This is a genomic window from Neisseria mucosa, from assembly GCF_013267835.1.
Lineage (GTDB): Bacteria > Pseudomonadota > Gammaproteobacteria > Burkholderiales > Neisseriaceae > Neisseria.
On record NZ_CP053939.1, the window covers coordinates 1,834,910 to 1,892,580 of the forward strand.

The window sequence follows — 57,671 nt, forward strand, 5'->3', positions numbered from 1 at the left end:
CAACGGAGTCGGCAGCATTATCGTTGTCAGCGACCCGTATCATTTGGCGCGCGCCGAAGAAATGGCCGCCGATTTGGGCTTGTCAGACGCGCAGTTCTCCGCTACCCCGACTACACGCTTTGACGAGCGCAGCAAGAAAGCCAAGTTCCTGATACAGGAGAGCTATTCTTTGTTTCTCTACCGTATCGGCAAATGGAGTGATGCGGTTTGGAATTGGATAAGCAGTTGAGCCTTGGGCAAGCCATACAAAAGGCCGTCTGAAGCCTTTTAGGTTTCAGACGGCCTTTTGTATTCTTACTTATTGATATTGATTTGCAGCTATACTGCCAAAAATGACTACGGCCAGCACCAGATAAATTGCCATTACGATGGCAAACAGAATCAAGGCAGCCTTGAAATAATTGGCTTTATTCGGATTGGTGTTTGAGCTGAATGCCCATACAAAAATCATAACTAGATTGACCATCGGAATCATCAAAATCAAGTTTGTTATCAACCATTCTTTGACGCTTACAATCGGAGCCTGTTGATGGCCGATTTGGTTTTGTCCGTTCATACGTACCCAGTAATTTTGTTGAAAGAACAGTAATTATACTCATTAAATCTTTATCGGCATAGCATGTTCAGGCCGTCTGAATCTTCAGACGGCCTGAGCCTATGATTTTTGCAGCCGCTATTTCAATCGGATGTAAAACGTACCGTCCGGCACGACGGGCAGGTATTTGCGGTAGAAGTCCAGATAGGTCTTGTTTGGGTCTATGTCGGCAAACTGCTGCGGATACAGGGTTTTGGCGATAAATTGCGCGCTGGCCAAATCGGTGAGCGAGCGGGAGGCGGTGTGGTAGATGCCGTAAACGCGTTTGTTTTTGACGGCAGGAATGTCTGCCCAGCCTTTGCGTTTGACAAATCCGGCCAGGCGGCGTTGCGCATCGGCCTGGCTGATGCCTATGCCCATCGCCATAATGCCAGGCTTGTCTTTATGGCCGTTTTCCGTCCCCGAAATGACGATGACGTCGGGTTTGGCCGTCAGGAATTTTTCAGGGTTTATCGGTCCCCAGTTTTTAACGTAAGGCGCGGCGATATTGTTGCCGCCTACTGTGTCGGCAATCGCGCCCCACATATCTTTGCCGAAGGTGTAGCTGTATTCGGACGGGCCTTTGTCGCCGAACTCGATATAGATTTTCGGTTTGGACTGCTTGGCGCGCGCGACGCGTTTTTGGATGTCGGCAATGCCTCGGGCGTATTCGGCGGCAATTTTTTGGGCGCGCGCCTGCGTACCGTTGAGTTCGCCGAAAATTTCCGCACTGCGCGTGTGCCGCGCGACGGTTTCGGCGTTGAAATCGACCACGACGACGGGTATGCCTGCCGCTTCAATGCGCGGCAGGTGGGTGGCGACGGCCTTATACTGCCAGTCGGCCAGAATCAATACGTCCGGCTTGAGCGCGAGCGTTTTCTCCAGTGAAAACGTGCCGGTGTTGATGTTGCCGATGTCCGCAATGTTTTGCAGCGTAGGCAGCTTCTGTTTGAACATCGCCCAGCTGCCGGGATTGAATTTCTCCCAAAACTCACGCGAAATGCCGATGACGTTTTTAAATTTGTCCGCGCCCGTTACCGCGATATAGTCGGGATAGTAAAACGCCAAAACCGCGCGTTTGACCGGGACATCGACTTTGACTTCGCGTCCCAATACGTCTTTGATAGTTTTGATTTCGGCTTGGGCAAAAAGGGGCAGGAGGGCGAGGGAGGCAAATAAAGCGCGTTTGTTCATGAGCGGATACTTTCAAAGAAATGATTATCATTTGTCTTGTTTTCAGGAGAAAAGTTCCCAGACGGTCCTTCTGCGCCGACATTATTTTCAGACGGCCTTACATTGTTTAAACCTTGCCGAAAAAGTAAAATAACCGTTTTAAAAGATTTTGGAGCCATCATGACCGTCAAAACTCGTTTCGCCCCCAGCCCCACCGGCTACCTGCACATCGGCGGCGTACGCACCGCCCTGTTCTCATGGGCGTTTGCCCGCCATCATAAAGGCGAATTCTTATTGCGTATCGAAGACACCGACTTGGCGCGCTCTACCGCCGAATCCGTCAACATCATCCTCGACGGCATGAAATGGGTCGGCCTGGACTACGACAACGCCGACAACGTCGTGTACCAAACCCGCCGTTTCGACCGCTATAAAGAAGTCATCGCCGAACTTTTAGAAAAAGGCCATGCCTACTACTGCTATTGCAGCAAAGAAGAGCTGGAAGCCATGCGCGAGAAAGCCGAAAAAGAAGGCACGGCGACTTACGACCGTCGCTGGCGTCCGGAAGAAGGCAAAACCCTGCCCGAAATCCCTGCCGACATGCAACCCGTTGTCCGCTTCAAAACGCCTTTGGACGGTGTGACCAAATGGACGGACTTGGTCAAAGGCGAAATCTCTATCCCCAATGAAGCACTTGACGACCTGATTATCGCCCGCGCCGACGGCACGCCGACCTACAACTTCTGCGTTGTGGTGGACGACTACGACATGGGTGTTACCCACGTTATCCGCGGTGACGACCATGTGAACAATACCCCGAAACAAATCAACATATTAAAAGCCATCGGCGCTACCCTGCCTGAATACGGCCACCTGCCGATGATTCTTAACGAACAAGGCAAAAAAATCTCCAAACGCAGCGGCGATACCGTTGCCATCACCGATTTTGGCGCAATGGGTATCCTGCCCGAAGCCATGCTCAACTATCTGGCACGCTTGGGCTGGGCGCACGGCGACGACGAGTTCTTTACGATGGAACAATTCATCGAATGGTTTGATTTGAAAGACGTTTCCCCATCTCCAAGCCGCATGGACTTGAAGAAACTCTACTGGATTAACGGCGAACACATCAAAATCACACCTAACGACAAACTGGTCGAAATGGTGAAACCGCGCCTCGCCCTGCGCGATATCCATGAAACAAGCAAGCCTGCTTTGGAAGATGTGTTGGCATTGGTCAAAGACCGCGCCCAAGACCTGAACACGCTTGCCGACGAGTGCCTCTACTTCTACGTCAAACAAACCCCTGCCGAAGCGGACGTGCAGAAACATTGGGACGACGAAGCCGCCGCCCGTATGCTGCGCTTTGCCGAACGCCTCGAGGGTTTGGAAGACTGGAACGCCGAAGCCATCCACGACCTTTTCAAACCTTTCTGTGACGAAGAAGGCATCAAAATGGGCAAACTCGGTATGCCTTTGCGCCTCGCTGTCTGCGGTACGGCAAAAACCCCAAGCGTTGATGCCGTATTGGCATTAATCGGCAAAGAAGAAGTGTTGAAACGGATCCGTTCGTAAGGCATGAATGATAAAAGGCCGTCTGAAAATTTTTCAGACGGCCTTTTGGGTTGTTCAGATTTAGTCTTCAGACTATAATCATTACGTCTTTATAAGGGTATGATTATGAAAAAAATTTCTTTTAAAGTTATTCTAGTACTCATATTTATATTAATAGTGTTTATTTGTCTATTTTTTAGATTTTTTAATGGAAATAATAACTTATTTCCATTAATTCAAGGAAAAAATAGTATCCCTTTAATCGAGATTTTTAATGGGTATGATGAAGTTTGTATTCAAGAACCTTATGTATTGGAAACTGATTTTGAAAATAAATTAGGACAAGATTTATTTTTTTACAAGATGGTAGAAGATAAAACAATATTTTGGGGTAAAAAAAATGGAAAATTTGAGAAGGTTTATTACATTGAATCATGGCCTATGAACAAACAACCCGAAGTTTGTTATCCCATAAATAAAAATATTTGTTTACAGGCAGAAATATCAAATAATTCAAGTTTTTCTAACTTTAATTTAGGGAAGTGTGAAAATGAGTGACTACTATTATAGCCCTAGTACTTTTGTGTCGTATGCAGTAAAAAAGGCTAATGAATATGGTGGCTTTGCAGGCGAAGATGATAAAAGACCACATAATAATAGTTATGATGCATATAGACATGCTCTTTTAAGTGCAGTTATTACTCAAAATATTCAAAAAGTAGCTGAAAGTACATTAATATCTGGTTCTGGTATCGTTTACCCTGTATTTCAGGATCAATTTCATGAATTATCTAAGGCAATAGGACGTGATCGAGCTAAAGCAATACTTGATGATCATGAAGATATTTCTAATAAGCCTGCTAACATGAGTATGGAAGATTGGCGAAAAGAAGTTAACATGGATAAATGGAATAATGCCGTTGGACAAAAGGAATATTTCAAATGGGAGCAAGCAAAAATCAAAGGAGAAACTAAAGATCCATTGGAAAAATGGATCTATGATGCAGTAAAAAGAGGAGAGACGATAAATAATTTGAAAGATAATCGCGTTTTTACTGAGGAAATGAAATTATCATTTAAAAATGAGAAAGAACAGCTACTACAATATTCACAGTCCTTTTTTGTATCTAAACTACAATCTCTTGCCCCAGAAACCCAAAATCTTTTCAATGCAGTAAAAGGACATCTAACCGAATACCATGAGAAAAATGGGATACCGATTGAGGAAGCAAAACTGCAAAACTCTGCAATGGCTCTTACTGCGTTGGGTTATTCCAAAAAAATGACAGATGTCACGCTGTTTAATGTAAAAGACGGACAGTATCTGATTGGTGAGCGTAATCCCATATTGAATCGAGTATCTATGGATATGCAGACAGCAGCCTATATTCCGATAGAAGAAAGCCTTGCAAAGGTTCAGGAAGCGACGCAGCGTTTTGAGTATGAAGAACAGCAAAGACAGTATGCGCAGTCACAAGCACAGGGGATAAGTCGTTCTTAAAACGTAATTAAAGGGAAGGCTGTCTGAAATGTTTCAGACGGCCTTTTATAATAAAACCAGAAAATAATGGAATAAGGCGGAGAATATGAGAAAATAATAGCCACCTGCCTGTCACAACTGCCGATTGAATTAATTTTTATCAGCAGCCTGAATGTCCGGATTGGATAAAATAAGCCATTAAGAACAAAGACCAATAAGCCTATTATGTAAACCTGGCAGCTGAAAAATCGGCTCTGCGCTTTACTTTACAAATCAAACAACTTTAAAGGAAAACCTATGAAAAAAACCTTACTTGCCCTGATGATGTTATCTACCGCCGCGGCGTATGCCGGTGAGGCGGAAGACCGTTTGTTGTCCGTCCAATCGGTTTACCGTGCCGCTTTGAATGAGCAAAACAGCAATGACAGCAAAATCATTTCCCTGCAAAGCGATTTGGAAAGCGCGCAGCGCCGTTTACAGGCTGCGCAATCCGATATTGACCGTTTGAAAGGCGAAATTCAGACGGCCTTGGCTCAGAAAGAGCAGCAAAATGCCAAGCTGCAACAAGCCGGCCAGATGTTGGATGCGGCGTGGAATGCCGTTTACGGCGTAGGCGGCAGCAAGGCGAATCAATAATTTAGACATTGTATTATTTGCGTTTTACGCTTCTTTTATCATATTTATAAGGAAACCTCATGTCCCTACCTCCCTGCCCGAAATGCCACTCCGAATACACTTACGAAGACGGCGCCCAATACGTTTGCCCTGAGTGCGCCCATGAGTGGAACGAGGCCGATGCTGCGGCTGCAAGCGATGATGTATTGGAAGTCAAAGATGCCAACGGCGCAGTATTGCAAGATGGCGATACGGTTGTCTTAATTAAAGATTTGAAAGTCAAAGGCAGCTCTATGGTCATCAAGCAAGGTACCAAAGTCAAAGGCATCCGCCTGCAAGAGGGCGACCACAATATCGGTTGTAAAATCGATGGCAGCGCGATGAACTTGAAATCTGAGTTCGTCAAAAAAGCCTAAAGATTTTATTTTTGAAAGGCCGTCTGAAATCCGAAGAGTAGGATTCAGACGGCCTTCATACATTTCATTTAAAATAAAACAAATCTTTATTTAAAATCAAACAAGTTTAATAGAGTTGAATTTCAGGCCGTCTGAAAAAGCGGCGGCAAAATGTTCCGCACATATGCGGGTGCAAAACCGTTAAAATAACGCTTTCCCCTATTCTACGGAACCATTATGCCTCAGCCGACCGCCAAACAGATTTTGCACGAAGTATTCGGTTATCCCGAATTTCGTGGCAAGCAGGAGGCTATCGTCAATGCTTTGGCCGGCGGCGAGAGTTTGATGGTGCTGATGCCGACGGGCGGGGGTAAGTCTTTGTGTTACCAGATTCCGGCGCTGATGCGCGAAGGCGTGGCGGTTGTCGTATCGCCGCTGATTGCGCTGATGAACGACCAAGTGGCCAGCCTGCATGTGGCCGGGATTGAAGCGGCGGCAGTCAACAGCAGCACATCGGCGGATGAGGCGCGTGAGATTGCCGACAAGCTTGCCCAAGGCCGTCTGAAACTGCTTTATGTCGCACCGGAACGCTTGGTTACCGACCGCTTTTTGCGTTTTCTCGACCAACAAACCGTCAGTCTGTTTGCCATTGATGAGGCGCATTGCGTCAGCCAATGGGGACACGATTTCCGCCCCGAATATCAACAGCTCGGCATGCTTGCCGAACGCTATCCGAACGTCCCGCGCATCGCCCTGACCGCTACCGCCGATGCGGCCACGCGCGCCGACATCAAGCATTATCTGCACTTGGACAATGCGCCCGAATTTATTTCCAGCTTTGACCGCCCGAATATTTATTATCAGGTTATCGAAAAAAATAATGGCAAAAAACAATTGCTGGATTTCATCCGCAAGCAGATGCATGGGCAAAGCGGCATTGTGTATTGCTTAAGCCGCAAAAAAGTCGAGGATGTGGCGCAGTTTTTGTGTGAAAACGGCTTGGAGGCGATTCCGTATCATGCCGGTTTGAGCATGGACGTACGCGAGGAAAACCAACGCCGCTTTACGCATGAAGACAATATTATTGTGGTGGCGACCGTGGCGTTCGGCATGGGCATAGACAAACCCGACGTGCGCTTTGTCGCCCATCTCGATATGCCCCAGAGTGTCGAACATTTCTATCAGGAATCGGGGCGCGCCGGCCGGGACGGGCTGCCTGCCGTGAGCTGGCTGTGTTACGGCTTGAACGATTGGGTGTTGCTGCGCGAACGGATTGCAGAAGGCAACAGCGACGAAGTGCAAAAGCAAATCGAAATGCAAAAACTCGATGCCATGCTTTCCGTCTGCGAAACCGCAGCCTGCCGCCGCGTACTGCTGCTCAAACATTTCGGAGAAGAATCCGAACCCTGCGGCCATTGCGACAACTGCCTGCATCCGCCCGTGCGGTTTGACGGCACGGTGTTGGTGCAAAAATTACTCAGCTGCGTGTACCGCGCCGGACAACGTTTTGCCGCCGGTTACATCACCAACCTTTTGCGCGGCAAAAGCGACGATTGGATACAGCGCAACGGCCATGACAAATTATCCACATTCGGCATCGGCAGCGAACAGACCGACAAGGAATGGCGCAGTGTCATCCGCCAGTGCATCAGCTTGGGCTATCTCACTGTTAACGTCGAGCAGCATCAAGCCCTGCAGCTGACCGAAGCGGCAAAAAAAGTCCTCAAGGGTGAAACCGAAGTCATGCTGCGCCCCCTGCGCCGCGAAAAAACGGCCACCCAAAAGCCGAAAGACGATTGGTTGCGTACCGAGCGCGAAGAGCGTTTGTGGCAGGCATTGCGCCAATGGCGGCAACAACGCGCCCGGGCGGAGGAAGTGCCGGCCTATGTGGTTTGCGGCGACAAAACCCTGCGCGATATTGTCGAAAAAATGCCCCGAAGTTTGGAAGATTTGCATCAAATCTACGGCTTGGGCGAGGCGAAAATCAATAAATTCGGTTTGGAGATACTCGACGTTTGCGAAACGGCTGAAGCCGGTACAGTTTCCACAGACAGTACACAAGTTATCCACAGTTTGGGCGAGCGCGAACAGGCCTTAAAACAGGCTTTGGAAACTTGGCGCGAGCAGCAGGCAAGTGCCGATCAAGTCACGCTGGGTACGGTATTCTCCAACGAAAGCATGGACGACTTACTGACCAATACGCCTGCCGAACCCATCGATCTTTTAGGCGTGTATAAACTCGGCGAAAAACGCATCGAACAATACGGTGAGGGCATTTTAAACATCTGCCGCCCGTTTTCAGACGGCCTGAGCGAAGAGGACAAACGCAAACGCCGCTTGATGCGCCGTCTGCTTCAGTGGAACATCGACACTGCCCGCCATGAAGGGCTCGAAGCTTATCAGATATGCAGCAAAGTTACCCTGCGCGCGATTGCCGCCCGACGGCCGCAAGATTTGGCGGAGCTGGCGGAAATCCACGGCATGAATGAGGAAAAAACCGACAAATACGGCGCGGAGATTGTCGAATTGTGCAAACAAGCAGATTAATTCAGCGCAATGATCATCAAAGGCCGTCTGAAACCCAATCAAACATGGCGTTTCAGACGGCCTTTTTGAATTTTTAATCTTTATAAAACAATGAATAAGAAAATATCTTCATTTGTTTTGTCAGTTTTTTAAAGCTGCCGCGTCTAAACAGGCATGAAAGATGGGATGGTGCCGATGGATTTTTCGTCCCAGCCCATTCGACACACATCGATTAGGAAAATAAATGAACACCTCATCCAATCCCTCTTGGCAGGCCGCTTTCGGCTTGTTGGCACTCAGGCTTTTTGCCGCGTATGAATTTCTTGAGTCCGGCCTGGAAAAATGGAACGGGGAAAACTGGTTTGCAGAAATAAACAGTCAATTTCCCTTTCCGTTCAATTTGTTGTCGGATACGGTCAACTGGAATTTGGCGATGTGGGCGGAACTGGTTTTGCCTGCGCTGCTTATTGTCGGCTTGGCAACGCGGCTGTCCGCGCTGGGATTGATGGTCGTAACGGCTGTCGCATGGTCTGCGGTACATGCCGGCTTGGGTTACAATGTGTGCGACAACGGTTATAAAATGGCACTGATTTATTTGGTGGTTTTATTTCCTGTCCTGTTACAGGGCGCAGGCCGTCTGTCTTTGGATGCACTGCTGAAGAAACGCTGTTGCCGCATCAAGCATTTTCTTTAAGGATTATCTTTAAGGATTAATGGTCGCGGGCCGACTTTAAATGCCCGATATTATCCCTTGATTTGTTTTAAAACCCATATTTTAAAAAGGAAGTTGAAATGAAAAAAAATGTAGCTGCTGCTCTGGCCGGTGCACTGTCCCTGTCTTTGGCTGCCGGTGTTGTTGCCGCTGATAAAGCCGCCAGCGACGTGGCCGTTGAGAAAACTGTTAAAGCTGCCGAAGGTACTTGCGGCGCGGCTGCCAAAGCCGGTGAAGGTTCTTGCGGCGCAGCCATGAAAAAAGCACACGCCAAAAAAGGCAAAGCATCTAAAGCCAAAGCTGCCAAAGTAGTAGAAGGCAAATGCGGCGAAGGTAAATGCGGTTCTAAATAATCCTGCAACATACCTTTAACAAAGTCGCATTTTACAAACGAAAATGCGACTTTGTCGTTCATACGGCACCATAACAGGACATCACCATGATTCAACACGCAGGCTTGGGCTACCGCCGCGACTTGGCGGAAGACTTCCTCTCGCTTTCAGACGACAGCCCGATACGCTTTATCGAAGCCGCCCCCGAAAACTGGCTGAAAATGGGCGGCAGGGCGCGCAAACAGTTTGACCGCGTGGCGGAACGGCTGCCGCTGGCGTTGCACGGATTATCCATGTCGCTGGGCGGACAAGCCCCGCTGGATACCGATTTGATAGACGGAATCAAAGAAATGATGCGCCGTTACGATTGCACGTTTTTCTCCGACCATTTGAGCTACTGCCACGATGGCGGTCATCTTTACGATTTGTTGCCGCTGCCCTTCACTGAAGAAATGGTGCAACATACCGCGCGGCGTATCCGCGAAGTGCAGGATCGGTTGGGCTGCCGCATTGCCGTAGAAAACACGTCCTACTACCTGCATTCTCCGCTTGCCGAAATGAACGAAGTCGAGTTCCTTAACGCGGTTGCCCATGAAGCCGACTGCGGCATTCATTTGGACGTGAACAATATCTACGTCAACGCCGTCAACCACGGCCTGTTGTCGCCTGAGGCCTTTTTAGAAAATGTGGATGCAGGGCGCGTATGCTATATCCATATTGCCGGGCATGATGTGGAAACACCGGAATTGTTGATTGATACGCATGGCGCGGCGGTTTTGCCGACCGTTTGGGATTTGCTCGAACTCGCCTATGCCAAACTGCCGACGATTCCGCCCACCCTGTTGGAACGCGATTTCAATTTCCCGCCTTTTGCCGAACTCGAAGCCGAAGTCGCTAAAATCGCCGACTATCAAACGCGTGCCGGAAAGGAATACCGCCGTGCAGCCTGAAACTTCCGCCCAATACCAACACCGATTTGCCCAAGCCATACGCGAAGGCAAAGCCGCAGACGGATTGCCGCAAGAGCGCTTAAACGTCTATATCCGCCTGATACGCAACAATATTCACAGCTTTATCGACCGCTGCTATACCGAAACGCTGCAATACTTTGACAGCGAAGAATGGGGCCGTCTGAAAGAAGGTTTCGTCCGTGACGCGCGCGCCCAAACGCCCTATTTTCAAGAAATCCCCGGCGAGTTCCTCCGATATTGCCAAAGCCTGCCGCTTTCAGACGACCTCTTGGCCTTGATGGACTTTGAACACTCCCAGCTGCTCGCCGAAACCGCTCAAACCGACAGCCAAGCAGTCCATACAGATTCAGACGATTTGGCGTACACCCTTTCTCCCGCCGCCTTTGTGCGCCGTTATCAGTATGACGTGACCGACGAATTGCAGGAGGCGGAAACTGCCGTTTTGGTGTGGCGCGATAAGGAAGACGACGTGATGTATCAAACGCTCGACGATTTCGACGCATTATTGCTGGAAACGCTGGCAGAGACGCCCACTTCCCTAAACGGCCTGCAAACCATGCTGGCAGAGTTCATGCCGTCTGAAAACGCTTGGCAGGACGCATTAAGGCAGAAATGGGCGGACTGGCTGGAACAGGGCATTTTGGTTGCAGCATAAATCAAGGCCGTCTGAAACGGACGCAGTCGGTTTCGGCGAAACAAAAATACTACTGAAATCGTTTATAGATTCAATCGCATGCTCTTGCCGTATCAGCGTAAAATCAGAAGCATATTGATCATTCCTTTCATACTGATACATTATGGCCCTACCCGAACTGACCAATGCCGAGCTTGCCGAATCCCGCAAACTGCTGCTGCGCTTTGCCCATATCCAGCTGCCCGACCGCCCCGATTTAGCGGAAGACCTCGTACAGGAAACCATGCTTTCCGCCTACCGCGCGGCCGAGGGTTTTAAAGGTGGCGCCCAGGTGAGCAGCTGGCTGTTTGCAATCTTAAAAAACAAAATTACCGACTGCCTGCGCCAAATCGGGCGGCAACGCCAAGTTTTCGTCACGCGCGACGAGGAAGCCTTGGATGAAGCCTTTGAAGGACATTTTGCCGCCGACGGACATTGGACGGACGAAGGACAGCCTCAGGGTTGGGACTCGCCCGAAGCCAGTTTGAACAATAAAGAGTTCTACCAAGTTTTGCAGACCTGCCTCTACCATCTGCCGGAAAACACCGCCCGCGTGTTTACCATGAAAGAGATTCTTGGCTTTTCAAGCGATGAAATCCGCGAACAATGCGGCATCAGCCATGCCAACTACCACACCATCATGCACCGCGCGCGCGAAACCTTGCGCCAGTGTCTGCAAATCAAATGGTTCTCCCATGTCTGACAGGAAAACGCCATGAAAAAATGCCGCAAAATAACCGATCTGATTTCCAAACAGCAAGACCAAGTGCGTCTCAGTCTTTTTAACCGCATTGCCCTTGCCGTGCACCTGTCGCTCTGTCCCCGTTGCCGCGAATATAAGAAACAGCTCGCATTAATTAGCAACGCCATGCACAAGATGTTTCGATGATTCAAAAAAGGCCGTCTGAAACCTACCCCTGTCAGTTTCAAACGGCCTTTTTGTGTCCGCTTGATTTATCGCTAATCTTGAATAAGCTGTGGCTGGCCGCTCACTTTTTTAGTTGCCTTTATTTTCAAACTTGCGCCGTTGGCCTTTGCCTTTTGAGGCATGGCTGCGGATTTTGATACGGCAGAACAAGATAAAGGCCGTCTGAAAGATAAATTTCAGACGGCCTTTTTCACGGCTTTTAGTGTTGTTCTTCCGGCTCTGGTTCGTCTTTGCCGAACCAGTTGTCAAAGCGGATGGTGTATTTCAATTCGCCGCCGGATGAGCGTGTGCCGATGCGGGCAATGGCTTGGATGGCGCGGGTCAGTTGGTACACGAGTTTGACGGATTGTTCGGCGCTGGAGATGCCATATTCGTAACCTACGTAGAGGTTGTTGGTGAGCTGTTTGCCGACGGTCAGGACTTGTTCGGCAGGGTTGAGCTCGCCGGTTTGGGCGTTGCGGCTGCGTTTGCTGGTAAAGCCCAAATCATCGACAAGGCCGATGCGGTCGTTGACTTGACCGGCAAGCAATGCGCTGGCGGCGGCGGAGAGTGTGGCGTTGTCGCCGTCGCTGCCGCTGCTGGCACGGTTGAGGATGAGCCAGGAGAGTTTGTCTTTTTCGCTCATGGCTTCTTTGGCAACCAAGGTCACGCGCGGATTGCTGAGGCTGCCGAGGACTTCGACACCTGCGCCGACCGGGGAGAGACGGCGTTCGGCACGGATGTTGAGGTTCGGATCGGTCAGCGGGCCGACAAAGGAAACCGAGCCTTTGGTGATGTCGAGGTCTTGGCCGTAGGCTTTGTAGCGGCCTTTGACAACGCGCACGGTACCGACGCCTTGGACGGCTTCGCCGGGGCGGGACGTGATGGTCAGTTTGCCGCCGATGGTAACGTCTGCGCCGTAGCCGACAAAGCGGACATTGTCGTTGATGTTCAAGACAAGGTTCAGATTAATCGGCGTGGTGGCCGTTGCTTCTTTTTTGGTTTCGCCCAGTACGACCACGTCGTCATCGAGGGTCGGCATGGAGGATTTTTGCGAACCAAACCTGCCGTAGTCGGTGTTGAGCGTGCCGTTGAGCGATACGCCTTTTTCCGGATTGTAGAGGACTTTGGCCGCGCCGGAGAGCTGCAGTTGGCGGTTTGGACGTGAGAGGGTGCGGTATTTGTCGAAGACGATGTCCACGTCGACATCGGGGTTGGCGTTGGCAAGGTTGACCGCGCCTTTGAGCTCAATCGTGCCGCCACGGTGGAATTTGAGGCTGTCGATCACCCATTTTTGACCTTGCAGGCGTGAACGCAATACGCCGTTGTCGAGAATCAGGCCTTGGGTTTGATGGCGGTAATAGAGGTTGTCGCCGTTAATCTGGCCGCTCAGTTGCGGATCGTTCAGACGGCCTGCCAAGTTGACGGCGGCGTTCAGACGGCCTTTGAGGGTTTGGCCGACGGGCAGGAAGTTGCGGAAGACTTCGAGGTTGGCGACGTTCAGGTTGAGCTTGCCGCTCAGAGGGGCGGTATCGAAGCTGGTACCCTGACCGATGTTGACAATGCCGTCGGCCCGGCCGTAATTGGTTTGGAGGTCGAGGTTGCTGTTGACGGTAGGCGAACCGAGTCGGCCGCCGATGGTGGCGGTCGCGTTCAGACGGCCTGTAATGCCTTGGGCTGTGGCCGGCATAAAGGATTTGAGCGAGCCCAGATCGGGAACGCTGATATTGACCTTGCCGCTGACGGGGGCGTTGTTGATGTTGTTGCCGAACTGTTGGGCGATGCCGAGGGTGCCGTCAACTTTGCCGAAGCGGGTGTTGCCTTCCAGCGTGCTGTCGATGCGGCCGTTTTGGAAACGGGTGCGCAGGGCGAGTGCGGAAAGTCCCAAAGGCTGTTTGTTTTTCAGGTCTTTGCCCGGCAGGATGATGTCGCCGCTTTGACGGCTGATGTTGAGGAAGCCGCGCGCGTTTTGACTGTACGCCAAATCCCAGTCACCGCCCAAGACGAGGTTGTGTTCGATGGGCGGGGTGTAGAAGTTGTGCAACTCGGTAATGTGCAGATTTTGCGCGCTGCCTTTGCTGGTAATGCCGGCTTTTTTGTCCCAAACGAAATTTTGCAGGTTGAGGCTGCCGCCCATGGCCGCCCAGCGTGCGCTGCTGAGGGAAACGCGTTCGCTGCCGGCTTCGAGGTTGAGGCGGTTTTGCAGTTTGAGGTTGAACGCGCCGCTGATGTCGAGCGTGTCGACCGTGCCTTTCCATTGGGTTTGGTCTTTGTTGAGGCCGCCGGCGGCGTCGAGGTCGAGCTTGTAGCGTTTGCTGTCCACCGCCATGTTGCTGTTGCCGCGGATGTGGTGGTGGGAGCCTGTGCCGCTGATGAGCAGGTTGACGTTGTCGATCATGGCCGCGCCGCCGGAGACGGCGATGTGTTCGCCTTTAATGTCGGCACTCAGCGGACGGTTGGTGTCGGGCGAACCTTTGAGCTTGAAGTCGAGGGTGCGGATGTTGACGGCATCGGCGACTTTGAAGTTGCGCGCTTCGCCGTTCAAATCGGCTTCAAGGGTTTTGAGGCCGTCTGAAAAGCTGCCGGAGATGTAGCCGCGTGCGTTGAGCAGGCCGCTCAAGCCGAAGCCGAAACGCGACAAATCGGGGGCGGTAATGTTGAGGTTGAGGCGGTCGCCTTTTTTGCCGAAGCTGCCGTTGGTTTTGACGATGTTGCTGCCGAGGGTCAGGTCGGTCAGGGCGCGCGAGAGGTGTTTGTTTTCATAGGCGACGTCGGCTTTGCCGCTGAGCGGAACGCCGTTGAGCGTACTCGGTGCAAACTGCATTTTGCCGGCGAATTTTTCTTGCGCCAGTATGCCGGTCAAGTTGATGTTGCCGTTGACGCTGCCTTGCGGAAGTTGCGGATCGATGCGCGCAGGGTTGAAGGCTTTGCTGACGATGTCCAATTGCAGTTTGCGGTCTTTGAAGAGTTCGAGCGAGCCTTTGGCGTTGAGTTCGCCGCCGTTTTGCGGAACCAGACGGACTTTGTCGAGCTTGAGCGTGCGCTGGCCGAGCTGTTTGTCGGTTTGGAAAAACAGCATGCCGTCTGTACGCGCAAATCCGCTGTCGAGATTCCAGTTGACGACGGGGGAGGAGGTTTCGCCTTTGACGTCGATACTGCCGTTCAGACGGCCTGCGATGTTTTGACGGACAAAGTCGTCCGCGCCGGTATTGTTGATGCCCAGTGCGAGTTTGAGCTGGTCTTGGGCGGTATCGATAGAGCCGGATACATCGATGCTGCCGTCTTTGAGCAGGCCGACGCCGATGTCTTCGATTTTGACCGTACCTTTGTCGTCGACGATGAATTCGCCGAGGATGCGTTTGACGGGGATATAGTTTTCATCGGCAAAACCGGCTTGGTCGTTTTCCAAGTCTATCGAGCCTTCCAGCGCAACGCCGTCTGTAAAGGACGGAATGGTGGTGGCGTCGAAATTCAGACGCGCTTTGGGTAGGGTGGGCAGGAAGGCCTGCGGATTGATGTTGGAACCTTTAACCAGGATTTCGCCGACGGTTTCGTTGAGGCTGTCGGCGAATGGGTGGATGGTGGATTTGGCAGACAAATGAACGTTGTCGCCGTCGAGCAGCAGGTCGGTGTACACGTCTTGCAGGCTGCCCCACAAGCGCACCGTGCCGTGTATGGTTTCGCCCTCAAGCTGGCCTTTGGTGTAGATGGCGGTATTGAGGACGTAAGGTTTGTTCAAACCGAGCACCACCGCGCCTGTCGAGCTGCTCCAGGGCGTATCGGCGGTTTTGATGTGGAGGCGGTGTTCTTTTTTGTCGTAATGGTAGGCCGCGTGCAGATGGTCGAGATAGACGGTCTGCTTGTCAAAACGCTTGCCCACGCTGATTTTGCCGGTTTCCAAACGGTCGAGATAGGCGGTAACGGGCAAGTCTATGCTGTCGGGCAGGCCTTTTGACGGCTCTTCTTCTTTGGGCGGCGTGCGCTTGGTCACAATGGCGATGTCGCCGGCCACGACTTCGGTAATGTGCAAAGACGGACGGAACAGCTCGGACGGTTTCCAATCAAAACGGAAGCTGCTGATTTTGATGTCCGCACCGTCTGTTTCAATCAACCATTTGTCGCCTTCAAAACCTTCAATCAGCGTGCCTTTCAGCGTGTCCGAAGAGATTTTGACGCCGAACCATGACGGGATTTTGTACAAACCGAAACGCAAACCCGATTCCGTACCGACCAGCCAGCCGATCGCGCCGGCGGAAACGGTCAATACGCCCAAGGCGGACAGGACAAAGCCGCGCAACAGGCGTTTTTTGCGCTTTGGCGGGGCGGGCTGTTGTTCAGACGGCGTGGAAGTGTTTGCAGTATCGGTCATGATATTTTTCTGTTTGTCTGTTGTTTAGACGGCCTGGAATGGCTGAGGCCGTCTGAAAGAATGGATGGTGTATGTTTGTTAAAACCTTGTGCCCAAGCTGATGTGCCAGCGGATTTTTTTGTCGTGGTGGCCGTAGGCAATGTCGAAGGAGAACGGCGCAACCGGGCTGAACCAGCGCACGCCCAAGCCGGTACCGTGTTTTAAGGTCATGTGTTTGAAGTTGCTTGCTGCGTCGCCGACATCGTGGAAGATGGCGCCGGAGAAGCTTTTGGTGACCGGAAATTGATATTCGAGGCTGCCGACCACCAAGGCGCGTTGCGGCAGGACGGAGCCGTTGGGGCCTGCCAAGCCGATGCTGTCGAGTTCGTAACCGCGTACGGAAGTCGCGCCGCCGGTGCGGAACATCAGGCTGGAAGGCACTTCTTCGCCTTCGCGGGCATAAACGTAGCCGGCCTGTCCGCGTACGATGAATGTACCGATTTTTTTGTTTTCAGGCGTGAAGAAATAGCCTGCCCGTGCCGTAGCGCGCGCCATTTGGGTGGAGGAGAGGAATTTGCCCAAGGTCGAGCCGATTTTGCCGTCGAGGTAGTAGCCGTTTTGAGGATGCAGCTCGGTTTCGATGCTTTGCCGTTTCCATGAGGCGGTCAGCATGGTGGCATGGCTTCGGCCCAAATCGTAGCTGGTGTCGGGGACTTTGCGGTCTTCGGTAATGAATTCGAGGCCGAAGCGGGCATCGATATTGTTGCGGTCGCGGACATACCAAATGCCGCTGGACAGGGCGCGTTTTTCAAGGTTTTGCGTGGTCGAGCGGTTGTAGGAAACGTTGCTTGTCCAGTAGTTGCCGCGGTTGTTGCGCGGCTGGCTGATACCGGCGGCCAGCGTGGTTTCGTATTTGTCCATGTCCCAAACGACCGAGCCGATGTAGCCTTTGTTGAAGAGGTTGTAATAGTCGTAGGCGATGCGGCCGCCGATTCCGTATTCAGAGTCGTAGCGGATACCGGTTTCCAGTTTGTGGCGTTTGACTTCGGTCACGTTGATTTTGACGGGAACGCGGTCGCCTTGCAGTTGGTCGAAGTCGGCCTGTACGGACGCGCCGGAATAGTGGCCGTTTTGCTCGAGCGCCTGTTGCAGGTCGAGGATTTTGTCTAAGTCGTAAGGCGAACCGGGTTGGAAGCGCGCCATGCCGGAAACCACGCTTTCAGGGTAGCGGCGCGTGCCGGTGATTTGGAACTCGCCAAAGTAAATCGGGCGGTTGCTTTCCACGATGACGTTTAAGTCGGCCTTTTGGGTATTGGGATTGATGGTGGCCTGGGTGGTGGTAAGTTTCGCCAAAGGGTATTTTTTGCGCGTTACCGCGCTGAGGACGGAGGTTTTACTCGCATTCCAGCCATCTTGGTCGAAGTTTTCGCCAATGGGCTGCTGCCAGTTTTCCATCGCATTTTGGTAGTACCCGGCCAGGTTTTCGTCATTCAATACGTCGCCGAGGATGGCCACGCTGACGTTGTCGATTTTGGTGCGCGGGCCGGGGGTAACGTTGACGGTGTAGCTCTCGCCATGGTCTTGAATACTGACGTTGCTGTTGAAGTAGCCTTTGGTCCGGAGCATGGTTTTGACGTTGTCGGGCGCCTCTTCGGCGAGGAAGCCGACCTGCTCTTTGTCCAGCTCTTCGTCCTGCTGCTGGGTAATCAGCGGCAGGTATTCTTCAAGCATTTCTTTGACTTCGCTGTCTTGGGTGTCGATTTTGACGGGGAATTTGGGCTTGAGTTTGCCTGTTTGGTCGTCTTTGGGCTGCTTGGGCATTTCGGATTCGGGGACAGCCTCGTAGTCTTCCGCTTTGGGAACGGAAGTATCTACTGCCAACGCGTGTCCGTAGGCGAGCGCCAAAGATGCGAATAAAACAGGGTAGGTCAGTTTGGTCATGATGTGTGTTCGACAGCGACAATTCTTCAGTCTGTGGATTTTAACATTATTTCTGCAAGGTTTCAGGCTATGGTTATAAACGGAAATTTAGCGCGATAATGTTGCCAAATGCGACTTAAGGGAAGATTTTGGTTTGTTTCTATACGATTGTAATACTTATATTTTTGTATTTTGACTGATGAAGTTGCCTTTGTATTCGGCCTTATGGCGCAGATTTCAGGCCGTCTGAAATCAAGATACAGAGGGATAAGGCAATGGTATGGGTATGCTTTAAATTAGGGTTTGAGTGGGTTTTACTGTATTTTTGGCATAAAGTGCTAACTGTGTCATAAATGCTAAACTTTAATGCCGTTTTTGTGAGGTGTGCATGAAAACCTCGCCGACAAATGATTTTTTATTTTAGAATGTAAGACTTTTTTAACATATCTTTAAATTGAAGGAACGGATATGGCAAGTGGCAATCCGCTTTTGAACGCGCTCAACAGCGTCAGCCTGGTGGTACAAATCGCCATCGGCTTGGTTTTAGGTATTCTTGTGGGTGCAGTTGCGCCGCAAGTCGGTATCAGCGCAGGACTGCTGGGCAGCCTGTTTGTCGGTGCGCTTAAGGCTATTGCGCCGATTTTGGTATTTGTTTTGGTGACTGCCGCCATCGCGCAACACCAAAAAGGCAATCAGGCCTACATCAAACCGATTTTGATTTTGTATATTTTTGGTACGTTTGCAGCCGCTGTGGTGGCGGTTGTCGCCAGCATGGTATTTCCGACCACGCTGATTCTGCGTGCGGCCGGCGATGTATCCGTTGCGCCGCCTTCCGGCATTATCGAAGTGTTGAAAACGCTGCTGATGAATTTGGTGGCCAACCCGATTAATGCGCTGGCCAATGCCAACTATATCGGCATTTTGGCTTGGGCCCTGATATTGGGTGCGGCTTTGCGCCATCACGGTTCGGATACGACCCGTCAAGTGGCGGCTGATTTGGCCGATACCGTTTCGACCGTTGTGAAATGGATTATCCGTTTTGCGCCGTTGGGTATTTTCGGCTTGGTGTCCTCTACCATTGCGGAAACCGGTTTTGAAGCGCTTGCCGGCTATATGCAGCTGTTGGCCGTATTGCTCGGCTGTATGCTGTTTATCGCGTTGGTGGTCAACCCGATTATTGTGTGGACGCAAATCCGCAGCAATCCTTTCCCGCTGGTGTTTACCTGCCTGCGCGAAAGCGGCGTGTATGCCTTCTTCACCCGTTCTTCCGCCGCCAACATCCCTGTGAACATGGCATTGGCGAAAAAACTGGGTCTGCACGAAGACACTTACTCTATCTCCATTCCATTGGGTGCAACCATCAATATGGCCGGTGCGGCCATTACCATTACTGTTTTGGCGATGGCTGCGGCGCACACGCAAGGCATTACGGTTGACTTCGCCACCGCCCTGCTGCTGAGCCTGGTGGCTACCGTCAGCGCGTGCGGCGCGTCCGGTGTGGCCGGCGGTTCGTTGCTGCTGATTCCTTTGGCGTGCAGCCTGTTCGGTATCGATAACGATGTGGCCATGCAGGTGGTTGCCGTCGGCTTCATTATCGGCGTGATTCAAGACTCTGCAGAAACTGCGTTGAACTCTTCCACCGACGTTTTGTTTACTGCCGCTGCCGATTTGGGTCGTCAACGTAAAGAGTGATTTTTAAGGGCAACCTAAATCCAGCAAAGGCCGTCTGAAAAGTTTCAGACGGCCTTTGTTTTGGGCAAAGAAAAGGGATTTTTAGATGGTCAAGCCGATAGATTGGTTTGGTCGGACTGATGGTATCTGCTGTCATCGGTCGGATTTTTCCCGTAAAATACAGTCTTGAATGTATTTGAGTTATCCTTTTCAGACGGCCTGGCCGTCTTATCAAATTTGCAAAAACAATGATTAAAAAAATATTCTCATGGTTCGAGTCCCGCATCGACCCTTATCCCGAAGCCGCCCCGAAAACGCCTGAAAAAGGGTTGTGGCGGTTTATTTGGAGCAACATTGAAGGCGTGCGCAAATGGATTGCCGTGTTGGCCGTGTTTACGGTCGGCGTCGGCATTATGGAAGCCTTGATGTTCCAATTTATGGGCAAGGTGGTCGACTGGCTCGGCGCTTATACACCGCAAACACTTTTTGCTGAAAAAGGCCATGCATTAATCGGCATGATGGCCATGGTGGCATTTTTTGCCGTTTGGACCTTTTTCGCTTCCAATGTGCGCCTGCAAACCCTGCAAGGCGTGTTCCCCATGCGCTTGCGCTGGAATTTCCACCGCCTGATGCTGGGTCAAAGCCTGGGCTTTTATCAGGACGAGTTTGCCGGCCGCGTGTCCGCTAAAGTCATGCAAACCGCGCTGGCGCTGCGTGATGTGGTGATGACCGTTGCCGATATGGTTGTGTATGTGTTGGTGTACTTCATCACTTCCGGCGTGATTCTGTCCTCATTCGATGCCTGGCTTATCGTGCCGTTTATCTGCTGGATGATTGGATTCGCGATGATTATGCGTTTCCTGATTCCCAAGCTCGGCAGAACCGCTGCGCGTCAGGCTGATGCGCGCTCGCTGATGACCGGCCGCATTACCGATGCATATTCCAATATCGCCACCGTCAAACTCTTCTCCCACGGCGCACGCGAGGCCGCTTATGCCAAGCAGTCGATGGAAGAATTTATGGTAACCGTCCATGCCCAAATGCGTTTGGCAACGCTGCTGCACACCTGCAGTTTTATCGTCAACAGTTCGCTGACCGTCGGCACAACCGCCTTGGGCATTTGGCTTTGGTATCACGGCCAAGTCGGCGTGGGCGCGGTTGCCACCGCCACGGCCATGGCATTGCGTGTGAACGGTTTGTCGCAATACATCATGTGGGAATCCGCCCGATTGTTTGAAAACATCGGTACCGTCAACGACGGCATGGCCACCCTGTCCAAACCCCACACCATCCTCGACAAGCCGCAAGCCCTGCCGCTGAAAGTTACCCGGGGCGAAATCAAGTTTGAACACGTCGATTTCTCCTACGAAGCAGGCAAACCGCTCCTCAACGGCTTTAATCTGAACATCAAACCCGGCGAAAAAGTCGGCTTGATCGGCCGCAGCGGCGCGGGCAAATCCACCATCGTCAACCTACTCCTGCGCTTTTACGAACCGCAAAGCGGCACGATTTCGATCGACGGCCAAAACGTGGACAGCGTGACCCAAGAAAGTCTGCGCGCCCAAATTGGTCTGGTAACGCAAGATACCTCGCTGCTGCACCGATCCGTGCGTGATAACATTATCTACGGCCGCCCCGATGCCACAGACGCCGAAATGATTTCCGCTGCCGAACGCGCCGAAGCCGCCGACTTCATCCCCAACCTTTCCGACGCCAAAGGCCGGCGCGGTTATGATGCACACGTCGGCGAACGCGGCGTGAAACTTTCCGGCGGTCAGCGCCAACGCATCGCCATCGCCCGCGTTATGCTCAAAGACGCGCCGATTCTGTTGCTTGACGAAGCCACCAGCGCGCTCGACTCCGAAGTCGAAGCCGCCATCCAAGAAAGCCTCGACAAAATGATGGAAGGCAAAACCGTGATCGCCATCGCCCACCGCCTCTCCACCATCGCTGCGATGGACCGCCTCATCGTCTTGGACAAAGGCCGCATCATCGAAGAAGGCAGCCATGCCGAGCTCCTCGAGAAACAAGGCCTGTATGCCAAACTTTGGGCGCACCAAAGCGGCGGTTTCTTGAGTGAGCATGTCGAGTGGGAAAACAATTAAACGCTTTGAAAGAAGATAAAAGGCCGTCTGAAAACATTTTCAGACGGCCTTTATTCATGAAGCAAAGGGCAGGCGGGATAACCGCCCTTTACAGTTGAAACCTTAGTTTTTTACAGCCCCAGCGACCAAGCATTTTGGTGTTCGGACAAGTCTTCCAAGCGGTTTTCGTAATGGGCGAAGATTTCTTCGATGATTTCGTCTTCGTCGTCGATGACGCGGATCAGGTTCAAGTCCTCTTCCAAAATCAGGTTTCTGCCCAGCAACTGTTCGCGTATCCAGTCCAACAGTCCCGCCCAAAATGCTTTGCCCACTAAGATAATCGGGCGGTCGGGCGTTTTGCCGGTTTGCACCAAGGTCAGGCTTTCAAACAATTCGTCCAATGTGCCGAAACCGCCGGGCATGACGACATACGCCACGGCGTGTTTGACGAACATGACTTTGCGCGGGAAGAAGTGTTGGAATTTAATCGACAAATCTTGATACGGATTGGCTTTTTGCTCGTGTGGCAACACGATATTCAGCCCCACCGCCGGACTTGCGCCTGCAAACGCGCCTTTGTTGGCCGCTTCCATAATGCCCGGCCCGCCGCCGGAAATCACGGAAAATCCGGCATCCGACAGCTTGCGTGCCAAGCGCAATGTGAATGCGTAGTCGGGATGGTTTTCGGGCGTGCGCGCGCTGCCGTAAATGCTGACGGCCGGCTGAATGGCGCGTAATTCTTCGCCGGCTTCGACAAATTCGGAAATAATCTTCAATACATGATACGACTCGCGCGCCTGAATATCGCGGCGGGTTTCGTCGGGCAGCATGGGTTTGGGCAGTTTTTTGAGCAGGCTCACGGCTTTTCCTTCGTGTTTTGTGTGCTGTATTGTAACCCGAAAGGGGCAGGCCGTCTGAAAGTTGGGTTTTGGCGGCAAGTGTGCCTGCCACATTTTCAAAAGCCCGTTACAATATCTGCTTTTATTCAACTGCTCCGCCATGCTCGATATTATCCACCGCGACAGCCGCACCATCGCCGTCAACAAACCTGCTGGAATGCTGGTGCACCGAAGCTGGTTAGACAAACATGAAACCCGTTTTGCCGTGCAGACCCTGCGCGACCAAATCGGGCAGCACGTCTATCCCGTCCACCGCCTCGACCGCCCGACTTCCGGCGTCTTGCTGTTTGCCCTCGATACGGAAGCCGCACGATTATTGACGCAGCAGTTTGAAAACAAAACCATCGAAAAAACTTATTGGGCGATTGTCCGTGGCCATCTGCCTTCAGACGGCCTGATTGATTACGCCCTCAAATATATGCCCGACAAAATCGCCGAAGCGCAGACCGAAGCCACTTTGCAGGAAGCACAAACCGCCTACCGTTGTCTGGCGCAAACCGAGTTGCCGTTCCAATCCGCCCTGCGTTATCCGACCTCTCGTTATTCGTGGGCCGAACTCACGCCGCACACCGGCCGCAAACACCAACTCCGCCGCCATATGAAACACATTTTCCACCCCATCGTCGGCGACACCAACTACGGCGATTTGCGCCAAAACCATGCCGTTGCCGAACATGTCGGCACGCAACGCCTGATGTTGCACGCGCGAAGCCTCAGTTTTCAAAGCATAGAAGACGGCAGCCGGATGACCGTACAAGCGCCGATAGACAACGACTGGCGGCTTTGGTTGGAAAAATTCAAAACCGAGGCCGTCTGAAAACTGAAACCGCACATTTTCAGACGGCCCGGTCATGGAAAAAAACAGGCAAATCCCTTACAATACGCCCCTAAAATTTTGAAAGAACACAAGAATCATGGAAGCCGAATTAATCAACCAGCTTAATAACACCCTAAATGACTTGGAGAAGCGCAGCGAAGACATCCGCGTCTATATGGACTATCAGGGCAAGAAAGACCGATTGGAAGAAGTCATCGGCCTCTCCGAAGACCCGGAACTTTGGAACGACCCTAAACGCGCCCAAGAAATCGGCAAAGAGCGCAAAATTCTCGAAGGCATCGTGTTGACGCTCGACAACATCGCATCAGGCATCGAAGACAACCGCATGCTGATTGAAATGGCCGTCGAAGAAAACGACGAAGAAGGTTTCGCCGCCGTGCAGGAAGATGTGGCCGGTTTGGAAAAACAAATGGCCGACCTCGAATTCAAACGAATGTTCAACCAGCCTGCCGACCCGAACAACTGCTTTATCGACATCACCGCAGGCGCGGGCGGTACCGAAGCCGAAGACTGGGCGGGCATGCTGTTCCGCATGTACAGCCGCTACGCCGAGCGCAAAGGCTTCAAAATCGAAATCCTTGAAGAAGACGACGGCGAAATCGCGGGCATCAACCGCGCCACCATCCGCGTGGAAGGCGAGTACGCCTACGGCCTGCTGCGTACCGAAACCGGCGTTCACCGCTTGGTGCGCTATTCGCCGTTTGACTCGAACAACAAACGCCATACGTCTTTTTCATCCGTGTTTGTGTACCCCGAAATCGACGATTCCATCGAAATCGAAATCAACCCGGCCGATTTGCGTATCGACACTTACCGCGCATCCGGTGCCGGCGGTCAGCACATTAACAAAACCGACTCCGCCGTGCGTATTACCCACGAGCCGACGGGAATTGTGGTGCAATGTCAAAACGACCGCTCGCAACACGCCAACAAAGCTGCTGCGATGGAAATGTTGAAATCCAAACTGTACGAATTGGAAATGCGCAAACGCAACGAAGAGAAACAGGCATTGGAAGACGGTAAGTCCGATGTGGGTTGGGGCAGCCAAATCCGTTCGTACGTCTTAGACTCCTCACGCATCAAAGACTTGCGCACAGGCTACGAAGTCGGCAACACCAAAGCCGTTTTGGACGGCGACTTGGACGGCTTCATCGAAGCCAGCCTGAAACAAGGCGTATAAACCGTAAAACATAAAATGCCGTCTGAAAGATTTCAGACGGCATTTTTCAGTTTGAAAGAAACATTATTTTGCAAATATTAAAACATGTTTTGCAAATGCAAAGATTGGCGGTAATATATAGTTTCTATAAAAATGATTGGTAGGTATAACAGGCCGTCTGAAGCCTGATCCTGTCCAATATAATTAGGAGAACTTATTAAATGTCCGGTCAAAAGCTGTCTTCTGCCGAGAAAACTTTCTTCGGCCATCCTTTGCAATTATCCACCCTATTCCATATTGAGCTGTGGGAGCGTTTTTCCTTCTACGGTATGCAGGGCATCCTGCTGATTTATCTGTATTACACCGCGAGTCAAGGCGGTTTGGGTATGGATAAAGCCTTGGCCGGCGGCATTGTCGGCGCGTACGGCGGCAGCGTTTACCTGTCCACCATTCTCGGTGCGTGGTTGGCCGACCGCATTTGGGGTGCGGAGCGTACCCTGTTTATCGCCGGCATCGTCGTGATGACCGGCCATATTTTATTGGCGATCGTACCGGGTTTGATGGGATTGCTGCTGGGTTTGGTGTTTATCGCGCTGGGCAGCGGCGGCGTGAAATCGTCTGCCGGTTCGATGGTCGGTTCTTTGTATGAACGGGAAGACCTGCGCGAATTGCGTGATGCCGGTTTCTCTATTTTCTATATTTCCATCAATATCGGCGGCTTCTTAGGCCCGTTGTTGACCGGTATTTTGCAAGACAGGATGGGTTTCCATTACGGTTTCGGCGCGGCGGCCGTCGGCATGGCATTCGGCCTGCTGTGGTATTCGCGCGGCCGTAAAAACCTGCCGCATACGCCGGTTCCCAATCCGTTGCGCCCTGAAAAGGTGCAGACCGCCATGGCTGTCGGCGTGTTGCTGGTTTTGGTGTTGGGCAGCGTGATTGCTTCCGGCGCACTCACCCTTGAAAACTTCTCCCGCTGGCTCTTGGGCGTGGTTATCGTTACCGTCGTCGCTTATTTCGCGCGCCTGTTGGGCAGCAGCCACGTTGAAGCGGCCAATAAACGCTATATTGTGGCCTATATTCCGCTGTTTTTGACCATTTGTATGTTCTGGGCGGTTTGGTTTCAGGTGTACACCGTTGCAACGGTCTATTTTGACGAAACGGTGGACCGTACTTTCTTCGGCTTTACCGTGCCTGTTTCATGGAAAGATTCGATACAGGCCATGTGGGTGGTCCTCTTTTCCGGCGTGATGGCGGCGGTGTGGACGAAAATGGGCAAACGCCAACCTAAAACGCCGTTGAAGTTTGCACTGGCCATGTTGGTAACCGGCGTCTCTTATTTGAGTTTTATTCCGTATATTTCATCCGGAACCCCGATGCCGATTATCGTGTTTATGCTGGTATTGCTGGCGATTACGATAGGCGAGCTGATGCTGTCGCCGATTTCGCTGTCGTTTTCTACCAAAATCGCACCGAGCATGTTTAAAACACAAATGGTTGCTTTGAATTTCTTGGCATTGTCCATCGGCTTTACCTTGGGCGGAGTGTTGTTTAAAGACTACTACAATGCTCAGTCGCCATTGGATTTCTACTGGATGCTGGCCACCATCGGCGCGGTAACCTGCGGTATCCTGTTGGTACTCGCCCCGGTATTGAACCGCATGCTCAAAGGTGTCGATTGATTTTTCCATTTAAATGGATGTGATGTACGCAGGCCGTCTGAAAATAATCTATTTCAGACGGCCTCATGTTTTATTGAGAATTGGAAAGAGGGCGGATTCGGGGCATAAATCGGATAGGCGGAGAATCCGAATGAAATGATACATGATTAAACCGAAATTAAAATTTAGAAATATTAAATACAAATAAGAATTGTTCTCATAACTTTATTGAATTTATTGAGGTTTTTTTGCTGATTTGCTGATATTTACCTTTAAATGGCTTTTGAAATTCGATAAAATGGTAATCTATTTTTAAGATTTGTCTGTCAACCAGTTAGGTACGACCATGTTGGCCAGTTATTTTCCCGTCCTCGTATTCATCCTCGTCGGCCTTGCGGCCGGTGTGCTGTTTATCCTGCTCGGCACGATTTTGGGTCCGAAACACCACTACGCCGAGAAAGATGCGCCTTACGAATGCGGTTTCGAAGCCTTTGAAAACGCAAGGATGAAATTCGACGTACGTTATTACCTCGTCGCCATCCTCTTTATCCTCTTCGATTTGGAGGTTGCGTTTATGCTGCCGTGGGCAGTGGTATTTAAAGAATTGGGTACATACGGCTTCTGGTCTATGCTGGTGTTTATCGTCGTTTTGACGGTAGGCTTTGTTTACGAATGGAAAAAAGGTGCGCTGGAATGGGAATAGAAGGCGTTTTGAAAAAAGGTTTCATCACTACCAGCGCGGATACGGTGCTGAACTATATGCGTACCGGTTCGCTGTGGCCGGTTACTTTCGGTTTGGCCTGTTGCGCCGTGGAAATGATGCACGCGGGTATGGCGCGTTATGACCTTGACCGTTTCGGTATCATTTTCCGTCCGTCCCCCCGTCAGGCCGACCTGATGATTGTGGCGGGTACGCTCACCAACAAAATGGCGCCTGCACTGCGCCGCGTGTACGACCAGCTTGCCGAGCCGCGCTGGGTGTTGTCTATGGGCTCGTGTGCCAACGGCGGCGGCTATTATCACTATTCTTATTCCGTCGTGCGCGGTGCCGACCGCGTCGTGCCGGTAGACGTTTATGTGCCGGGTTGTCCGCCGACTGCGGAAGCCCTGATTTACGGCCTGATTCAGCTCCAGCAAAAAATCAAGCGCACTTCCACCATCGCGCGTGACGAGTAAGGAGAGGACGATATGGCAAGCATTCAAAACTTATACGAGACCGTCGTCGGCGTGTTCGGCGAGCAGGCAGGCAAAGTCATTTCAGCTTTGGGTGAGATTACCGTCGAGTGTCTGCCCGAACACTATATTTCAGTCATGACCGCATTGCGCGACCATGAAGATTTGCATTTCGAGCTTCTGGTCGACTTGTGCGGCGTCGATTACAGCACTTACAAAAACGAAGTATGGCAGGGCAAACGCTTTGCCGTCGTCAGCCAGTTGCTTTCCATTAAAAACAATCAACGCATCCGCGTACGTGTCTGGGTTTCAGACGACGACTTTCCCGTAGTCGAATCCGTAGTCGATATTTACAACAGCGCGGATTGGTACGAACGCGAAGCCTTCGATATGTACGGCATCATGTTCAACAACCATCCCGACCTGCGCCGCATCCTGACCGATTACGGCTTTGTCGGACATCCGTTCCGCAAAGACTTCCCGATTTCTGGCTATGTCGAAATGCGTTACGACGAAGAGCAAAAACGCGTGATTTACCAACCCGTTACCATTGAGCCGCGCGAGATCACGCCGCGTATCGTCCGTGAGGAGAACTACGGTGGCCAATAAATTAAGAAACTACACCATCAACTTCGGCCCGCAACACCCTGCGGCGCACGGCGTATTGCGTATGATTTTGGAGTTGGACGGCGAACAAATCGTCCGTGCCGACCCGCATATCGGCCTCCTGCACCGCGGTACTGAAAAACTGGCTGAAACCAAAACCTATCTGCAAGCCCTGCCCTATATGGACCGCTTGGACTACGTTTCCATGATGGTCAACGAGCAGGCGTATTGTTTGGCAGTAGAAAAACTTGCCGGTATCGATGTACCTATCCGCGCCCAATACATCCGCGTGATGTTCGCCGAAGTAACGCGCATCCTCAATCACTTGATGGGCATCGGTTCGCACGCTTTCGACATCGGCGCGATGACCGCCATCCTTTACGCCTTCCGTGACCGCGAAGAGCTGATGGACTTGTACGAAGCCGTGTCCGGCGCACGTATGCACGCCGCCTACTTCCGTCCCGGCGGCGTTTACCGCGACCTGCCCGATTTCATGCCTAAATACGAGAGCAGCAAATTCCGCAATGCCAAAGTATTGAAGCAGCTCAACGAATCCCGCGAAGGTACCATGCTCGACTTTATCGACGCCTTCTGCGAACGTTTTCCGAAAAACATCGATACACTCGAAACCCTCCTGACCGACAACCGTATTTGGAAACAGCGTACCGTCGGCATCGGCGTTGTCACTCCTGAGCGCGCCATGCAAAAAGGCTTTACCGGCGTCATGTTGCGCGGTTCCGGCGTGGAATGGGATGTACGTAAGAAACAGCCTTACGAAGTGTACGACAAAATGGATTTCGACATTCCCGTCGGCGTCAACGGCGACTGCTACGACCGTTACCTCTGCCGTATGGAAGAAATGCGTCAATCCGTACGCATCATCAAACAATGTTCCGAGTGGTTGCGTGTCAATCCGGGTCCGGTCATTACCACAAACCACAAATTCGCTCCGCCCAAACGTACCGAAATGAAAACAGGTATGGAAGACCTGATTCACCATTTCAAACTCTTTACCGAGGGTATGCACGTTCCCGAGGGCGAGACCTACACCGCTGTCGAACATCCGAAAGGCGAGTTCGGCGTTTACATCATTTCAGACGGCGCAAACAAACCCTACCGCCTGAAAATCCGCGCACCCGGCTTCGCCCACCTGCAAGGCATGGACGAAATGGCAAAAGGCCACATGCTGGCCGACGTCGTTGCCATCATCGGTACGCAGGACATCGTATTCGGGGAGGTTGACCGATAATGTTATCCGCAGAATCCTTAAAACAAATTGACATCGAGTTAGCAAAATATCCTGCCGACCAACGCCGTTCCGCCATTATGGGCGCATTGCGTATTGCCCAAACCGAAAAAGGCTGGCTTGCGCCTGAGACCATCGCCTTTGTCGCAGATTATATCGGCATTTCGCCTGCACAAGCCTACGAAGTCGCTACTTTCTACAATATGTACGACCTCGAGCCTGTCGGCAAATACAAACTGACCGTTTGTACCAACCTGCCCTGCGCCCTGCGCGGCGGCATGGCTACCGGCGAATATCTGAAGAAAAAACTCGGTATCGGCTACGGCGAAACCACGCCCGACGGCAAATTTACCCTTGTCGAAGGCGAATGCATGGGCGCATGTGGCGACGCACCGGTCATGCTGGTCAACAACCACAGCATGTGCAGCTTTATGACCGAAGAAGCAATTGACAAGAAACTTGCCGAACTGAAATAAAAGGCCGTCTGAAAAGTTTTGGGTAGCGTGGACTCATACCAATAAGATAATCGCAATAAAGATAACAAATCTAGGATTAACACGGAAAATTGCAATGAGCAGCATAGACTATCATGTATCCACCACTATGTTGGATTGGATAGCTGAAACCCAAGCCACCAATAGAAATGGTTTGGCGGAACTTGTTGCGCCTAAAAAACGCCAAAAATTTCTTGAAGGTATTATTAACCAAAGTCAAGCCGACAAGTTAATTAAAATGGCAAATATTCCGTTTGGTTTTCTGTTTCTGAACCAGCCTCCGCCCGAGAATTTTGGGAAGCCGTCTTTACCTGATTTCCGTACTGTGCAAGACAGTGAGCCTTTATCTGCCGATTTCTATGCGGTATTAAGTGATATTGACGATAAAGTTGATTGGTATCGCGATTATTTGCGCCAAACTGATAGGTTGCCTGAAAGTTTACCATTTGTTGGTAAATTTGGTTTGAAGGATACAGCAGAAACGATTGCTACTGATATTGCAATAACCATTAATTATGATGTAAGCGAACGTCGAAAACGAAGTAAAGACGGTTATTTTGGTTATATCAGTAGTCTATTGGAGCAAGTTGGGGTTTTAGTATTTAAAAGTGGGATTGTTGGCGGTAATACTCACAGAAAATTAAATGTACGGGAATTTCGTGGTTTTGCTATTGCTGATAAACAAGTGCCTGCTATTTTTATAAATGGTGCAGACGCAGCTTCTGCCCAACTGTTTACCCTTTTGCATGAAACTGCGCATATCTGGCTAGGAGAAAGTGGAGTTTCTAATCCAGATCCAACTAGTGAAAATAAAACTGAGCAACTTTGTAACCGTGTTGCCGCAGAATTTCTTGTTCCAAATAAAGAGTTCACAAGGGCATGGCAATCTGAAACAGCTATTGAAGAAAATCTAGAAACATTAGCAAGGCAGTTTCATGTCAGTACTTATGTAATTGCCATTAAGGCTTATCAGAATAAACTGATAGTACAAAAAGAGTGGCAAAAAATCCGTCAAAAAGTATTGAATACGTCAAAGAAAGAGAGTAGTGGTGGGAATCCTTATGCCACCATTCCATTGCGTAATAGCAAGAGATTTACTCAGACTGTTATTAGAGCAGCAATGAATAAAGAAATATTATTAAGAGATGGTGCAAAATTATTAAATACTATGCCAGCAACAATGGTTGAGCTTTATAAGAGAAGTAAAGGATAAAGATTGATGACACATTATTTGTTAGATAGCAATATTTTCATTCAGTCATCTTTCTTGGAGTACCGCTTCTCATTTTGTGGTGGTTTTTGGGAATTGTTGAGAACGTTGCATGATGCCGGGAGGGTGTCTTCTATTCGTGCAGTGAAGCACGAGTTAACTAAGAAAGATGATGAATTAGCACAATGGATAAAGACTTTACCTGATGATTTTTTTCGAGATGAAAGAACGAGAGAAACTCAAATTCGTTATGCTGAATTAATGAATTGGGCAGCAAATAATTCACAATTTACTGATGCTGCTAAAAACAAATTTGCTTCTGAGCATGCAGACCCATGGCTGGTTTCATATGCAGCAACAAATGGTATGAAGATTGTTACGCATGAAAGATATGACCCAAATATTAGAAAGTCGGTAAAAATTCCGAATGCTGCCAAGCAAATTAATGTGGAATGCGTGAATTTATATGATTTTTTAGAGCTGGTTTCAGAAAATAACTTCCAAATGAAACCATGATGAAATAAATGAAGGTCTCAGGCGTTCTGAAACCTGAAAGATGCAAAACATTCGAAAACAGGCACACCAAAAATGGCTATTTACCAATCAGGCGTGATTTTTGACCAAGTGGATACCGCCAATCCCGATTGCTGGACATTGGACGAATACGTCAAACGTGGCGGTTATACCGCCCTGCGTAAAATCCTGTCCGAAAACATCTCGCAAAGCGATGTGATTGACGAGGTCAAAGCCTCCGGCTTGCGCGGTCGTGGCGGTGCAGGCTTCCCGACCGGTTTGAAATGGAGCTTTATGCCCCGTTCCTTCCCGGGCGAAAAATACGTCGTTTGCAACACCGACGAAGGCGAACCGGGTACATTTAAAGACCGCGACATTATTATGTTCAATCCTCATGCCCTGATTGAAGGCATGATTATCGCCGGTTACGCGATGGGCGCGAAAGCAGGCTACAACTACATTCACGGCGAAATTTTCGAAGGCTACCAACGCTTTGAGGCCGCACTCGCCCAAGCGCGTGCCGCAGGTTTTTTGGGTAAAAATATTTTGGGTTCGGATTTTGAATTTGAACTCTTTGCCCACCACGGCTACGGCGCATATATTTGCGGTGAAGAAACCGCATTGCTCGAATCGCTGGAAGGCAAAAAAGGCCAGCCGCGCTTCAAACCGCCATTCCCTGCATCGTTCGGCTTGTACGGCAAACCGACCACCATCAACAATACCGAAACGTTCTCCTCTGTCCCATTCATTATCCGTGACGGCGGACAGGCATTTGCCGACAAAGGTATTCCGAATGCAGGTGGTACCAAATTGTTCTGTATTTCCGGCCACGTTGAGCGTCCTGGCAACTATGAAGTGCCATTGGGTACGCCGTTTGCCGAAGTCCTGAAAATGGCAGGCGGTATGCGCGGCGGTAAAAAACTTAAAGCCGTCATTCCCGGCGGTTCGTCCGCGCCCGTGTTACCTGCCGATATCATGATGCAGACCAATATGGACTATGACTCGATTTCCAAAGCAGGCTCCATGCTCGGTTCTGGCGCGATTATCGTGATGGACGAAGACGTGTGCATGGTGAAAGCCCTTGAGCGCCTGAGCTACTTCTACTACGACGAGTCTTGCGGCCAATGTACGCCTTGCCGAGAAGGTACGGGCTGGCTCTACCGCATCGTCCACCGCATCGTAGAAGGCAAAGGCCGTATGGAAGACTTGGATTTGCTGGATTCTGTCGGCAACCAAATGGCAGGCCGCACCATCTGCGCCCTCGCCGATGCCGCCGTCTTCCCTGTCCGCAGCTTTACCAAGCATTTCCGTGATGAGTTTGTGCATTACATCGAACACGGCGGACCGATGAAACCAAATAAGTGGTGCTAAATTTTCAGACGGCCTCTAAAAGAATTATTTATTAAATACCCGTAACTAGGAACGAACCATGTTACAAATCGAAATCGACGGCAAACAGGTATCTGTGGAGCAGGGCGCGACGGTGATTGAAGCCGCGCACAAGCTCGGTACTTATATCCCGCATTTCTGTTACCACAAAAAACTTTCCATTGCCGCCAACTGCCGTATGTGTTTGGTGGACGTGGAAAAGGCCCCCAAACCCCTGCCCGCCTGTGCCACGCCGGTTACAGACGGCATGATTGTGCGTACGCATTCGGCAAAAGCCCGAGAGGCGCAAGAAGGTGTGATGGAGTTCCTGCTCATCAACCATCCGCTTGATTGTCCGACCTGCGACCAAGGCGGCGAATGCCAGTTGCAGGATTTGGCGATGGGCTACGGCAAAAATACCAGCCGTTATACCGAAGAAAAACGTTCCGTCGTCGGCAAAGACATGGGTCCTTTGATTTCCGCCGAAGAAATGAGCCGTTGTATCCACTGTACCCGTTGCGTGCGTTTCACTGAAGAAATTGCCGGCGTGCAAGAAATCGCTATGGCCAACCGCGGCGAACATTCCGAAATCATGCCTTTTATCGGCAAAGCAGTGGAAACCGAATTGTCGGGCAACGTCATTGATTTGTGTCCTGTCGGCGCATTGACCAGCAAACCGTTCCGCTTCAACGCGCGTACTTGGGAGCTGAACCGCCGCAAATCCGTTTCTGCCCATGATGCTTTGGGCAGCAATCTGATTGTACAAACCAAAGACCATACCGTCCGCCGCGTGTTGCCGTTGGAAAACGAAGCCATCAACGAATGCTGGCTGTCCGACCGCGACCGTTTCGCCTACGAAGGCCTGTATCACGAAAGCCGTCTGAAAAACCCGAAAATCAAACAGGGCGGCGAGTGGATGGATGTGGATTGGAAAACCGCGTTGGAATATGTCCGCAGCGCAATCGAATGTATCGCCAAAGACGGCAACCAAAACCAAGTCGGCATTTGGGCCAATCCGATGAATACGGTTGAAGAGCTGTATCTGTCCAAAAAACTTGCCGACGGTTTGGGCGTTAAAAACTTTGCCACCCGTTTGCGCCAACAAGACAAACGTCTTTCAGACGGCCTTAAAGGTGCGCAATGGTTGGGACAAAGCATCGAATCTTTGGCTGACAACGATGCCGTATTGGTAGTCGGTGCGAACTTGCGCAAAGAACAGCCGCTCCTGACCGCCCGTCTGCGCCGCGCCGCCAAAGACCGCATGGCTTTGAGCGTATTGGCCAGCAGTAAAGAAGAATTGTTTATGCCGCTTCTGTCTCAAGAAGCCGCACATCCCGACGAGTGGGCAGGCCGTCTGAAAAATCTGTCTGCCGATGCAGAACACGCTGTTACCGCCAGCCTGAAAAACGCTGAAAAAGCAGCGGTGATTTTGGGCGCGGAAGTGCAAAACCATCCCGATTACGCCGCCATTTATGCCGCCGCGCAAGAGCTGGCAGACGCGACCGGCGCAGTGCTGGGCATTTTGCCGCAAGCCGCCAACAGCGTCGGTGCGGATGTATTGGGTGTGAACTCGGGCGAGAGCGTTGCCGAAATGGCAAACGCGCCGAAACAGGCAGTCGTGCTGCTCAACGTCGAGCCTGAAATCGATACGGTTGACGGCGCAAAAGCCGTAGCCGCGTTGAAACAGGCGAAAAGCGTGATGGCGTTTACGCCGTTTGTCAGCGAAACGCTACTGGACGTGTGCGACGTATTGCTGCCGATTGCGCCGTTTACCGAAACCTCGGGCAGCTTCATCAATATGGAAGGCCGTCTGCAATCCTTCCACGGCGTGGTACAAGGTTTCGGCGATTCGCGTCCGCTGTGGAAAGTGTTGCGCGTATTGGGCAACCTGTTTGACCTGAAAGGTTTTGAATACCACGATACCGCTTCGATTCTGAAAGATGCGCTGGATGCAGAAAGCCTGCCGTCCAAACTGGACAACCGCAGCACATGGGCAGGGGAGGGCGTTCAGACGGCCTCAGACCGCCTCGTCCGTGTCGGCGGCGTCGGTATTTATCACACTGATCTTATCGTGCGCCGTTCCGCGCCGTTGCAAGAAACCAGCCATGCCGCCGTGCCTGCCGCGCGTGTGAATCCGAACACATTGGCACGCTTGGGCCTGCAAGACGGACAAACCGCTGTCGCCAAACAAAACGGCGCAAGCGTATCGGTTGCCGTCAAAGCCGATGCCGATTTGCCTGAAAACGTGGTGCATCTGCCGCTGCATACCGAAAATGCCGCGTTGGGTGCGTTGATGGACACTATTGAACTGGCGGGAGCTTGATCATGCAAGAATGGTTCCAAAACCTCTTTGCCGCAACGCTCGGTCTGGGCGATTTGGGTATCACCGTAGGCTTGGTGGTATCCGTCATCGTCAAAATCGTGATTATCTTGATTCCGCTGATTCTGACCGTTGCCTACCTGACGTATTTCGAACGTAAAGTCATCGGCTTTATGCAGCTTCGTGTCGGTCCGAACGTAACCGGCCCGTGGGGTCTGATTCAGCCGTTTGCCGACGTGTTCAAACTCTTGTTTAAAGAGGTAACCCGTCCGAAGCTGTCAAACAAAGCCCTATTCTATATCGGCCCGATTATGTCGCTTGCCCCGTCTTTTGCGGCGTGGGCGGTGATTCCGTTCAACGAAGAATGGGTGCTGACCAATATCAATATCGGCCTTTTGTACATCCTGATGATTACCTCGCTGTCGGTTTACGGCGTGATCATCGCGGGCTGGGCTTCCAACTCCAAATATTCGTTCCTGGGCGCAATGCGTGCTTCCGCACAAAGCATTTCCTACGAAATCGCCATGAGTGCCGCGCTGGTGTGCGTTGTGATGGTGTCGGGCAGCATGAACTTCTCCGACATCGTTGCCGCACAAGCCAAAGGTATTGCCGGCGGTTCAGTATTCTCGTGGAACTGGCTGCCGCTCTTCCCCATCTTCATCGTCTATCTGATTTCCGCCGTTGCCGAAACCAACCGCGCGCCGTTTGACGTGGCAGAGGGTGAATCTGAAATCGTTGCCGGTCACCACGTTGAATACTCCGGCTTCGCATTCGCGCTGTTCTTCCTTGCCGAATACATTTTCATGATTCTGATTGCCGCGCTGACATCGCTGATGTTCCTCGGCGGCTGGTTGTCTCCGTTCCCGCAAAGCTGGGGCTTTATCGGTACGCCTTCCGCATTCTGGATGTTCGTGAAAATGGCGGCGGTTCTGTACTGGTACCTGTGGATCCGTGCAACTTTCCCGCGCTACCGTTACGACCAAATCATGCGTTTGGGCTGGAAAGTGCTGATTCCGATCGGCTTCGCCTACATCGTGATTTTGGGCGTGTGGATGATTTCACCGCTGAATTTGTGGAAATAGGGCAGGGAGGCCGTCTGAAAGTTTTCAGGTAGCCTGAACCCCAAATTTTTAACCGTTTCAAACCGAGAGAAACCGATGAAAGCTCAATGCCTGTGCGGCGCAGTATCACTGGAAACCGCCGAAAACCGCGAACTCCACGCCTGCCATTGCGGGAAATGCCGCACATGGGGCAGCGGCGCGTCTTTTACTTTGGCCGCCCGGTCGCCCGAAATCACAGGCAGCGAGCACATCGCGCATTATCAGTCGTCCGAATGGGCGCAACGCTGTTTTTGCAAACACTGCGGCACACACCTGTTTGTGCAGGTTGGCAACGATTATTACATCAACGCCGGGCTGTTTGCCGACAACGCGGGCTTTGAAACTACCTCACAAATCTTTATTGATTGCAAAGCTCCGTATTATGACTTGGCCAACGATACCCCGAAGCTGACCGAAGCCGAGTTTTTAGAAATGGTGGGCGCGGCAGGTTAAAAAAACCGCTTTCAGACGGCCTGTAAACAGAACAATCCGAAAAGAGCATCCGAAAATGGCTAATTTAGTAAAAACCTTCCTGCTGGGCGAATTGGTGAAAGGCATGGGCGTAACGCTCAAAAACTTTTTTGCCCGCAAAGACACAATTTATTTCCCCGAAGAGAAAACGCCGCAATCCGTGCGTTTCCGCGGCCTGCACGCGCAACGCCGTTATCCGAACGGCGAAGAGCGCTGTATTGCGTGTAAATTGTGTGAGGCAGTTTGTCCGGCAATGGCGATTAACATCGAATCGGAAGAACGCGAAGACGGTACCCGCCGCACCAAGCGTTACGACATCGACCTGACCAAGTGCATCTTCTGCGGTTTCTGCGAAGAGGCCTGCCCGACCGATGCGATTGTGGAAACCCATATTTTTGAATACCACGGCGAGAAAAAAGGCGACTTGCACATGACCAAGCCGATTCTTTTGGCCATTGGCGACAAATACGAACCCGAAATCGCCAAACGCAAAGCCGCTGACGCGCCGTATCGTTAAGGAGCAGACGAATGACTTTTTCCGCGATTCTGTTCTATATCCTTGCCGCCATCGTTTTGTACGGTGCGGTTCGTACCGTTACTGCTAAAAACCCCGTACATGCTGCTTTGCATCTGGTGCTGACCTTCTGCGTGAGCGCGATGATTTGGATGCTGATGCAGGCCGAGTTTTTGGGTGTGACGCTGGTGGTGGTTTACGTCGGCGCCGTGATGGTGTTGTTCCTGTTCGTCGTGATGATGTTGAACATCGACATCGAAGCCATGCGCGCCGGTTTCTGGCGTCATGCGCCTGTTGCCGGCGTGGTCGGCACATTGTTGGCGGTTGCCCTGATCCTGATTTTGGTCAACCCGAAAACCGACTTGGCCGCATTTGGTCTGATGAAAGACATTCCGGCCGATTACAACAATATCCGCGATTTGGGCAGCCGTATTTATACTGACTACCTGTTGCCGTTTGAGTTGGCGGCGGTATTGCTGCTGTTGGGTATGGTGGCCGCGATTGCGCTGGTTCACCGCAAAACTTTCAATCCAAAACGTATGGATCCTGCAGACCAAGTCAAAGTACGCGCCGATCAAGGCCGTATGCGTCTGGTGAAAATGGAAGCGGTCAAACCGCAAGTCGAATCTGCCGAAGAAAGCGAAGTTTCAGACGGCCTCAAGCCGGAAGGGGAGGGCAAAGCATGATTACCTTGACGCATTATCTGGTATTGGGTGCGCTCCTGTTCGGTATCAGCGCAATGGGTATCTTTATGAACCGCAAAAACGTGCTGGTATTGCTGATGTCCATCGAGCTGATGCTCTTGGCGGTGAACTTCAACTTTATCGCTTTCTCCCAATATTTGGGCGATACTGCCGGACAGATTTTCGTATTCTTCGTATTGACCGTTGCCGCTGCCGAATCCGCCATCGGTTTGGCAATTATGGTGCTGGTGTACCGTAACAGAAAAACAATCAACGTTGCCGATTTGGATGAGTTGAAAGGGTAATCATGAACGACATGACTTTATATTTGGTAATTGCCCTTGTGCCTTTGGCAGGCTCACTGATTGCAGGTTTGTTCGGCAACAAAATCGGACGTGCCGGTGCGCATACGGTTACGATACTCGGTGTGGCGGTGTCCGCCTTGCTGTCGGCTTATGTGCTGTGGGGATTCCTCAATGGCAGCCGTACCAAGTTTGACGAGAACGTCTATACTTGGTTGACAATGGGCGGCTTGGATTTCTCCGTCGGCTTCTTGGTCGATACGATGACGGCGATGATGATGGTCGTAGTAACCGGCGTATCGTTGATGGTGCATATCTATACCATCGGCTATATGCACGATGAAAAAGTCGGCTACCAACGCTTCTTCAGCTATATTTCTTTGTTTACTTTCAGCATGTTGATGCTGATTATGAGCAACAACTTCATCCAGCTCTTCTTCGGCTGGGAGGCTGTGGGTTTGGTGTCGTACCTTTTGATCGGTTTCTATTTCAAACGTCCGAGCGCAACATTTGCCAACCTGAAAGCCTTTTTGATCAACCGTGTCGGCGACTTCGGCTTTTTGCTCGGTATCGGCTTGGTGCTTGCCTATTTCGGCGGCAGCCTGCGCTATCAAGATGTATTCGCCTATCTGCCCAACGTACAAAATGCCACCATCCAACTGTTCCCCGGTGTGGAATGGTCTTTGATTACCGTAACCTGTTTGCTCCTGTTTGTCGGTGCGATGGGTAAATCGGCGCAATTCCCGTTGCACGTTTGGCTGCCTGATTCGATGGAAGGCCCGACACCGATTTCTGCATTGATTCACGCCGCAACCATGGTTACCGCCGGTCTGTTCATGGTATCGCGTATGTCGCCGATTTATGAGATGAGCAGCACTGCGTTGTCTGTCATCATGGTAATCGGTGCGATTACTGCCCTGTTTATGGGTTTCTTGGGCGTGATTCAAAACGACATCAAACGTGTGGTTGCGTATTCCACCTTGTCTCAACTGGGCTACATGACCGTGGCACTGGGTGCGTCTGCCTATTCCGTGGCGATGTTCCACGTGATGACCCACGCTTTCTTTAAAGCCTTGTTGTTCTTGGCCGCAGGTAGCGCGATTATCGGTATGCACCACGACCAAGACATGCGCCATATGGGCAACCTGAAAAAATACATGCCGATTACTTGGCTAACCATGCTGATCGGTAACTTGTCGCTGATCGGTACGCCGTTCTTCTCCGGCTTCTACTCCAAAGATTCAATTATCGAAGCGGCGAAATACAGCACCCTGCCGGGCAGTGGCTTTGCCTATTTTGCCGTCCTTGCCAGCGTGTTTGTTACCGCGTTTTACGCATTCCGCCAATACTTTATGGTGTTCCACGGCGAAGAGAAATGGCGCAGCCTGCCTGAACATCATGACGATAATCATGGAGAAGAGCATCACGGCTTGGGCAAAAACGACAATCCGCACGAAAGCCCGCTGGTCGTTACCCTGCCTTTGATTTTGCTTGCCATTCCGTCCGTCATCATCGGCTATGTTGCCATCGAGCCTATGCTTTACGGCGATTTCTTCAAAGACGTGATTTTCGTCAATGCCGATGCGCATCCGACCATGCACATCATGAAGGAAGAGTTCCACGGCGCATTGGCAATGGTGTCGCACAGCCTGCATTCGCCTGTACTCTACCTTGCTATCGCAGGCGTGTTGAGCGCATGGCTCTTGTACGTCAAACTGCCGCACCTGCCAGCCAAAATTGCACAGGCGTTCCGTCCGATTTACGTTTTGTTTGAAAACAAATACTACCTCGACGCCCTGTATTTCAACGTCTTTGCCAAAGGCACGCGCGCATTGGGTACTTTCTTCTGGAAAGTCGGCGATACCGCCATTATCGACAACGGCATCGTCAACGGCTCTGCCAAACTGGTCGGCGCGATTGCCGCGCAGGTACGCAAAGTCCAAACCGGCTTCATCTATACCTATGCCGCCGCTATGGTATTCGGCGTATTAGTACTGCTCGGCATGACCTTCTGGGGATTGTTCCGATAAAAGCGGGATTTCAGACGGCCTGTTTATAGTTTGTGTATAGGGCCGTCTGAAAAAGAAAATTTGAGCAACAATGATTGAAGACAAATTACCGCAAACCCTGGACGAAGTCCGTGAAGCCATCGATGGTTTGGATAAGGGATTAATCGAATTACTCGCCCGCCGGCAGAAATTGGTACGGCAGGCTGGTCGTCTGAAACCTAAAAACGATGTGCAGGCGGTTTCTGCGCCCGAACGGGTGGCTCAAGTGATTGCCTCTCGCCGCGCTTATGCCGAAAAGGCCGGTTTGTCGCCCGAAGTAGCAGAAGCAGTTTGGCGCAGCATGATTGATGCGTTCATTAAACTTGAGATGGACACCAACCGTACCGACGGGGCGTAGTCAAAATCTTCGGATAACGGTTTTGACAAGAAAAATAGGGAAGAGGCCGTCTGAAATATAAAGGCGAGAAAAAACCATGTCGGACACACAAATCATCCGCTCCGCCGAATTTACCGCTTCCCGCGCATGGGGCGCACTCGACATCGCCAATATGAACGGCATCACCGTGCGCCTGCACTGGACGAACCAGCCCTACACATGGCACATCAACGACGGCGAGGAAGTGTTTGCCGTGATGGATGGCGAAGTTGAGATGCACTACCGAGAAAACGGCGAAGAACACATCGTTCGTTTAAAAAGCGGAGATATCTTCTATGCAGGAATCGGCACGGAACACGTCGCCCATCCGTGCGGCGGGGCGCGGATTCTGGTGATTGAGAAAGAGGACAGCGTTTGAGGCCGTCTGAAAAGAAGGTTTGAGACAGCAACAGAATAAGAGAATGACGGCAGATATACATTTTTCTTGATTTTGCCGTACACAAAATACACAATCTTTTTCAGACGGCCTCCTGAAATGTCGTCTGGAAACCAACCCATACAACTATATTTTTTATTTTAACCACAGGTTAACCACTATGTTTTCCAACTACCTACTCAGCTTGGCAATATGGATACCCATCGCCGCAGGTGTGCTGGTTTTGGCGACCGGTAAGGACAGCCGTGCGCCGCTGGCGCGTGTGCTTGCCTTCATGGGTGCGCTTGCCGGTTTCTTGGTAACGCTGCCCCTGTTTACCGGTTTCGACCGTTTGAGCGGCGGTTATCAGTTTACCGAGTTCCACGAGTGGATTCCGCTGCTGAAAATCAACTACGCATTGGGCGTGGACGGTATTTCAGTGCTCTTTATCATTTTAAATGCGTTTATTACGCTGTTGGTGGTATTGGCCGGTTGGGAAGTCATTCAGAAACGTCCGGCGCAGTATATGGCCGCTTTCCTGATTATGTCGGGTTTGATTAACGGCGCGTTTGCTGCGCAGGATGCGATTCTGTTTTATGTGTTCTTCGAGGGTATGCTGATTCCGCTGTACCTGATTATCGGTGTATGGGGCGGTCCACGCCGCGTCTATGCGTCGGTCAAGCTGTTCCTCTATACGCTGATGGGTTCGCTTTTGATGCTGGTTGCCATGGTTTACCTGTACTATCAGACAGGCAGCTTCTCTATTGTCGATTTCCAAAACATCAAACAGATTCCGTTGGGCGTGCAACAGCTTTTGTTTGCGGCATTCTTCCTGTCATTCGCCGTAAAAGTGCCGATGTTCCCTGTGCACACTTGGTTGCCGGATGCCCACGTTGAAGCGCCGACCGGCGGTTCGATGGTGTTGGCGGCCATTACGCTGAAGCTGGGTGCGTATGGTTTCTTGCGCTTTATCCTGCCGATTATGCCGGATGCGGCACGCTATTTTGCCCCTGTGATCATCGTATTGAGCCTGATTGCCGTGATTTACATCGGTATGGTGGCTTTGGTGCAAACCGATATGAAAAAACTGGTGGCATACTCTTCCATCAGCCACATGGGTTTTGTCACTTTGGGTATGTTCCTGTTCGTGAACGGCCAACTGAATGACTGGGCATTGAAAGGCGCAATCGTTCAAATGATTTCCCATGGTTTTGTGTCTGCTGCGATGTTTATGTGTATCGGTGTGATGTACGACCGCCTGCATACCCGCAATATTGCCGACTATGGCGGCGTGGTCAATGTGATGCCTAAGTTCGCGGCGTTTATGATGTTGTTCGGTATGGCCAATGCCGGTCTGCCTGCGACTTCCGGCTTCGTGGGCGAGTTTATGGTGATTATGGGCGCGGTTAAAGTGAATTTCTGGGTAGGCGCGTTGGCTGCCATGACCTTGATTTACGGTGCGTCTTATACCCTGTGGATGTACAAACGCGTTATTTTTGGTGCGATCCACAATCCGCACGTTGCCGAAATGAAAGACATCAATTGCCGCGAATTTGCGATTTTGGCGATTTTGGCGGTTGCTGTTTTGGGCATGGGTCTGTATCCGCAAGCGTTTATCGAAGTGGTGCATCAAGCGGCAAACGATTTGATTGCCCATGTGGCACAAAGCAAGATTTGAGGTGTGTAAATGAACTGGTCTGATTTGAATTTAATGCCCGCCATGCCCGAAATCGTGCTGCTTGCGCTATTGGGTGTCGTATTGCTGGCAGACTTGTGGATTTGCGATAAAAACCGCTATCTGACCCATCTGATGAGTTTGGGAACGGTCATCATCGTGGCCGTTACCCAGTTGGCGGTATGGGAGCAGGGCAGTGTCGATGCCTTTCACGGTATGTATATTGCAGACGGCATGTCCCGTTTGGCAAAACTGGTGCTGTATGCGCTGACGTTTGGTCTGTTTATTTACAGTAAACCGTACAACCAAGACCGCCAAATCTTTAAAGGCGAGTTTTACACCCTGTCGCTGTTTGCCCTGTTGGGCATGAGCGTCATGGTCAGCGCGGCACATTTCCTGATGGCGTATATCGGTTTGGAATTGTTGTCTTTGTCACTGTACGCCATGATTGCCCTGCGCCGCGATTCCGGCCGCTCTGCCGAGGCCGCGCTGAAATACTTCGTATTGGGCGCGTTGGCTTCCGGCTTGCTGCTCTATGGTATTTCCATGGTTTACGGCGCCACCGGTTCCCTCGATTTTGCTTCCGTCTTGGCTTCTGCTTTCAATGAGCAGGCAAATGAATGGTTGTTGAAATTGGGTATGGTATTTATTGTGGTCGCCATTGCATTTAAATTGGGTGCGGTTCCATTCCATATGTGGGTACCCGATGTGTACGATGGCGCGCCGACATCCGTTGCCGCCTTTGTGGGTACGGCTCCGAAAATTGCCGCCGTTGTCTTTGCGTTCCGTATTCTTGTGACCGGCATGGGTACAGTACATTCAGACTGGGCGCCGATGTTGGCCATCCTTGCCGTTGCTTCTTTGGTGGTCGGTAACCTTGCCGCCATCATGCAAACCAATATCAAACGTATGCTTGCCTACTCCACCGTATCGCACATGGGCTTTATCTTGTTGGCGTTTATGGCAGGCGCAGTCGGCTTTACGGCAGGCCTGTATTACGCCATTACCTATGCTTTGATGGCGGCTGTCAGCTTCGGCGTTTTGATGGTATTGTCCACCAAAGACATTGAATGTGAAAACATCAAAGACCTCGCAGGCCTTAACCAACGCCATGCATGGTTTGCTTTCCTGATGTTGCTGTCCATGTTCTCCATGGCAGGTATTCCGCCGTTGATGGGTTTTTACGCCAAATTCGGCGTGATTATGGCACTCTTGAAACAAGGCCATGTTTGGTTGTCCGTATTTGCCGTCATCATGTCGCTGATTGGTGCGTTCTACTACCTGCGCGTGGTCAAAGTCATCTACTTCGATGCGCCTGACCATGACCAGCCGGTCGGCAGCAACTATGCCGCCAAATTTGTCCTGACGGTCAATGCCTTCCTGCTGCTCCTGTGGGGTATCATGCCGCAAACCGTTATCGACTGGTGCGCCAAAGCATTGGAAAATACCCTGTAAGCTTTAAACAAAACCGACGGCGGCTGTTCCAAAGCCGCCGTTTTTGTTAGGATTCGCATCCGGGTGAAATATACCCGAGGCAGGTGTCATCAAGAGGTTGAATATCCTACGGATAATGATGGGTAAGAATGCCCGTTCAACATGTTAAAATCACACACAGGCCGTCTGAAAACAGAAAGACCATCATGACCGCATCCATGTACATTCTTTTGCTGTTGGCACTTATCTTTGCCAACGCACCATTTATTACCACCAAATTTTTCGGCATCATCGCCCTGAAACGCAAACACATCGGCCATCACTTGATCGAATTGCTGGCGGGCTTCCTTCTTACCGCGATCCTCGCCTATATCCTCGAATCACGCGCCGGTGCCGTGCATGCCCAAGATTGGGAGTTTTATGCGACCGTTGTCTGCCTCTACCTGATTTTTGCCTTCCCATGCTTCGTATGGCGTTACTTTTGGAATGAGCGGAATAGAGAGTAGGATTTGAATAAGGAAAAGGCCGTCTGAAAGATTTTCAGACGGCCTTGTATTTGAGAATGTAGGTGGCAATGACTACATCTTTGAGTTAGGTAGATATGGATTCAATAAAGACTTTATCTTCTTTTTGGATAAAAGTAGCGGAGAGACAATAATCTGTCTCATAAACACATCCCATAATTTTGACTTTATTTTTGTTTTTCCATTCAATACCGGCAACAATGGTCTCCAAAGGATAGTCTTTAGTTTCTGAGAAAGGCGTTACAGAACGAGATTTTGGTAATTGTGCCATTGTTACGGTTGTTTTGGGTATGCCGTTTTTTAAAATGGGAAACCAAAGAAAAGGGATGGACTCACCTTTCTTTTTATTCCATTGAGCAGAATATTTGCTAAAAGCAGTAATGGCATCGCTTAGTCCCCCTTGGTAAAAGCATCTTTGGCTTTCCCCAATCATTTCTTCTACGGGCTTTTTACAATGTAAGTTTCCAGCCAAAGAAAAAGAGGGGAGGATGAATAGAACTGTAAAAATAAGTTTTCGCATAATTAATACCCCGTATTTAGAGTCAGAAGACTGATGGAAAAGATAGAAAAGGCTTTTTTCATTTTTTATCTCTCAATGGTTGAATGAAATATAAGTCTTTAAAAGTGATTAAAAAGAAATCTCATATCGAGATTTCTTTACGTAGTTATGTGTAACATTTGCAAACATTGTAACATAGTAAATTCAATGCTACAGTTATTTGATATGTTTAATCAATTTAGATAATCGGTCATTATAACCGATTATCGGTATATTTCCCGAGGAAATTCATTTCGATTGAAAAGAGTAGAGTTGTTTATATCTATTAGCAATAAAATTCGTTCTTTGTGTGGATGGAAACAATGGTCTCAAGATAGAAGCTTAGTTTCCAAATAAATTCAGGAAAAGGCCGAGTTGATGTAGTTGCTTGAAACGATAAAGGCCGTCTGAAAGATTTTCAGACGGCCTTTATTTTGTTTGATGTTAAATATCGGTTAGAAAACAAGGCTGTTGGGGCGTAAAGCCTTGTCGTGAGGGCGGTTTAACGGTACTATTCTCGGTTAATCCTGTTTTATTCCTATGAAATTGAAAGTATAAGATGATTAATGATATTCAAAAGACAGCTGAAGGCAAAATGCAGCGTTCTCTGGAAGTATTGAAAGAAAACTTGGCTAAGGTGCGTACCGGCCGTGCGCATACCGGCCTGCTTGACCAAGTGGAAGTGGAATACTGGGGCAGCATGGTGCCTGTGAGCCAAGTGGCAAACGTAACGCTTTTGGATGCGCGTACGATCGGTGTGAAACCTTTTGAAAGCAATATGGCTTCAAAAGTCGAGAAAGCGATCCGTGATTCTAACTTGGGCCTGAACCCTGCTTCTGTCGGCGATTTGATCCGTGTCCCTATGCCTATGCTGACTGAGGAACGCCGTAAAGATTTGATCAAAGTGGTACGCGGTGAGGCGGAAGAGGGCCGTGTGTCTATCCGCAATGTGCGCCGTGATGCAAACGACCACATCAAGAAATTGTTGAAAGACAAAGAAATTTCTGAAGATGAAGCCCGCCGCGGCGAGGAAGCGGTTCAGAAGTTGACCGACAAATACATTGCTGAGGCAGACAAGCTCTTGGCTGCCAAAGAAGAAGATTTGATGGCGATTTAATCCTGTGTGCAAACCGTTCAGACGGCTTTTGGACGGTTTGCTCCCTGAAAGGCAGACATGAAAAGCAGTACGCAGACGATTTTGGAACACTCTGCCATCCCCCGACATATTGCTGTGATTATGGACGGCAACGGACGTTGGGCAAAGAAGCGTTTTCTTCCCCGTGTGATGGGGCATAAGCGTGGCTTGGATGCGCTGGAGAACATGGTGAAGCATTGTGCTGAGCTGGGTGTGCGGTATTTGACCGTGTTTGCTTTTTCGACTGAAAACTGGCGACGCCCCGAGGAGGAGGTTTCTTTTCTGATGGGGCTGTTTTTGCAGGCTTTGCAAAAGCAGGTGCGCCGTTTGCACGATAACAATATGCGCTTGAAAGTCATCGGCAGCCGTGAGCGGTTTAATGCTGAAATCCTGAAGGGGATTGAGGCGGCCGAGGCGTTGACGGCAAACAATACCGGTTTGACTTTGAGCATTGCCGCCGATTATGGCGGCCGCTGGGATATTTTGCAGGCGGCAAATCAGTTGATTGCCGAGGGTGTGACTGAGATTACGGAAGAGGCGTTGTCGCGCTATTTGATGTTGGGCGATGCACCCGAGCCGGATTTGTTTATCCGCACCGGCGGTGAGACGCGCATCAGTAATTTCCTGCTGTGGCAGATGGCGTATGCGGAATTGTATTTTACGGATACGCTGTGGCCTGATTTTAATGAGAAATCGCTGAACGAGGCGATTGTTTCGTTCCAAAAACGGGAACGCCGCTTCGGGCGGACTTCCGAACAGCTGCCGCTTGAGCAGCAACGGGGTTGAGAATTATGTTGAAACAACGGATTTTAACGGCGCTGTGGCTCTTGCCGCTGATGCTGGGTATGCTGTTTTATGCACCTATGTGGCTGTGGGCGGCGTTTTGCGGCCTGATTGCTATGTTGGTTTTGTGGGAATATGCCCGCATGAGCGGCTTGGACAAGCTGAAAATCAATCATTATTTGGCGTCAACGCTGGTGTTTGGTGTGATTGCCTATGCCGGCGGTTGGCAGTTGCCCAATTTGGTTTGGTGTGTCGTATTGGCATTTTGGCTGATTGTCATGCCTTGGTGGCTGAAAGCGAAATGGAAGCTAAACGGCGGCTGGCAGGCTTACACGGTCGGTTGGTTGTTGGTGATGCCGTTTTGGTTCGCACTGGTTTACCTGCGCCCTCAGCCTGAAGACGCGCTGTCTTTATTGGCGATTATGGGCTTGGTGTGGGTGGCCGATATTGGCGCGTATTTCTGCGGTAAGTCGTTTGGCAAGCGCAAAATTGCGCCGACCATCAGCCCGGGTAAAAGCTGGGAAGGTGCGATCGGCGGTGCATTATGCGTTGCCGTGTACATGACCATCGTATGGAAAGCCGGTTGGCTGGCTTTTGAAGCCGGTTGGTTCAAAACGATTTTGATCGGCTTGATTCTGACCGTAGTCAGCGTGTGCGGCGATTTGCTGGAAAGCTGGCTCAAACGTGCGGCCGGTATCAAAGACAGCAGCAATCTGCTGCCGGGGCACGGCGGCGTGTTCGACCGTGTGGACAGCCTGATTGCCGTTATCAGCATTTATGCCGCCTTTGTATATTTGTTTTAAACCGCCTGTCTCACATGGCTGGAGGAGCTGATTATGTCCGAACAAAAACAGATTTCATCTTTATCGATTTTGGGCGTATTGTTGGCACTGGGATTGATGGCTGCGGCGTTTATTTTGGGCGTGCAGTTTAAGAATCTGCGCCAACCGGGGACGATTACCGTAAAAGGTTTGGCGGAGAAAAACTTCCAATCCGACAGCGCGACGTGGAATACGGGTGTGAACGCGCACGGCGAGAGCTATCAGGAAGTTTTGGATTTGCTGACGGCAAGACGCAAAAAGCTGTCTAAGTTTTTGGGCGAGCAAGGCTTTACGGCTGCTGAAATGAAAGTGGGCCTGCCTGAAGTGTCGCGCGTTTTCAATGAAACCCGCGACGAACTGGGCAACGTAACCCGCACGCCCAACGGCTACGACGGCGACCTCAATATTGTGGTCAACACCAAAAAACTGGACAAAATCCAAGCCGCCCAGCGCGCCATTTTGAATTTCCGTGCGCAAAACGAATTCATCCGCTTCGACAATCCGCAATATTTGCTGGGCAATTTGGAAACCATCAAACGCGATTTGATTACGCAGGCGACTGAGGATGCGCAGAAACGCGCGGCCGAATTTGCCAAAACCGGCGGCGGCAAAGTGGGCGCCATGCGTTCTGCTTCGCAAGGCTCGTTCAACATCTATGCCGACACCGGCAGTAGCGAGGACGACGAGTACGGCGGTTCTTACGATAAAAGCACTGTCGGCAAACAAGTCCGACTGGTTGTTACCATCGAATACGGCATTGAGTAATTCTTTCAGACGGCCTGTTTAGCCGGTAGGCAAAAGGCCGTCTGAAAATTGGAAACGGCAAAGAAATCTATTTCAAACACAATGAATACCGTTTGCACAGCACACAAAGAACACACCATGACACAACAAGTTCTGACCATATTAGGCAGTACCGGCAGCATAGGCGAAAGCACTTTGGACGTTGTTTCCCGCCATCCCGAAAAATTCCGCGTGTTCGCGCTGGCAGGGCATAGGCAGGTGGACAAGCTGGCGGCGCAATGCAAACAGTTCCGCCCGGAATATGCCGTTGTCGGCGATGCCGGCCATGCGGCCGAGCTGGAAAAGAAACTCAAACAAGAAGGTATCGATACGCAGGTTTTATATGGTGCTCAAGCCCTGATTGATGTCGCCTCTGCCAATGAAGTCAGCGGCGTGATGTGTGCCATTGTCGGCGCGGCCGGTTTGCCCTCGGCTTTGGCCGCCGCTCAAAAGGGCAAAACCATTTATCTGGCCAACAAAGAAACGCTGGTGGTTTCCGGCGCATTGTTCATGGAAACCGCCCGTCAAAACGGTGCCACCGTCTTGCCGATTGACAGCGAACACAACGCCATCTTCCAAGTATTGCCAAGGGATTACGCAGGCCGTCTGAATGAGCACGGTATCAATTCGATTATCCTGACTGCATCGGGCGGCCCGTTCCTTAACACCGATTTAAGTACATTTGACAGCATCACGCCCGAGCAGGCGGTCAAGCATCCGAATTGGAGCATGGGGCGCAAAATTTCCGTCGATTCCGCGTCAATGATGAATAAGGGCTTGGAATTGATTGAGGCGCATTGGCTGTTTAACTGTCCGCCGGAAAAACTGGAAGTCGTCATCCATCCGCAATCCGTGATACACAGCATGGTGCGTTATCGCGATGGTTCGGTATTGGCGCAGTTGGGCAATCCCGATATGCGTACGCCGATTGCTTATTGCTTGGGCCTGCCCGAACGCATCGATTCCGGCGTGGGCGAGCTGGATTTCGGCGCATTGTCCGCGTTGACCTTTCAAAAGCCTGACTTTGACCGTTTCCCATGTTTGAAACTTGCCTATCAGGCCATGAATGCAGGCGGCGCCGCGCCTTGCGTGTTGAACGCCGCAAACGAAGTGGCCGTAGCCGCTTTTTTAGATAAACGTATCAAGTTTACCGATATTGCCCAAGTTGTGGCCCACTGCCTTGCCCAAGATTTTTCAGACGGCCATCATGATATTGAAAGCCTGCTGGCGCAAGACGCGCAAACACGCAGACAGGCAGAAGTCTTTATCGGCAAACAATAAAGCTTCAATGACAGGCCGTCTGAAACGCCAACCGCTTGGCATTTAGGCAGACAAAATGGAACAACTGCCTTTATAATCGGTTTTCAGACGGCCTTATCCGTTGATTATCACATTCCACCCAGGGGATTTTTTTGCAAACCTTTTTAGCCTTTATCGTCGCCATTCTGATTTTGGTCAGCCTGCATGAGTTCGGACACTATATTGTTGCCCGCTGGTGCGGCGTTAAAGTCGTGCGCTTTTCCGTCGGCTTCGGTAAGCCCTTTTTCACCCGAAAACGCGGCGATACCGAGTGGTGTCTCGCCCCGATTCCGCTGGGCGGTTACGTTAAAATGGTCGATACGCGCGAAGGCGAGGTGGCAGAAGCAGATTTGCCCTACGCCTTTGACAAACAGCATCCAGCCAAGCGCATCGCCATTGTCGCCGCCGGTCCTTTGACCAATTTGATTTTGGCCGTTTTGCTTTACGGTTTGAGCTTTTCCTTCGGCGTAACCGAGTTGCGCCCCTATGTCGGCATGGTCGAGCCTGCCAGTATTGCCGCCAAAGCAGGTTTTCAGGCAGGCGATAAGATTGTATCGGTCAACGGAATCGCCGTAAAAGACTGGAGCGATGCGCAAACCGAGATGGTGTTGAACCTTGAAGCCGGTCCTGTAAAAGTCGCCGTTCAGACGGCCTCAAATACCCAAGCCGTCCGCATAATTGATGCCGCCGGCACGCCTGAAGCAGGTAAAGTTGCGAAAAACCAAGGCAACATCGGCCTTTTGCCTTTTAGAATTACTAACCGCATCGGCAAAGTCTTGGCTGATAGTCCGGCCGAAAAAGCAGGCTTGAAGGAAAACGACAAGCTGCTGACCGCCGATGGGAAGCCCATCGAAAGCTGGCAGGCATGGACGGAACTCTTCCGCGCCAGCCCCGGCCAACGAATCGAACTGACTTACGAGCGCGACGGCAAAGTGCTGGCAACCGCTATCCGGCCGGACAGCGTCGAGCAGTCGGCAGGCGTGCTGGTGGGTAGGGCCGGGCTTGCCGCCCAAGCGGATAAAGAGTGGGATAAAACCATCCGCTACCGTTATACGCCTTCCGTTGCCCAAGCCTTTGAATTGGGTTGGAACAAAACCGTCAACTATTCGTGGACGACCCTCAAATTTTTCGGAAAACTGGTTACGGGCAATGCCTCTTTGAACCATATTTCCGGCCCCCTGACCATTGCCGATGTCGCCGGACAGTCCGCCAAACTCGGATTGCAGAGCTACCTCGAATTTCTGGCCTTGGTCAGCATCAGCTTAGGCGTGTTGAACCTTTTGCCCGTACCCGTTTTAGACGGCGGACATCTGGTTTTCTATACCGCCGAATGGATACGCGGAAAGCCTTTGAGCGAGCGCATACAGGCAGTCGGCCTGCGCTTCGGACTGGCAGCCATGCTTTTGATGATGGCTGTGGCTTTCTTTAATGACATCAACCGTTTGTTTGGATAATTTATGAAACTGAACCAGATTGCTTCCGCTTTAATGGTATTGAGCCTGTCTCCCTTGGCATTGGCTGACTTTACCATTCAGGACATCCGCGTCGAAGGCCTGCAACGCACCGAGCCGAGTACCGTCTTCAACTACCTGCCCGTTAAAGTCGGTGATAATTTCAATGATGCGCGCAGTGAAGAAATCATCAAAAAACTCTACGCAACCGGTTTCTTTGACGACGTACGCGTCGAGACCATGGACAATCAAGTCCTGCTGACCGTAATTGAGCGTCCGACCATCAGCTCGCTCAATATTACCGGCGCGAAAATGCTGCAAAACGATGCCATCAAGAAAAACCTTGAAGCCTTCGGTTTGGCGCAATCCCAATACTTCAACCAAGCAACGCTGAACCAAGCCGTTGCCGGTTTGAAAGAAGAGTATTTGAGCCGAGGCAAACAGTCGGTCAAAATCACGCCGACCGTCACCAAACTCGCCCGCAACCGTGTGTCTATCGATATTGCCATCGAAGAGGGCAAATCTACCAAGATTACCGATATTTCCTTTGAAGGCAACGAAGTTTATTCCGACCGCCGCCTGCTGAAACAAATGTCCCTGAGCGAAGGCGGCATGTGGACTTGGGTGACCAAGAGCAACCAGTTCAATGAGCAAAAATTTGCTCAGGACATGGAAAAAATCACCAATTACTACCAAAACAACGGCTACTTCAACTTCCGTATTTTGGATACCGACATCCAAACCAACGAAGACAAAACCAAGCAGACCATTAAAGTAACCGTCAGCGAAGGCGACCGCTTCCGCTGGGGCAATGTACGCATCGAAGGCGATACGCTGGAAGTGCCGAAAGAAGATTTGGAAAAACTGCTGACCATGAAGCCGGGCAAATGGTACGAGCGCGCGCAAATGTCCAATTCGCTCGAAGCCATCCAAAACCGCATGGGTCAGGCGGGTTACGCATTCAGCGAAATCAATGTCCAACCGATTCCCAATGCCGAAACGCATACCGTTGATTTTGTGCTGACCGTCCAACCGGGCCGCAAAATCTATGTAAACGAAATCAACATTACCGGCAACAACAAAACCCGCGACGAAGTCATCCGCCGCGAGTTGCGCCAAATGGAATCGGCGCCTTACGATTCTGCCAAACTGCAACGTTCCAAAGAGCGCGTTGAGTTGTTGGGCTACTTCGACAACGTTCAATTTGATGCCGTTCCTGTGGCCAATACCCCCGACCAAGTTGACCTGAACATGAGCCTGACCGAACGTTCGACCGGCTCGCTCGACTTGAGCGCAGGTTGGGTTCAGGATACCGGTTTGGTAATGTCTGCCGGCGTGGCTCAAGACAACCTGTTCGGTACGGGTAAATCCGTTGCCCTGCGTGCTTCCCGCAGTAAAACCACAGTAAACGGTTCGTTGTCGTTTACCGACCCATACTTCACACCGGACGGCGTAAGCTTGGGTTACGATATTTACGGCAAGACTTACGACCCGCGTAAAGCTTCTTCCAGCGCGAAACAATATAAAACCACGACTTTCGGCGGCGGTTTGCGTATCGGTATTCCGGTTACCGAATATGACCGTGTGAACTTCGGCCTGGCCGCGGAACGTCTGACCGTGAATACCTACAAAGGCGCACCTAAACGCTATGCCGACTTTATCAACCAATACGGTAAAGGCAACGGCAACGGCGTGGGTAACTTCAAAGGCTGGTTGTACAAAGGCACCATCGGCTGGGGCCGCAACAAAACCGACAATGCCTTGTGGCCGACCCGCGGTTACCTGACCGGCGTAAACGGCGAAATCGCACTGCCGGGCAGCGACCTGCAATACTATACCCTGACCCATAACCAAACTTGGTTCTTCCCGTTGAGCAAAGATTTCACATTGATGCTGGGTGGCGAAGTCGGTTATGGCAACGGCTACGGTAAAACCAAAACCATGCCGTTCTTTGAAAACTTCTACGGCGGCGGCTTAGGTTCTGTCCGCGGCTTTGAAAGCGGTACGCTGGGCCCGAAAGTCTATGACGAATACGGCGAGAAAATCAGCTACGGCGGTAACAAAAAAGCCAACGTTTCCGCAGAGTTGCTCTTCCCGATGCCGGGCATTAAAGACTCGCGTACCGTCCGTCTGAGCTTGTTTGCCGATGCGGGCAGCGTGTGGGACGACAAAACCTACGACAACAGCAGCAGCAATACTTATTACACCAATGGCGCGCTCCAAAACGTGTACGGCGTAGGCAAAACGCACAAATCGACATTCAAAAACGAATTGCGTTACTCTGCCGGTGCTGCCGTGACCTGGCTCTCTCCGCTGGGTCCGATGAAGTTCAGTTATGCTTATCCGATTAAGAAAAAAGAAGGCGACGAAATCCAACGCTTCCAATTCCAACTCGGTACGACATTCTGATGATGTTTAGGCCGTCTGAAACCGGGTTTGTCCGTTTCAGACGGCCTCATGGCAGATTGGCGGCAGGCTTATTGCCAACCGCCCGTCTGTTTTCAAGCAAGGATTTTTATCATGAGTAAAATAGCCGACACCCTCCGTGTCCTCGCTGTAGCCCTGCCGGGTTTCGTGCTGTTGCCGCAAGCGGCGGCGGATGGCGTGCAGAAAATCGGTTTTATCAATACCGAGCGCGTTTATCAGGAATCCAAGCAGGCGCAAAGCATTCAGACGACTTTGGAAAAAGAGTTCAAAAGCCGTCAAACCGCCTTGCAAAAGCTGCAGCAGGAAGGCGAGGTTTTGGAGCGAAAACTGAGTAGCGACAAGCTCAGCGACAGCCAAAGGGAAGCGGAAACCCAAAAATGGCGCAATCTGGTACAAAAATTCCGCAAGCAGCAGGCCGAGTTGGCAGAAGACTACAACCTGCGCCGCAATGAAGAATTCGCTGCGCTCCAGCAAAATGCCAACCGCGTCATCGTCGATTTGGCCAAACGCGAAGGTTACGACTTCATCTTGCAGGACGTGATTTACGTCAACGGCCGCTACGACATTACCGACAGCGTTATCAAAGCCCTAAATGCACACTGACCCTGCTCGGCAGCGAATGTGACCATACAGACAAACCTAAGGCCGTCTGAAACCCAAACCGGCATCTTTCAGACGGCCTGACATCTTGACGGCAGATTATCATGACTTCACAAGCATACACCCTGTCCCAAATCGTTTCCCAACTCGGCGGCGAATGGAAAGGCGAAGACATCGCCATTACCGCCGTCCGTCCGTTGGATCAGGCGCAGGCGGAACACATCAGCTTTTTGGCCAACCCGAAATACAAAGCCGAAGTACACGACAGCCGGGCAGGCGCAGTGATTGTGTCGCCGAAAGCCGCAGACGAATTTGCAGGCCGCAACCTGATTGTGGCTGCCGACCCTTATCTTTATTTTGCCAAAGTGGCACGATTGTTCTCGCCGATTGTCAAAGCACAGGGCGGCGTACATCCGACTGCTGTTGTCGAGGCCAGCGCCAAAGTGCCGGCAAGCTGCGAAATCGGCGCAAATGCCTATATCGGCGCGAATGCCGTATTGGGCGAAGGCTGCCGTATTTTGGCCAATGCCGTTGTCCAACACGATTGCACGTTGGGCGATGAAGTCGTGCTGCATCCCAACGCCGTCATCTATTACGGCTGCACTTTGAGCAACCGTGTCGAAATCCACAGCGGCGCCGTCATCGGCGCAGACGGTTTCGGCTTGGCCTTTGCCGGCGATTCATGGTTTAAAATTCCGCAAACCGGCGCAGTCACGCTGGGCGATGATGTGGAAATCGGTTCGAACACCAATATCGACCGCGGCGCGATGAGCGACACGACCGTCGGCAACGGCACCAAAATCGACAACCAAGTCCAAATCGGCCACAACTGCAAAATCGGTTCGCACACTGTTATCGCCGCCAAAACCGGTATTTCCGGCAGCGTCACCATCGGTAATTATTGCATTATCGGCGGCGGCGTCGGCACGGTCGGACACATCGAAATCGCCGATAAAACCACCATCGGCGGCGGTACATCCGTTACCCACAGCATTACCGAAAGCGGCCAGCATCTGGCCGGTATTTTCCCGATGTCGGGCTACAAAGACTGGGCGCGCAATGCCGTTTATATCCACCGCTTGAGCGAAATGAACAAACGCCTCAAAACGCTGGAAAAACAGCTTGACGATAGCAACGAAGCTTAAAGGCGGCGCAAACAGTCCGCGCCCCGCATCCGAATACGTTTAAACCCAATACAAACAAGGAAAGACGAACATCATGGACGTACAACTCCCGATCGAAGCCAAAGACATTCAAAAACTTATCCCACACCGTTATCCGTTTTTGCAACTCGACCGCATTACCGCGTTCGAACCGATGAAAACCCTGACTGCGATTAAAAACGTGACCATGAACGAGCCGCAGTTCCAAGGCCACTTTCCCGACCTGCCCGTGATGCCCGGCGTGCTGATTATCGAAGCCATGGCGCAAGCGTGCGGTACACTCGCCATCCTCAGCGAAGGCGGCCGCAAAGAAAACGAATTCTTCTTCTTCGCCGGTATCGACGACGCCCGTTTCAAACGCCAAGTCATCCCCGGCGACCAACTGGTTTTTGAAGTCGAGCTGTTGACCAACAAACGCGGTATCGGCAAATTCAACGCCGTTGCCAAAGTCGACGGCCAAGTTGCCGTTGAAGCCGTGATTATGTGCGCCAAACGCGTGGTGTAAGAATGGGACAGGCCGTCTGAAAGCTTCAGACGGCATCTTGCAGGCAATACCTGTATCAGACAGCAAGGAAACAGCATGACCCTTATCCATCCGACCGCCGTCATCGACCCAAAAGCCGAACTCGACTCCAGTGTCAAAGTCGGCCCGTACAGCATCATCGGCCCTAATGTGCAAATCGGTGCGAATACCGAAATTGGTCCGCATGCCGTCATCAACGGCCATACGACCATCGGTGAAAACAACCGCATTTTCCAATTTGCCAGCCTCGGCGAAATTCCGCAGGACAAAAAATACCGCGACGAGCCGACCAAGCTGATTATCGGCAACGGTAACACCATCCGCGAATTTACGACGTTCAACCTCGGTACGGTTACCGGCATCGGCGAAACCCGTATCGGCGACGACAACTGGATTATGGCCTACTGCCACCTCGCCCATGACTGCGTGGTCGGCAACCATACCATCTTCGCCAACAACGCCTCACTCGCAGGCCACGTTACCATCGGCGACTACGTCGTCTTGGGCGGCTACACGCTGGTGTTCCAATTCTGCCAAATCGGCGATTACGCCATGACCGCGTTTGCCGCCGGCGTACACAAAGACGTACCGCCGTACTTCATGGCCGCAGGCTACCGCGCCGAACCGGCCGGCCTCAACAGCGAAGGTATGCGCCGCAACGGTTTCACTGCCGAACAGATTGCCTCCGTCAAAGATGCGTATAAAACCATTTACCATCGCGGCATTCCGTTTGAAGAAGCCAAGGCGGACATTCTGAAACGCGCCGAAACCCAAAGCGAATTGGCGGTATTTAAAGACTTTTTTGCACAATCCACACGCGGCATTATCCGTTGATGGATGGATTGAAGGCCGTCTGAAACCTTTTCAGACGGCCTTTGGATTGCAAAAATCCGCGCAGTAGGGCAGGTTTCCTGTCTGTTTGCCGCCGATGCCGTCTGAAAACGGGCGGGCAAATGTCTGCCCAAAATCTTTTAGCTTTTAAACCTCAACACATGAATTCCAATCCTTCCCCCCTTATTGCCATCAGCGTCGGCGAAGCTTCCGGCGACTTGCTCGGCGCACACTTAATCCGTGCCATTAAGGCGCGTTGCCCGAACGCGCGGTTTACCGGCATCGGCGGCGAGCGCATGAAGGCGGAGGGTTTCGAGAGTTTGTACGATCAGGAAAAGCTGGCGGTGCGCGGTTTTGTTGAGGTCATCAAACGCCTGCCGCAGATTTTGAAAATC

General features: G+C 51.2%; 56 protein-coding genes (2 of these 56 running past the window's edge). 50 read left to right on the forward strand and 6 right to left on the reverse strand.

The window, feature by feature from the left end:
• On the forward strand, positions 1-229 hold the 3' portion of the coding sequence (locus FOC66_RS08790; protein WP_003747817.1) for a YdcF family protein. The gene continues 428 nt to the left of window position 1, outside the view; the window shows 229 of its 657 coding nt (coding positions 429-657); its start codon lies off the left edge, out of view; its stop codon occupies positions 227-229.
• Positions 230-298: 69 nt separating this feature from the next.
• Here the strand turns inward: FOC66_RS08790 and FOC66_RS08795 are convergent, their stop codons facing one another.
• Complete coding sequence (locus FOC66_RS08795; RefSeq protein ID WP_003747818.1) at positions 299-556, reverse strand: hypothetical protein; 258 nt, start codon at positions 554-556, stop codon at positions 299-301.
• Positions 557-673: 117 nt separating this feature from the next.
• Positions 674-1,768 carry an ABC transporter substrate-binding protein gene (locus FOC66_RS08800; protein ID WP_003747819.1) on the reverse strand — a complete coding sequence of 365 codons (1,095 nt, stop codon included), beginning with the start codon at positions 1,766-1,768 and terminating at the stop codon, positions 674-676.
• Between the two features lie 159 nt (positions 1,769-1,927).
• On the opposite strand from FOC66_RS08800, the gene gltX reads away from it, so the two are divergent.
• From gltX to FOC66_RS08860, 12 genes are all read left to right on the forward strand, one after another.
• The gene (gltX, locus tag FOC66_RS08805) at positions 1,928-3,322 is read left to right on the forward strand and encodes a glutamate--tRNA ligase (RefSeq protein WP_003747820.1); all 1,395 of its coding nucleotides are present in this window, start codon (positions 1,928-1,930) and stop codon (positions 3,320-3,322) included.
• 105 nt (positions 3,323-3,427) lie between these two features.
• Positions 3,428-3,859, forward strand: a complete 432-nt coding sequence (locus FOC66_RS10765) for a hypothetical protein (protein WP_231288100.1) — start codon at positions 3,428-3,430, stop codon at positions 3,857-3,859.
• On the forward strand, positions 3,852-4,802 hold the full coding sequence (locus tag FOC66_RS08815) for a hypothetical protein (RefSeq protein ID WP_003747822.1): 951 nt from the start codon (positions 3,852-3,854) through the stop codon (positions 4,800-4,802). The genes FOC66_RS10765 and FOC66_RS08815 overlap by 8 nt, the downstream gene beginning before the upstream one ends.
• Before the next feature lie 276 nt (positions 4,803-5,078).
• The gene (locus tag FOC66_RS08820; protein WP_003747823.1) at positions 5,079-5,417 is read left to right on the forward strand and encodes a hypothetical protein; all 339 of its coding nucleotides are present in this window, start codon (positions 5,079-5,081) and stop codon (positions 5,415-5,417) included.
• Positions 5,418-5,476: 59 nt separating this feature from the next.
• Positions 5,477-5,812: a zinc ribbon domain-containing protein YjdM gene (locus FOC66_RS08825; protein ID WP_003747824.1), complete on the forward strand. Its 336-nt coding sequence runs from the start codon at positions 5,477-5,479 to the stop codon at positions 5,810-5,812.
• A gap of 216 nt (positions 5,813-6,028) precedes the next feature.
• Positions 6,029-8,338, forward strand: coding sequence for a DNA helicase RecQ (gene recQ / locus FOC66_RS08830; RefSeq protein WP_003747830.1), 2,310 nt, complete (start codon positions 6,029-6,031; stop codon positions 8,336-8,338).
• A 223-nt stretch (positions 8,339-8,561) separates the two neighbouring features.
• Complete coding sequence (locus FOC66_RS08835) at positions 8,562-9,011, forward strand: HvfX family Cu-binding RiPP maturation protein (RefSeq protein WP_003747831.1); 450 nt, start codon at positions 8,562-8,564, stop codon at positions 9,009-9,011.
• 98 nt (positions 9,012-9,109) lie between these two features.
• Entirely contained in the window at positions 9,110-9,382 is a 273-nt protein-coding gene (locus FOC66_RS08840; RefSeq protein WP_049333024.1) for a hypothetical protein, read from the forward strand.
• A gap of 86 nt (positions 9,383-9,468) precedes the next feature.
• On the forward strand, positions 9,469-10,311 hold the full coding sequence (locus FOC66_RS08845) for an HvfB family MNIO-type RiPP peptide maturase (RefSeq protein ID WP_003747835.1): 843 nt from the start codon (positions 9,469-9,471) through the stop codon (positions 10,309-10,311).
• The gene (locus FOC66_RS08850; protein ID WP_003747838.1) at positions 10,301-10,987 is read left to right on the forward strand and encodes an HvfC family RiPP maturation protein; all 687 of its coding nucleotides are present in this window, start codon (positions 10,301-10,303) and stop codon (positions 10,985-10,987) included. Before FOC66_RS08845 ends, FOC66_RS08850 begins: the two co-directional genes overlap by 11 nt.
• Positions 10,988-11,129: 142 nt before the next feature.
• Positions 11,130-11,708: a sigma-70 family RNA polymerase sigma factor gene (locus FOC66_RS08855; RefSeq protein ID WP_003747840.1), complete on the forward strand. Its 579-nt coding sequence runs from the start codon at positions 11,130-11,132 to the stop codon at positions 11,706-11,708.
• A 12-nt stretch (positions 11,709-11,720) separates the two neighbouring features.
• On the forward strand, positions 11,721-11,894 hold the full coding sequence (locus tag FOC66_RS08860; RefSeq protein ID WP_003747841.1) for a hypothetical protein: 174 nt from the start codon (positions 11,721-11,723) through the stop codon (positions 11,892-11,894).
• A 238-nt stretch (positions 11,895-12,132) separates the two neighbouring features.
• On the opposite strand, the gene FOC66_RS08865 is transcribed toward FOC66_RS08860, so the two are convergent.
• Together FOC66_RS08865 and FOC66_RS08870 are read right to left on the reverse strand one after the other, a co-directional pair.
• Positions 12,133-16,281: a translocation/assembly module TamB domain-containing protein gene (locus FOC66_RS08865; protein ID WP_003747846.1), complete on the reverse strand. Its 4,149-nt coding sequence runs from the start codon at positions 16,279-16,281 to the stop codon at positions 12,133-12,135.
• 78 nt (positions 16,282-16,359) lie between these two features.
• A complete protein-coding gene (locus FOC66_RS08870; RefSeq protein ID WP_003747848.1) occupies positions 16,360-18,201 on the reverse strand; it encodes an autotransporter assembly complex protein TamA in 1,842 nt (613 codons plus the stop codon).
• Between the two features lie 447 nt (positions 18,202-18,648).
• Between FOC66_RS08870 and sstT the strand changes: the two genes are divergently transcribed.
• Complete coding sequence (gene sstT, locus FOC66_RS08875) at positions 18,649-19,872, forward strand: serine/threonine transporter SstT (protein ID WP_003747851.1); 1,224 nt, start codon at positions 18,649-18,651, stop codon at positions 19,870-19,872.
• 227 nt (positions 19,873-20,099) lie between these two features.
• On the forward strand, positions 20,100-21,956 hold the full coding sequence (locus FOC66_RS08880) for an ABC transporter ATP-binding protein (RefSeq protein ID WP_003747854.1): 1,857 nt from the start codon (positions 20,100-20,102) through the stop codon (positions 21,954-21,956).
• Between the two features lie 110 nt (positions 21,957-22,066).
• Here FOC66_RS08880 and FOC66_RS08885 read toward each other — a convergent pair whose 3' ends face one another.
• Complete coding sequence (locus FOC66_RS08885) at positions 22,067-22,795, reverse strand: TIGR00730 family Rossman fold protein (RefSeq protein WP_003747857.1); 729 nt, start codon at positions 22,793-22,795, stop codon at positions 22,067-22,069.
• A 139-nt stretch (positions 22,796-22,934) separates the two neighbouring features.
• On the opposite strand from FOC66_RS08885, the gene truC reads away from it, so the two are divergent.
• The 23 genes from truC to FOC66_RS09000 all read left to right on the forward strand — a co-directional run bounded on the left by truC (position 22,935) and on the right by FOC66_RS09000 (position 44,904).
• Positions 22,935-23,651: a tRNA pseudouridine(65) synthase TruC gene (gene truC / locus FOC66_RS08890; RefSeq protein WP_003747860.1), complete on the forward strand. Its 717-nt coding sequence runs from the start codon at positions 22,935-22,937 to the stop codon at positions 23,649-23,651.
• Positions 23,652-23,748: 97 nt separating this feature from the next.
• Positions 23,749-24,852 carry a peptide chain release factor 2 gene (gene prfB / locus FOC66_RS08895; RefSeq protein WP_003747862.1) on the forward strand — a complete coding sequence of 368 codons (1,104 nt, stop codon included), beginning with the start codon at positions 23,749-23,751 and terminating at the stop codon, positions 24,850-24,852.
• A 200-nt stretch (positions 24,853-25,052) separates the two neighbouring features.
• Complete coding sequence (locus FOC66_RS08900; RefSeq protein ID WP_003747865.1) at positions 25,053-26,510, forward strand: oligopeptide:H+ symporter; 1,458 nt, start codon at positions 25,053-25,055, stop codon at positions 26,508-26,510.
• Positions 26,511-26,835: 325 nt separating this feature from the next.
• Positions 26,836-27,192 carry an NADH-quinone oxidoreductase subunit A gene (locus FOC66_RS08905; RefSeq protein ID WP_003747867.1) on the forward strand — a complete coding sequence of 119 codons (357 nt, stop codon included), beginning with the start codon at positions 26,836-26,838 and terminating at the stop codon, positions 27,190-27,192.
• Positions 27,183-27,665, forward strand: coding sequence for a NuoB/complex I 20 kDa subunit family protein (locus FOC66_RS08910; protein WP_002215610.1), 483 nt, complete (start codon positions 27,183-27,185; stop codon positions 27,663-27,665). The genes FOC66_RS08905 and FOC66_RS08910 overlap by 10 nt, the downstream gene beginning before the upstream one ends.
• Positions 27,666-27,677: 12 nt before the next feature.
• The gene (locus tag FOC66_RS08915; protein WP_003747870.1) at positions 27,678-28,271 is read left to right on the forward strand and encodes an NADH-quinone oxidoreductase subunit C; all 594 of its coding nucleotides are present in this window, start codon (positions 27,678-27,680) and stop codon (positions 28,269-28,271) included.
• Positions 28,261-29,517 (forward strand): NADH dehydrogenase (quinone) subunit D, encoded by a 1,257-nt coding sequence (gene nuoD / locus FOC66_RS08920; RefSeq protein ID WP_003747872.1) that lies wholly within the window; start codon positions 28,261-28,263, stop codon positions 29,515-29,517. The genes FOC66_RS08915 and nuoD overlap by 11 nt, the downstream gene beginning before the upstream one ends.
• The gene (gene nuoE, locus FOC66_RS08925) at positions 29,517-29,990 is read left to right on the forward strand and encodes an NADH-quinone oxidoreductase subunit NuoE (RefSeq protein ID WP_003747873.1); all 474 of its coding nucleotides are present in this window, start codon (positions 29,517-29,519) and stop codon (positions 29,988-29,990) included. The genes nuoD and nuoE overlap by 1 nt, the downstream gene beginning before the upstream one ends.
• A 94-nt stretch (positions 29,991-30,084) precedes the next feature.
• Entirely contained in the window at positions 30,085-31,221 is a 1,137-nt protein-coding gene (locus FOC66_RS08930) for an ImmA/IrrE family metallo-endopeptidase (protein WP_003747874.1), read from the forward strand.
• A 6-nt stretch (positions 31,222-31,227) separates the two neighbouring features.
• Entirely contained in the window at positions 31,228-31,734 is a 507-nt protein-coding gene (locus tag FOC66_RS08935; RefSeq protein WP_003747875.1) for a DUF4411 family protein, read from the forward strand.
• A gap of 72 nt (positions 31,735-31,806) precedes the next feature.
• Positions 31,807-33,102, forward strand: a complete 1,296-nt coding sequence (nuoF, locus tag FOC66_RS08940; RefSeq protein ID WP_003747876.1) for an NADH-quinone oxidoreductase subunit NuoF — start codon at positions 31,807-31,809, stop codon at positions 33,100-33,102.
• Between the two features lie 58 nt (positions 33,103-33,160).
• The gene (gene nuoG, locus FOC66_RS08945; RefSeq protein ID WP_003747877.1) at positions 33,161-35,422 is read left to right on the forward strand and encodes an NADH-quinone oxidoreductase subunit NuoG; all 2,262 of its coding nucleotides are present in this window, start codon (positions 33,161-33,163) and stop codon (positions 35,420-35,422) included.
• Between the two features lie 2 nt (positions 35,423-35,424).
• The gene (gene nuoH / locus FOC66_RS08950) at positions 35,425-36,501 is read left to right on the forward strand and encodes an NADH-quinone oxidoreductase subunit NuoH (RefSeq protein ID WP_002216340.1); all 1,077 of its coding nucleotides are present in this window, start codon (positions 35,425-35,427) and stop codon (positions 36,499-36,501) included.
• Positions 36,502-36,576: 75 nt separating this feature from the next.
• On the forward strand, positions 36,577-36,972 hold the full coding sequence (locus tag FOC66_RS08955) for a GFA family protein (protein ID WP_003676990.1): 396 nt from the start codon (positions 36,577-36,579) through the stop codon (positions 36,970-36,972).
• A 55-nt stretch (positions 36,973-37,027) separates the two neighbouring features.
• Positions 37,028-37,507, forward strand: a complete 480-nt coding sequence (nuoI, locus tag FOC66_RS08960; protein WP_003747878.1) for an NADH-quinone oxidoreductase subunit NuoI — start codon at positions 37,028-37,030, stop codon at positions 37,505-37,507.
• An 11-nt stretch (positions 37,508-37,518) separates the two neighbouring features.
• On the forward strand, positions 37,519-38,190 hold the full coding sequence (locus tag FOC66_RS08965; RefSeq protein WP_003747879.1) for an NADH-quinone oxidoreductase subunit J: 672 nt from the start codon (positions 37,519-37,521) through the stop codon (positions 38,188-38,190).
• Positions 38,187-38,492 carry an NADH-quinone oxidoreductase subunit NuoK gene (nuoK, locus tag FOC66_RS08970; RefSeq protein ID WP_003747881.1) on the forward strand — a complete coding sequence of 102 codons (306 nt, stop codon included), beginning with the start codon at positions 38,187-38,189 and terminating at the stop codon, positions 38,490-38,492. The genes FOC66_RS08965 and nuoK overlap by 4 nt, the downstream gene beginning before the upstream one ends.
• Positions 38,493-38,494: 2 nt before the next feature.
• Positions 38,495-40,519, forward strand: coding sequence for an NADH-quinone oxidoreductase subunit L (gene nuoL / locus FOC66_RS08975; protein ID WP_003747882.1), 2,025 nt, complete (start codon positions 38,495-38,497; stop codon positions 40,517-40,519).
• Between the two features lie 70 nt (positions 40,520-40,589).
• Entirely contained in the window at positions 40,590-40,895 is a 306-nt protein-coding gene (locus FOC66_RS08980; protein ID WP_003747884.1) for a chorismate mutase, read from the forward strand.
• Between the two features lie 76 nt (positions 40,896-40,971).
• Positions 40,972-41,292 (forward strand): cupin, encoded by a 321-nt coding sequence (locus FOC66_RS08985; protein WP_003747886.1) that lies wholly within the window; start codon positions 40,972-40,974, stop codon positions 41,290-41,292.
• Positions 41,293-41,470: 178 nt separating this feature from the next.
• Positions 41,471-42,967 (forward strand): NADH-quinone oxidoreductase subunit M, encoded by a 1,497-nt coding sequence (locus FOC66_RS08990; protein WP_003747888.1) that lies wholly within the window; start codon positions 41,471-41,473, stop codon positions 42,965-42,967.
• A gap of 9 nt (positions 42,968-42,976) precedes the next feature.
• Positions 42,977-44,419, forward strand: a complete 1,443-nt coding sequence (gene nuoN / locus FOC66_RS08995; RefSeq protein ID WP_003747889.1) for an NADH-quinone oxidoreductase subunit NuoN — start codon at positions 42,977-42,979, stop codon at positions 44,417-44,419.
• A gap of 185 nt (positions 44,420-44,604) precedes the next feature.
• On the forward strand, positions 44,605-44,904 hold the full coding sequence (locus tag FOC66_RS09000; protein ID WP_003686671.1) for a DUF2818 family protein: 300 nt from the start codon (positions 44,605-44,607) through the stop codon (positions 44,902-44,904).
• Between the two features lie 85 nt (positions 44,905-44,989).
• Here FOC66_RS09000 and FOC66_RS09005 read toward each other — a convergent pair whose 3' ends face one another.
• Positions 44,990-45,442: a hypothetical protein gene (locus tag FOC66_RS09005; RefSeq protein ID WP_036493924.1), complete on the reverse strand. Its 453-nt coding sequence runs from the start codon at positions 45,440-45,442 to the stop codon at positions 44,990-44,992.
• 577 nt (positions 45,443-46,019) lie between these two features.
• On the opposite strand from FOC66_RS09005, the gene frr reads away from it, so the two are divergent.
• The 12 genes from frr to lpxB all read left to right on the forward strand — a co-directional run.
• Positions 46,020-46,577 (forward strand): ribosome recycling factor, encoded by a 558-nt coding sequence (frr, locus tag FOC66_RS09010; protein ID WP_003747893.1) that lies wholly within the window; start codon positions 46,020-46,022, stop codon positions 46,575-46,577.
• Positions 46,578-46,634: 57 nt separating this feature from the next.
• Complete coding sequence (locus tag FOC66_RS09015) at positions 46,635-47,381, forward strand: isoprenyl transferase (protein ID WP_003747895.1); 747 nt, start codon at positions 46,635-46,637, stop codon at positions 47,379-47,381.
• Positions 47,382-47,386: 5 nt separating this feature from the next.
• A complete protein-coding gene (locus FOC66_RS09020; RefSeq protein WP_003747897.1) occupies positions 47,387-48,181 on the forward strand; it encodes a phosphatidate cytidylyltransferase in 795 nt (264 codons plus the stop codon).
• A gap of 33 nt (positions 48,182-48,214) precedes the next feature.
• On the forward strand, positions 48,215-48,964 hold the full coding sequence (locus FOC66_RS09025) for an SIMPL domain-containing protein (RefSeq protein WP_003747899.1): 750 nt from the start codon (positions 48,215-48,217) through the stop codon (positions 48,962-48,964).
• Between the two features lie 117 nt (positions 48,965-49,081).
• A complete protein-coding gene (gene ispC / locus FOC66_RS09030) occupies positions 49,082-50,263 on the forward strand; it encodes a 1-deoxy-D-xylulose-5-phosphate reductoisomerase (protein WP_003747901.1) in 1,182 nt (393 codons plus the stop codon).
• Positions 50,264-50,394: 131 nt separating this feature from the next.
• The gene (gene rseP, locus FOC66_RS09035; RefSeq protein ID WP_003747903.1) at positions 50,395-51,735 is read left to right on the forward strand and encodes an RIP metalloprotease RseP; all 1,341 of its coding nucleotides are present in this window, start codon (positions 50,395-50,397) and stop codon (positions 51,733-51,735) included.
• A 3-nt stretch (positions 51,736-51,738) separates the two neighbouring features.
• Complete coding sequence (gene bamA, locus FOC66_RS09040; RefSeq protein WP_003747905.1) at positions 51,739-54,141, forward strand: outer membrane protein assembly factor BamA; 2,403 nt, start codon at positions 51,739-51,741, stop codon at positions 54,139-54,141.
• Between the two features lie 111 nt (positions 54,142-54,252).
• On the forward strand, positions 54,253-54,762 hold the full coding sequence (locus tag FOC66_RS09045) for an OmpH family outer membrane protein (RefSeq protein WP_003747907.1): 510 nt from the start codon (positions 54,253-54,255) through the stop codon (positions 54,760-54,762).
• 101 nt (positions 54,763-54,863) lie between these two features.
• Entirely contained in the window at positions 54,864-55,904 is a 1,041-nt protein-coding gene (gene lpxD, locus FOC66_RS09050) for a UDP-3-O-(3-hydroxymyristoyl)glucosamine N-acyltransferase (RefSeq protein ID WP_003747910.1), read from the forward strand.
• Between the two features lie 73 nt (positions 55,905-55,977).
• Entirely contained in the window at positions 55,978-56,427 is a 450-nt protein-coding gene (gene fabZ / locus FOC66_RS09055; protein WP_003681704.1) for a 3-hydroxyacyl-ACP dehydratase FabZ, read from the forward strand.
• Between the two features lie 75 nt (positions 56,428-56,502).
• A complete protein-coding gene (gene lpxA, locus FOC66_RS09060) occupies positions 56,503-57,279 on the forward strand; it encodes an acyl-ACP--UDP-N-acetylglucosamine O-acyltransferase (RefSeq protein ID WP_003747912.1) in 777 nt (258 codons plus the stop codon).
• A gap of 158 nt (positions 57,280-57,437) precedes the next feature.
• Positions 57,438-57,671 carry the beginning of a lipid-A-disaccharide synthase gene (gene lpxB / locus FOC66_RS09065; RefSeq protein WP_036493963.1) on the forward strand. 942 nt of this gene lie beyond the right edge of the window, so the window shows 234 of its 1,176 coding nt (coding positions 1-234); the start codon lies at positions 57,438-57,440; its stop codon lies beyond the right edge, outside the window.

Excerpts from the sequence above, each read along its gene's own strand:
- FOC66_RS08980 (WP_003747884.1), top strand. The coding sequence starts at position 40,590 with ATGATTGAAGACAAATTACCGCAAACCCTGGACGAAGTCCGTGAAGCC.
- FOC66_RS08840 (WP_049333024.1), top strand. The coding sequence starts at position 9,110 with ATGAAAAAAAATGTAGCTGCTGCTCTGGCCGGTGCACTGTCCCTGTCT.
- FOC66_RS09045 (WP_003747907.1), top strand. The coding sequence starts at position 54,253 with ATGAGTAAAATAGCCGACACCCTCCGTGTCCTCGCTGTAGCCCTGCCG.
- FOC66_RS08965 (WP_003747879.1), top strand. The coding sequence starts at position 37,519 with ATGACTTTTTCCGCGATTCTGTTCTATATCCTTGCCGCCATCGTTTTG.
- FOC66_RS09000 (WP_003686671.1), top strand. The coding sequence starts at position 44,605 with ATGACCGCATCCATGTACATTCTTTTGCTGTTGGCACTTATCTTTGCC.
- ispC (WP_003747901.1), top strand. The coding sequence starts at position 49,082 with ATGACACAACAAGTTCTGACCATATTAGGCAGTACCGGCAGCATAGGC.
- nuoH (WP_002216340.1), top strand. The coding sequence starts at position 35,425 with ATGCAAGAATGGTTCCAAAACCTCTTTGCCGCAACGCTCGGTCTGGGC.
- nuoL (WP_003747882.1), top strand. The coding sequence starts at position 38,495 with ATGAACGACATGACTTTATATTTGGTAATTGCCCTTGTGCCTTTGGCA.
- FOC66_RS08795 (WP_003747818.1), bottom strand. The coding sequence starts at position 556 with ATGAACGGACAAAACCAAATCGGCCATCAACAGGCTCCGATTGTAAGC.
- FOC66_RS08845 (WP_003747835.1), top strand. The coding sequence starts at position 9,469 with ATGATTCAACACGCAGGCTTGGGCTACCGCCGCGACTTGGCGGAAGAC.
- FOC66_RS08880 (WP_003747854.1), top strand. The coding sequence starts at position 20,100 with ATGATTAAAAAAATATTCTCATGGTTCGAGTCCCGCATCGACCCTTAT.
- lpxD (WP_003747910.1), top strand. The coding sequence starts at position 54,864 with ATGACTTCACAAGCATACACCCTGTCCCAAATCGTTTCCCAACTCGGC.
- FOC66_RS09005 (WP_036493924.1), bottom strand. The coding sequence starts at position 45,442 with ATGCGAAAACTTATTTTTACAGTTCTATTCATCCTCCCCTCTTTTTCT.
- frr (WP_003747893.1), top strand. The coding sequence starts at position 46,020 with ATGATTAATGATATTCAAAAGACAGCTGAAGGCAAAATGCAGCGTTCT.
- FOC66_RS08855 (WP_003747840.1), top strand. The coding sequence starts at position 11,130 with ATGGCCCTACCCGAACTGACCAATGCCGAGCTTGCCGAATCCCGCAAA.
- FOC66_RS08905 (WP_003747867.1), top strand. The coding sequence starts at position 26,836 with ATGTTGGCCAGTTATTTTCCCGTCCTCGTATTCATCCTCGTCGGCCTT.
- FOC66_RS08800 (WP_003747819.1), bottom strand. The coding sequence starts at position 1,768 with ATGAACAAACGCGCTTTATTTGCCTCCCTCGCCCTCCTGCCCCTTTTT.
- FOC66_RS08985 (WP_003747886.1), top strand. The coding sequence starts at position 40,972 with ATGTCGGACACACAAATCATCCGCTCCGCCGAATTTACCGCTTCCCGC.
- recQ (WP_003747830.1), top strand. The coding sequence starts at position 6,029 with ATGCCTCAGCCGACCGCCAAACAGATTTTGCACGAAGTATTCGGTTAT.
- nuoG (WP_003747877.1), top strand. The coding sequence starts at position 33,161 with ATGTTACAAATCGAAATCGACGGCAAACAGGTATCTGTGGAGCAGGGC.
- FOC66_RS09020 (WP_003747897.1), top strand. The coding sequence starts at position 47,387 with ATGTTGAAACAACGGATTTTAACGGCGCTGTGGCTCTTGCCGCTGATG.
- FOC66_RS08910 (WP_002215610.1), top strand. The coding sequence starts at position 27,183 with ATGGGAATAGAAGGCGTTTTGAAAAAAGGTTTCATCACTACCAGCGCG.
- sstT (WP_003747851.1), top strand. The coding sequence starts at position 18,649 with ATGGCAAGTGGCAATCCGCTTTTGAACGCGCTCAACAGCGTCAGCCTG.
- nuoE (WP_003747873.1), top strand. The coding sequence starts at position 29,517 with ATGTTATCCGCAGAATCCTTAAAACAAATTGACATCGAGTTAGCAAAA.
- FOC66_RS08865 (WP_003747846.1), bottom strand. The coding sequence starts at position 16,281 with ATGACCGATACTGCAAACACTTCCACGCCGTCTGAACAACAGCCCGCC.
- FOC66_RS08915 (WP_003747870.1), top strand. The coding sequence starts at position 27,678 with ATGGCAAGCATTCAAAACTTATACGAGACCGTCGTCGGCGTGTTCGGC.
- nuoI (WP_003747878.1), top strand. The coding sequence starts at position 37,028 with ATGGCTAATTTAGTAAAAACCTTCCTGCTGGGCGAATTGGTGAAAGGC.
- FOC66_RS10765 (WP_231288100.1), top strand. The coding sequence starts at position 3,428 with ATGAAAAAAATTTCTTTTAAAGTTATTCTAGTACTCATATTTATATTA.
- FOC66_RS08900 (WP_003747865.1), top strand. The coding sequence starts at position 25,053 with ATGTCCGGTCAAAAGCTGTCTTCTGCCGAGAAAACTTTCTTCGGCCAT.
- nuoF (WP_003747876.1), top strand. The coding sequence starts at position 31,807 with ATGGCTATTTACCAATCAGGCGTGATTTTTGACCAAGTGGATACCGCC.
- FOC66_RS08955 (WP_003676990.1), top strand. The coding sequence starts at position 36,577 with ATGAAAGCTCAATGCCTGTGCGGCGCAGTATCACTGGAAACCGCCGAA.
- bamA (WP_003747905.1), top strand. The coding sequence starts at position 51,739 with ATGAAACTGAACCAGATTGCTTCCGCTTTAATGGTATTGAGCCTGTCT.
- lpxA (WP_003747912.1), top strand. The coding sequence starts at position 56,503 with ATGACCCTTATCCATCCGACCGCCGTCATCGACCCAAAAGCCGAACTC.
- FOC66_RS08870 (WP_003747848.1), bottom strand. The coding sequence starts at position 18,201 with ATGACCAAACTGACCTACCCTGTTTTATTCGCATCTTTGGCGCTCGCC.
- FOC66_RS08935 (WP_003747875.1), top strand. The coding sequence starts at position 31,228 with ATGACACATTATTTGTTAGATAGCAATATTTTCATTCAGTCATCTTTC.
- fabZ (WP_003681704.1), top strand. The coding sequence starts at position 55,978 with ATGGACGTACAACTCCCGATCGAAGCCAAAGACATTCAAAAACTTATC.
- FOC66_RS08930 (WP_003747874.1), top strand. The coding sequence starts at position 30,085 with ATGAGCAGCATAGACTATCATGTATCCACCACTATGTTGGATTGGATA.
- FOC66_RS08835 (WP_003747831.1), top strand. The coding sequence starts at position 8,562 with ATGAACACCTCATCCAATCCCTCTTGGCAGGCCGCTTTCGGCTTGTTG.
- truC (WP_003747860.1), top strand. The coding sequence starts at position 22,935 with ATGCTCGATATTATCCACCGCGACAGCCGCACCATCGCCGTCAACAAA.
- FOC66_RS08860 (WP_003747841.1), top strand. The coding sequence starts at position 11,721 with ATGAAAAAATGCCGCAAAATAACCGATCTGATTTCCAAACAGCAAGAC.
- FOC66_RS08990 (WP_003747888.1), top strand. The coding sequence starts at position 41,471 with ATGTTTTCCAACTACCTACTCAGCTTGGCAATATGGATACCCATCGCC.
- FOC66_RS08815 (WP_003747822.1), top strand. The coding sequence starts at position 3,852 with ATGAGTGACTACTATTATAGCCCTAGTACTTTTGTGTCGTATGCAGTA.
- FOC66_RS09015 (WP_003747895.1), top strand. The coding sequence starts at position 46,635 with ATGAAAAGCAGTACGCAGACGATTTTGGAACACTCTGCCATCCCCCGA.
- FOC66_RS09025 (WP_003747899.1), top strand. The coding sequence starts at position 48,215 with ATGTCCGAACAAAAACAGATTTCATCTTTATCGATTTTGGGCGTATTG.
- nuoK (WP_003747881.1), top strand. The coding sequence starts at position 38,187 with ATGATTACCTTGACGCATTATCTGGTATTGGGTGCGCTCCTGTTCGGT.
- gltX (WP_003747820.1), top strand. The coding sequence starts at position 1,928 with ATGACCGTCAAAACTCGTTTCGCCCCCAGCCCCACCGGCTACCTGCAC.
- FOC66_RS08820 (WP_003747823.1), top strand. The coding sequence starts at position 5,079 with ATGAAAAAAACCTTACTTGCCCTGATGATGTTATCTACCGCCGCGGCG.
- prfB (WP_003747862.1), top strand. The coding sequence starts at position 23,749 with ATGGAAGCCGAATTAATCAACCAGCTTAATAACACCCTAAATGACTTG.
- FOC66_RS08825 (WP_003747824.1), top strand. The coding sequence starts at position 5,477 with ATGTCCCTACCTCCCTGCCCGAAATGCCACTCCGAATACACTTACGAA.
- nuoN (WP_003747889.1), top strand. The coding sequence starts at position 42,977 with ATGAACTGGTCTGATTTGAATTTAATGCCCGCCATGCCCGAAATCGTG.